A 57,671-nucleotide genomic window follows, 5' to 3' on the forward strand; every position below is an offset into this window, starting at 1 on the left:
CAAGGCTGCTGCGATGGCAACAGGCCTTCCGCTCTGGCGATATCTTGGAGGCGTAAACTCCAAGGTACTCCCGCTTCCGATGATGAATATCATCAACGGCGGATCTCACGCAGATAATAACGTAGATCCCCAGGAATTCATGATTATGCCTGTTGGTGCTGAGACGTTCAGTGAAGCAGTGAGAATGGGGGCGGAAATTTTTCACAATCTGAAAAAAGTTCTATCCTCTAAAGGCTACAATACATCTGTGGGAGATGAGGGCGGCTTTGCACCCAACCTTAAATCAAATGAAGAAGCTCTTGAAGTGATCCTGACCGCCATCGAAAAAGCAGGCTACACACCCGGCGACGAAGTATTAATTGCGCTCGACCCGGCAAGCTCCGAGTTTTACGATACCGAGAAAAAAGTATACGAGTTCAAGTGGAGCGACGGGTCGGTGCGTGATGCCGATGAAATGGTTGAGTACTGGGCATCTTGGGTCGAAAAATACCCGATAATTTCGATTGAAGACGGCATGTACGAAGATGACTGGAACGGCTGGAAAACTCTTACCGATGCCATTGGCGATAAAGTTCAGCTGGTGGGCGATGACCTGTTTGTTACCAATACCGAGCGTCTTGCCCGCGGAATTGAGGAAGGCATTGCCAACTCCATTCTTGTTAAAGTAAACCAGATTGGGACCCTTACCGAAACACTCGATGCCATTGAAATGGCCCATAAAAACGGCTACACTTCCGTGATTTCTCACCGGTCAGGCGAAACCGAAGATACGACCATAGCAGATCTTGCCGTGGCAACAAATGCCGGCCAGATCAAAACAGGCTCGATGAGCCGGACGGATCGGATAGCGAAATACAATCAGCTGCTTCGGATTGAAGAAGAGCTGGGGGATGCAGCCCTGTTTCTTGGCAGAGATACCTTTAACGGGTAGAGGCTGGTTAACTCCATTTGATATAAAAATTATAAAGCCTTTCGGTGAGAGCCGGGAGGCTTTTTTTGGAGATGATATTGCGTTATCGTCATTGCAATAAAACTACAAGCCACCCGGGCTTATGAGCAGTAGTCCTTGGGCTGATTCATCTTAACCGAGAGATATAAAAATCGAGATAGGAGAGGCGTATGTGCAAGTAAAAACAATATTTGCGTCTCAGGCAGACTTTGAAAGAACCCTATTATCTAAACTGGTAAGGATCTAACTAAAAGACTGTTGATTTTCGATATTAAATGAAGCACATTAGGTGGCATAATTTAAGTACCGTTATGGTTTAAATTAAATTAAGTACTATCAGGTACAGTTAAATATTTACAAAGCTAATTTATTTCTATGAAAAAATATTACAAAGCAACACTCTTGCTACCGTTGTTTTTGCTTTTCTTTTCAAGCAATGTCTATTCACAATTTACAGTGAACGGGACCGTGATTGATTCAGAAAGCGATGAGCCGTTATTCGGCGTAACTGTTGTCGATACAGAAACTGGTGACGGAGCTGCAACCGATATCAACGGTCAATTCACACTCGATTTACCAGCAGAGTCTGCAACCTTGAGAGTGACGTATATTGGTTATCTCACAAAAAATGTAGAAGTAGCAAGTAACGGTAATTCTATAGTCGATCTTGTTATTGAACTATCCCCCGATATTTCAAGGCTCGATGAAGTAGTTGTGACAGGCCTGGCCTCAACAGTTAAAAGAAGTAATCTTGCAAATGCAGTAAGTACAATATCTGCTGAGGAACTTACAGGAGCAACTGTAAGCGAATCTATTGATGGTGCCTTATCGGGCAAACTTCCCGGTGTTAATATTGTTGCCAGCGGTGGAGCTCCCGGTGGTGGAAGCAACGTTCAGTTACGTGGTATTTCAACTTTGGGTGCAGGTTCATCTCAGCCACTTTATGTGATTGACGGTATCTACGTTGATAACTCTGTTATCTCAACAGGTCGCTCATCTGTAAGTGGAGCCGGTGGTGCAAGTCAGGATGGTGTTGCCAGCCGTATATCTGATCTAAACCCGGATGACATCGAATCAATCGAGGTTCTAAAAGGTCCTTCTGCTGCTGCAATTTATGGTAGCCGTGCGAATGCAGGTGTAATCATCATAACCACCAAAAAAGGTAAAGCAGGAGAGACCAGAGTAAGCATCAGACAAGATGTTGGATTTACTTCATCTTTGAATCTACTTGGATTTGATCAGTGGAGTGAAAATAAGATCAATTTGATTTATAGTGGAACTTCTCCTGAAGCTGTTGCCAGAAGAAATCAGGAATTGGCCAAATTTCGACAGAACGGAAATCTTCTGGATTATGAAGAAGAGATGTATGGTGAGACCGGTTTACTTACAAATACTCAAATAAGTGCATCCGGCGGTAGCGATAAAACACAATTCTATATAAGTGCAGGACTTCAGGATGAAGAAGGTATTATTCAGAATACAGGATTTAAGAGAAATAATATTCGCTTAAATTTAGATCATTCTATTAACAGCAATATTTCAGTTTCTTCTACTTCTAACTTTGTAAGAACTGATTCTGATCGAGGATTTACCGGTAATCAGAATGGTACTGGCGGTAGTATTGGATACAACATTGCTTATGTACCCAGCTATGCTGATCTGAGACCGGATGCAAATGGCATATATCCAGATAACCCATATTTTGCAGAAAATCCTTACGCATTGCGCGATCATGCGGTTAATAATCAGATCGTAAATCGATTTCTGCAGAGTCTTCGGTTAGAGGCACAGCTTTATTCTGATGCCAACAGCTTCCTGAGTTTCAACACACAGGTTGGTTTTGATTATCTGAATGCTAACTCTGAAGTTTATTTTCCGGAATGGTTCCAGTCACAGCAGGCAAGTGCTACGCCGGGTGATGTAATCCATGGTAAACAGGATAATTTCAATCTGAATTTGCAGGCTTTTCTGGTTCACAATATTGATTTGGAAGGATTAAACTTTAGTACACAGTTGGGTTATACCCGCATCTATGAAGAATCTAATCGTCTGTTGAATAGAGGTAGAGGGTTGGCTCCGGGACAAACAAACTTGAATCAAGCTCAGGTTCAATCTGTTTTTGGGCAAACTTTCCAGGAAGTATCTGAGATCGGATTGGTTGCGCAGGAAGAGATCAACTGGGAAGATAAGTTGATCGGAACGGTAGGTGTTCGTTTTGACAAATCAACACTGAACGCCATGCAAAATGAGTTCTATGCTTTCCCTAAGGCTTCACTTGCTGCTAACCTAACCAGCTTCGATTTCTGGAATATCGATCAAATCGACCAGTTAAAACTGAGAACAGCTTATGGTGAAACCGGTGGTAAAGCATCATTTGGTTCAACCTTTGAAGCTCTGACTGGTGTGAATATTGGTGGAAGTTTAGGATCTGTCATATCAACAAGAGATATTGACCCGAATCTTAGACCTGAAACCGCCAGTGAGATCGAATTTGGTGCAGATATCAGTGCCTTCCAGGGTAAGATCGGTTTAGAAGCTACATACTACATTAAAGAAGTACGTGACCTGATTCTTGACCAAAACCCACCTGCCTCAACAGGAATTACTCAAATTGCAACCAATGCGGCTGATCTTGAGAATAAAGGTATAGAGCTTAGTTTGACAGCCTCTCCAGTACGTAATGCTAATCTGTCATGGGTTACAAAAGTGCTGTACTGGAAGAATGATTCAGAGATCACAAGGTTGGATATTCCATCAGATGAAACCGGCGGATTTGGTCTTTCACTTGGGCAGTATCTGATCCGTGAAGGATTTTCACCTACAACGATTGTAGGTAATCCACAAGATCCTGGTCTCACATTTTACGGTGATGCTCAGCCTGATTACCAAATGTCATGGTATAATGAACTGAACTTCCTTGCCAACTTTGAGTTTAGTTTCCTATTTCAATACAGCAAAGGTGCAGATAACATTGATCTGACAAGATTCTTGCTAGATGGTGGTGGTAACACACCAGACTGGAGCGAAGATTCTGATGGTGATGGTACACCAAACGGCCTCGATCGCGGTCCTTTTAATCCTAGTCGTTTTGTTGACGATGCAACTTATTTGAAGCTAAGAGAAGTTGGTTTGTACTACACCGTGCCAACAAACTTGGTTGAAGGTTTAAACATTCAAAGAATCAGATTAGGTGTTTCAGGCAAGAATCTTCTCTTGTTCTCCGATTACAACAGCTATGATCCTGAAGTGTCTAACTTTGGCGCTCAGCCTGTAGCTCAATCGGTAGAGGTTACTCCTTATCCGAGTTCAAGGAGAGTATTCTTTCACATTAACCTGGACTTTTAAGAATGATTATCATGAAAAACATTAAACATTATATATTTAGTACTGCTATTGTACTGTTATCAGCTTTTATGATAACAGGTTGTAATTTGACGGAGGTTGACGAGGTTTTCGATCCTAACAACCCTTCTGTTGCAGGTGTGTTACAGGATGCATCCCGTGGTGAACTTCAAAATATGGTAACTGGCCTCGAGGCCCGTCATCGAAATTATTTCGATAATGCTACTGAACTTTACGGTTCATTTGGTCGTGAGGTATGGGCATTTTTCGAATCAGATCCACGATTTACCATTGACTGGTTAGGACAAGAAGGTATAACTCCCTATCCAAATTTCTTTGGTTCAGGCGGAGTTTATAACACACCCTATCAGACAATAAAACAAGCCAATTTGCTTATTGGAGCAGCAGAAAACACAACCAGTGTTACTGATGCAGAAAAGAATGCAATTTTAGGTTTTTCCAAAACGATCAAAGCATTTCAGTATTTGATCCCGCTTCATGGTCAATACCAAAATGGTATTCGTATTGATGTTGATGAACCGCTTAATCCGGGACCGTTTCTCAGTTACGATGATGCTCTGACAGAGATACTGAATCTACTGGATGAGGCGAATGCTGATTTGAACAATGCTTCATCAACGTTGCCATTTAGTTTAACGGAAGGCTTTGGTGAGTATGGTTTCGATTCAGTTGCCGGTTTGCAGCAGGTTAACCGTGCTATTAAAGCCCGTGCCTCTATCTATGCAGAAGACTGGACCGGTGCACTGGATGCATTAGATGATTCCTTCATGGATCTTACCGCAGGCGAGGCGAGCATGAACGTTGGTGTGTACCATGTATATGGTAACCCACCGGATTCATTCAACCCATTATTCTACCCATTGGATGCAAATACTAATCAGATCATGGTGGTTCATCCTTCAATGATTGAGGACGCTGAACCAGGAGATCTAAGGGTTGAGAATAAGTTCTTTGAACGCACAAACCCGGTAACCAATGCGAATGTGCCCGAAGCGGCAAGCTACCAGGATGCACGATGGGCAAGTAATACATCATCGATACCATACCTGAGAAATGAGGAGTTGATCCTTATTTACGCCGAAGCTCTTGCTCAGAGAAATCAGAGAACGGATATAGCTGATGCAGAAGCAGCGATCAACCTGATCCGTAGTACATGGGGACTGACACCGGTTACTTTAACAAATACGGCCGAAGTCATTGATCAGATGTTGTTTGAGCGACGTTATTCACTTTGGGCAGAAGGGGGGCACCGCTGGATAGATGCCAGAAGATATGATCGCTTGAATGAGATTGATGCTCGTTACGGAACGGTGTTTACACAGTTAGAAAAACCAACCAGTGAAACAAACTGGGAAAACAACAACTAAGGAAATTCAATTTTCCCAAATATTAAAAAGGCTGTGTTATTCACTTAACACAGCCTTTTTTTTGGTGCGCCCGGCATGGCGCAGTTGCTATAGGGTGAGAGTCCCGAACACGCCCTGATGACGGGAAGTGTTAGCTGAGGATAAGGGTGTCCACCGTGAGGTGGAATCTGAAGGAAGTCTAAGGCAACGTCGCGATCCGACGAACAGGAACCACATACGGAGGCGGTGCAGGCGGGCAAGTCTGCTAAACAAGATCAAGCCCAATGGTTGTCCGGGAGCCTGCAAGCGTAAATGTGGCGGATAGATGCGAGGAAAGCAGTTGCCCTTACCCGGGGATCTCTGGTCGTTGAGGCCAGAAGTCAACCGAGGCCATAGTATCATCTCCCAAAGAGGTGAGAAGGGCCAAATATTGCCTGGTTATTTGTACATTGGTTGGACAAAGCCAAAAGGCAGCCAACCCCAATTCTATATTGGGACTGATTCGGAGAAGATAGGGCAGAACCCGAAGGCATCTGGACAGAGCCGAGGTTTTGTGTGCACCGGTGGATGAAGTGATGCTTAGGTAATAAACCGCCGTATACCAGACCGGTACGTGCGGTGGTGTGGGAGGACAGATAGGGAATTAATCCCTATCTTCCTACCCGATTACAGTATTGTTTCGCCGGGCCGTCGTATCAAACCAAAGAGATCTCTATCAAAATCTTCGCAGATTAGTTGCCCGATCAAATGAATGAACGAAGCCTATATTATTTGTTATCTTGTGTGCATGCGAATCAACCGGCTAAAACTAAGAAATTTCAGAAATCACAAGGACTCAGAAATCCACTTTGCTCCACACCTTAATTTAATCACAGGGCCAAATGGCGCCGGTAAAACGAACATTATCGATGCTATACACTATTTATGCATGAGCCGGAGTTTTGTGGCCACCAGCGACCAGTATGTGGCCAACTGGGAAGAGAAATATTTTATGATTGATGGCGATTTTGAAGGGGAGATCCGCCAGTCGTTCAAAGTGTCGTGCAGCTATTCGCGCGGTGAAGGGAAAAAGATCTTTGTGAACGACAGCCCGCTGCCGCGCCTGTCAGATCTTATTGGGATGGTTCCGGTGGTGGTCATGAGTCCGGAAGACCTGAAGCTGACGGCTGAAGGGCCGGCTGAACGGCGCTCATTTCTCGACAGCATGATCAGCCAGATATCACCTAAATACCTCAGAGATCTGATGGAATTTCGCCACATTCGCAAACAGCGGAATAAGCTGCTCCAGGAGTTTCGCGGGCCGCGAGATCTGCTTAAAACCTATCTTGAACCGTGGAACCTGCAGCTTGTGGAGACAGGATCACGCCTTATCGCCAAACGGGCAGAGGTGCTGAAGCAGTTTAAGCGGTACCTGGAATTTCAGTACCGAACCATATCGGAGCTGAAACTGAAGCCCGATCTCGACTATCAAACCATCCTTAAAAACCCGGAAGATACAGAGCAAATTGCAACGGAGTACGCATCAATTCTCCAGGATAACCTGGAGAAAGAGATCGAGCGGGAACAGACGCTGTATGGCCCTCATAGAGATGAGGTGGTATTTTACCTGGATGACATGGAGCTGCGAAATTTTGGATCACAGGGTCAGCATCGATTGTTTTCGATGGCGCTGAAAATGGCCCAGCTGTTTTACTATTCAGATCAGCTGGACGATTTGCCTGTGATGCTGCTGGATGATTTGTTTGGGAACCTGGATCAGCAGAAAGTCACAATTATAATGGAAACACTGACGAAACATTCCGGGCAAACGTTTATAACATCGGCGGCTGAAAAACCTTTTTTAGAATCACAATTTAAAGAGTCATCTTCCAACAGCTGGTTCAGGGTAGAAAACGGACAAGTTCACAAAAAATATTAGGTTTAGTTATGGCATTTGGAAATAAACCACAATCGATGGATGAGCTCCTGAAGGAGTTCATGAAACGGATTCCCCACCGCACTAAACTGCAGCGGGGAATGGTACTGCACGTATGGCCCGAAATTGTGGGGGATAAGATTGCGGCGGTAAGTAAGAATCTGCACTTTGAGGGAAACCGGCTTGTGCTGGAAGTGGATAATAGTGCGTGGCGCCACGAAATACACATGAAGCGTTTTTCCATCGCAAAAAGACTGAATGAGAAAGTAGGCAATAAGGTGGTCCAGGAAATTGTTGTCAGAGCTTCATGAAAAATTACATATTTTAGTATTATGAGTCTATTTAAAAACGCGATGAGCAGTATTTCCAACTTTTTTTCCAGCCGGTTCAAGCTGGAAGAGAGTGAAGATGAGGATGATAAGTGGTTTACTAAACACAAAATTTTTGCGTTCACCTTTGCGATGCTTTTCTCCCTGGCGCTCTGGTTTATTGTAAACATGGGCCGTGATTACAATATGACGATGATGCTGCCCATCCAAATAACCAATTTGCCGGAAGATATTGCATTGAGTACAGAAGTGCCCGATAACGCCGCCGTGAGCGTGAGCGGAGAGGGATGGAGCTTGTTTAATCTTTACATCAACCCGCCGAAGGTTACGTTAAATGTAGAAGCGCAGCAGGTGAACATGTTCGAGCAGGTTCGTCAGCAAATCAGTTCGATGTCTGACGTAAGCGTGATGCAGGTAGACCCCATGTTTTTAGAGATTGAAACCGAAATGCGGGTATCGAAAAAAGTACCGGTTGTTTCACAAATAGAAGTAAGTACCGGGAATCAATATGGAGTACTCGGGCCAACGCAGCTCAGCCCGGACAGTATTACCGTTACCGGGCCCGCATCGCGAGTTGAAGATGTGACAACATGGAATACAGTTGAGTCAGAAATTGATGACGTAAGCACCGATCTGGAACTTACAGTTGATTTGCAATCACCCGGTCCCGGAATTTCAATCAGCCCGGCGTCGGTCACATTCCGGGCCGAGATTGCAGAGTTCACCGAAGCCGAGGTAAGAATTCCCGTTCGTTCGCGGGGTCTGCCATCCGGAAGGGCGGTCACGTTTTCGCCATCCTCAATCCTCGTTAAGTATGATGTGCCGTTGCAGCACTACAACGATGTGCAGAGTATTCGCCCGTTCGTCGCATTCGTGGATTTTGAACGACTTCAGCAAGATACAACTGGTTTGATAACTCCAGAACTTGAGAAGGTGACAGACGAGTATGATGTGCGCCTTCGGAATTTTCAGCCTACGCGCGTATCATATTATAATATTGTACCCGATTAGTACCGCTTCGTCATCGAATGAGTTTTTTTAGATCGAGTCGTGATGGATCAATTTTTGGATCATAAATGACTTACTGTTGAGATCTTACTGCCGATGACAGATTTTAAAAACCTCGACTAACTCACTGGACACCCCTCCCACGCCAAGGCGTGGACTCCCCTCAATGGGAGAATTAATCCTGTCACCTCCCCAAAAGTGTTGCCCAGCCTTTTGGGTAAAATCAGGAGCCTGCCACAATTCCACCCCAATAAAATTTCCTTATCTACGTAGCCGCTGCCATTGTTTTTTCGAATGGTTTAATCACATCATCGATTTCACGTGTATTCTCGAAAAACGTGAGAAGTTTTAAGAGGACTTCATCAACGAGAATATCCGGGCACGATGCGCCGGAGGTGAGTGCTATTCGCAGCGGCCGGTCCAAATCGGGCAGCCAGTCAGACGTCTCTTTCATCTCTTTGTCCCACTGATCAAAGTGGAGGATTTCATCGGGTGAATCGAACTCATTCGCATCCCGGATATGGTAGGTGGGGCAGTATTCTTCCAGGATTTCGACCAGGTGCATTGTGTTCGATGAATTGTAGCCACCCACTACAATTGCCAGATCGGGATTGGCGTCTGCAAGGGCGTATGTTGCCGACTGGTTTTCATTTGTGGCGTAGCAGAGCGTGTCGGACGTGTCGGCGAAATGTTTTTGGACATTCTCTTCACCAAACCGTTTTTTGGCGGCCTCTTTCAAGATGTTCATCACCTCTTGCGTTTCGGTAGCCAGCATGGTGGTTTGATTAATAACGCCAAAGAACTCCAGATCTTCACGCGGATTAAACCCTTCCGTGCTTTTGTGGCCAAAGTGTTTTTCAAAGTCGGACAGCGGGCGCTCTTCCGTCATAATCTCAGCCAGGATATGCGCTTCTTCAGGATTTAGTACTACAACGGTTGACGAATGATCAGCGCTGTGGGAAAAAGTAGCACGGGTTTCTTCGTGCTCATGCTTGCCGTGAACCACCAGGCTGTACCCTTTTTTACCAAGCTGTGAGCCCCGTTTCCAAACCTTCTCAACAAAGGGGCAGGTTGTGTTGTATTGATATGGATCTATACCCTGTTTTTGCAGTTTTTCCTGGATGGCAAGAGTTGTTCCAAACGCCGGCACAATAACAATATCATCCTCCTTGAGGGATTCAATAGGAATGCGCACTGTGCCGTCTGTATCAAACAAAAATCTGACGCCCTTATCGAGAAGATCCTCGTTTACAGTAGGGTTGTGAATCATCTCACTGAGGAGGTATATGTTTTTGTCAGGGTTTGATTCCACTGTGCGATACGCAATATCAATCGCGTTTTCGACGCCGTAACAGAATCCAAAGTGACGGGGAATAAGGATTTGAACGGGCCCAAAATCCAACTCAGTAGGGTCCAGATCTTTTTTACGTGGATCGGTTACTTTATTCGCCTCCTTTACCTTACGGATAATTGGCGATCTGTACATTTTGGGAATGTCGAAAGACTTACGGGCCATCTTGGGAAGTGTTATTCAGAAATTGTTTTTGTAAAGATACGAACTCCATTGCAAAACACTGTGGTTCAGCAAATGATTCATTAGGAAACCCAACTCTCCAAGGGTTCGCAACCCTTGGAGAGTTATGCTTGGAATTCAGGCTGTCTATTAAAGACGGTACCAACGTCATCCCGCACTTGATGCGGGATCTCCCATATTCGCTACCATAAAAATACTATCCACGGACAGAATTTTCAGTCTGAACGCAAATGGGAAATGCCGGATCGGGGTCCGGCATGACGATAAAGTAAACCTCCAAGGTTTTCCGCAAAGCGATCCCTTCGGGGCAAAACCTTGGAGGTTTTTTTGAGGATTAAGATTTCTTGCGGTCTAAAAATGCCTGCACCCGGTCGCGATGTTCGTCACTTTCCCAAAATGTACTGAACGGTTCAACCTCTTGAGTAGGATTATCAAATTGGGCGCTTTTTTTCAGATACTCAATAAACGGACGATCGTTACGCGTGAGCCGGTCAATTATTGCCTGGAGTGAGGCCGGGTAGGTGTCTTCATCAAGCAGTTCGTCTGCAAAACCTGACTGATAAGCCTCATCTGCAGAAATAACGCGCTGTGTTGCCAGCCAGTAGAGCGCTTTCTTTTTTGGGATAAGTTTTGTTAAACTTGCCACACCTCCCCAGCCGGGCGGCAGGTAGAATTTCCCCTGGGTAAACCCGATGTTGATGTCTCGTTTTGCAACCCTGAAATCGAAAGTGGCCGCGATTTCCCACCCACCCCCGTAGGTATCGCCATTGAGGGCAGCCATTGTCCAGAACGGTAGTTGGCGGATTTTGTCGAGAAGACGAAGCATCCGGCGGGTCATCTTTTTTGCGTCATCGGCTGATTTAAGCTGGTGAAATTCCCGCAGGTCGCCGCCGGATATGAAACTGTTATTGCTGCCGGTAAGAATGAACAATCGTACGTTTGAGTTGCCTGAAAGCTGAGTCACAAGCTCTTCCAGGCGGTCCATCAGCTCAAAATTGACGGCGTTCCTCGCTCCGGGCCGGTTGACGGCTGCAGTTACAACATGGTCGGTATGTTCAACACGTAGCGGCATCGGTAATTTTTTTAAAGAGTTGAGTGTTTAACTGAGTTTTGGATCCACTGAAGATACTCTTCGTTTCCCTCATCTGCTGCCAGTGGAAGAGAAATCACGCATGGCACATCGTAGCTGTGCAGGTCGAGGATCGTTTCTGTGACAGCTGGCACGTATTCAGCCGTTGTTTTTACTAACAGCACACATTCTGTATCGGATTGAACTTCGCCATCCCACCAATATATCGATTCCATGCCGTCTAAAATGTTAACGCAGGCACAAAGTTTCTGCTGAACGAGAACACTGCCGATGTTTCTGGCTTCATCGCGATTCTCTGTTGTAACATATAAAATGCGTAAGTGAGTCATAAACCGGGGACCAAATGATCGGCTAATTGAACCAGTAAATTAACCGTAAATCGGATGATGACGCAAGGCAGATTAAAGATCGGGATACGTGATAAGATGCAGTGAAATAAAAATGACTATACTGGTTGAACTACGACGAAAATAACCGTAATTTATTAGGCTCTGATTCAAAAATATAAACCACGATAGAAATGCGAGAGTGGCGGAATTGGTAGACGCGCTAGATTTAGGATCTAGTACCCTTACCGGTGTGGGGGTTCGAGTCCCCCCTCTCGTACGATATTATTCGACATTTTTTATCCATTCTCATCGTTAACTTACCAACTTAAATAAATACAAGTGGAATTATCCGTTCAGGACATCACCTCCGTAGATAAAGAGATCACTATCAAAGCAGACCGCTCCGATCTCGAACCAAAGTTTAATAAGGCTTACAAGAAATATCGTAAAGAGATACAGATGCCGGGTTTTCGTCCGGGAAATGTTCCTGTTGGGCTGATTAAAAAACGATTCGGCAAAGAGATCGAAATGGAGGAAATCAACAGCTACGTACAGGAAGTTTATGAGAATGAAATAGTTCCTGAATACGAACCGGTTGGCGAAACCCAGATGAAAGAGATGAGCTGGGAAGATAATCAGCTTGAAGTCACATTTAAGGTTGGTAAAAAGCCTGAATTTGAGCTTGAAGATCTTGAAAGCATCACGGTTGACCGAATGGTGCACGATGTGACCGATGAAGAAGTGGAAGAAGAGATTCAGCGAACACTTGAACGTCAGGGCAATTGGGTTGAGCAGGATGACGATGCCGAAATTACAGAGAAGTGCCAGGTAACAGTAGATGCGGTTGCGCTTGATGAAGATGGCGAGCCTATTGAAGGCGAGAAGGATGAAGATCAAAAGCTCGACCTTCGGGATGATCAAACGGCAGAATTCAGGGAGCACCTGGTTGGCCATAAAAAAGGCGATGTTGTGAAAATGTCGCTCGGCGAAGATGTTGATCATGACAACTTTCAGGTTACCATTAAAAAGGTTGAAAAGATGGATGAAGCCGAGCTGACCGATGAGTTTGCCAAAGAGCAAAGCAATGGTGAGGCCAAGAACATCGATGAGTTTAAGAGCTATATTAAAAGCCGTATGCAGCAGTATTACGATCAGTCTGCAAAAGATATGTTCCGCCAGGACGCCGTGGATGCGCTGGCCAAGGCTCATGACTTTGAAATTCCTGAGGTAATGGTTAACCAAATCCAGGACTCTTACGTGGATTACGCCAAGCAGCAGTCAGGTGGACAGTTGCCTCCGAACTTTGATGAAGAGGAGTACAAGGAGAATCTCAGGGATCAGGCAATACGCGAAGGGAAGTGGGCGTTTATTAGCGAGAAACTTCAGGAGAAGTTCGACGATATTGAGATTAAACCGGAAGATATTGATGAGTTTATCGGGATGGAATCTGCCCGGCACGGTGTTCCAGTCGACCAGATGAAGAGCTACTACGCTCAGAATCCAAACCAGCTTGAAAGTTTGCGGACCAGCATTCGTGAAAATAAAGTATTTGATAAGTTGGAGGATGCTGTTACCATCAATGAACTATCCAAAGACGAATTTCGTAAAAAAAGAGAAGCTGAAGAAGAAACAGAATCCAGCGAATCATAACGATCAAATTTAAAAAGGATGCCAACCGTGAAACAACCATTATTTGAATTCCCTACTATGCAAGATTCTTCGCAAATACAGAACAACCTTGTACCTATGGTGGTGGAAACCACCAGCCGTGGTGAGCGTGCATACGATATCTATTCGCGTCTTCTTAAAGACCGCATTGTCATACTCGGGACTCCCGTAAACGACACGGTTGCAAGTACGATTGTGGCTCAGCTACTTTTCCTGGAATCTCAGGATCCCGAAAAAGATATTAACCTTTACATCAACAGCCCGGGTGGCGTGGTGTCTGCAGGTTTGGCTATCTATGACACCATGCAGTACCTGAAGTGTGATGTGGCCACGACCTGTGTGGGTATGGCTGCATCGATGGGAGCTGTTCTGCTAACTGCGGGTACCAAAGGCAAACGTAATATGCTGCCTCACGCCCGTGTGATGATTCACCAGCCACTTGGCGGTGTTCAGGGGCAAGCCAGCGATATTGAAATCGAAGCCCAGGAAATTCTTCGCATCAAAAGAGAATTAACCGGAATCCTTGCTGACCATTCCGGTCAGGATGTCGATAAGGTAACTGCCGATTCTGATCGTAACAAATGGATGTCGGCAGATGAGGCCGTTGATTATGGTCTTATAGACAATGTGATGCGCCGAGAAAAAAAGACGGTAAAAAATAAGTGAACCCCGGGTTTTTTAGTTATGAGTAAAAAGAAAGACAGCGAAAATGTGACATGTTCATTTTGTGGCCGTGCAAGCCGTGAGGTAGACTCAATGGTTGCCGGACCTGAAGTGTTCATCTGTAACCATTGCGTGGAAGACGCGTCAAGTATCATTGAAAGTGACCTGTCATCGCTGTCTCGCCGGCGCGATCGCCAGTACAAGCCGATGATGAAGCCGCTTGAAATAAAGGCAAAACTGGATGAATACGTGATTGGACAGGAGGGAGCTAAGAAGGCCCTCTCAGTTGCGGTTTACAACCATTACAAGCGTATCTCGGGATCACAATCCCTGTCGGGTGACGACACAAGAATTGAAAAAAGCAACATTGCCCTGATGGGGCCGACAGGCGTGGGTAAAACGCTGCTGGCCCGCACGCTTGCTGAAGTGATCGACGTGCCGTTTACAATTGCGGACGCCACGGTACTCACGGAGGCCGGTTACGTTGGTGAAGATGTTGAGAGCATTCTCAGCAATCTTTTGCAGGCAGCCGATTACGATGTGGATCGTGCACGGCGCGGAATTATCTATATAGATGAGATTGATAAAGTGGCGCGCAAAAGCGATAATCCGTCCATCACCCGTGATGTGTCCGGTGAAGGTGTTCAGCAGGCTCTGCTGAAAATTCTCGAAGGTACAACGGCAAACATTCCTCCAAAAGGCGGCCGTAAACATCCAGAGCAGAGTTTCATTCAGCTTGATACGTCCGATATTCTCTTCATCTGTGGCGGTGCGTTCAGCGGTCTCGAAGAGGTGATTTCACAACGTCTCTCGGTGAGCTCGATGGGATTTCGGGCGGATGACCAGGTGAAATTTGACAGGGAAGATCCACAGATTTTTACGAAAGTTGAACCGGAAGATCTTCAAAAGTTCGGGTTGATTCCAGAGCTGATCGGACGAATTCCGATTATCTGCGGATTGGAACAGCTTTCTGATGAGGCAATGGTAGAAATATTACTGAAGCCGCGGAACGCCATCACCAAGCAGTACAAAAAACTCTTCCAGATGGAAGATGTTGAACTTGAGTTTGAAGATGATGCGCTTGATGCAGTTGTTAAAAAAGCTCGTGAACGTAAAACAGGTGCCCGTGGCCTTCGCTCGATCCTTGAAGCGTCTATGCTCGATATCATGTTCACGGTTCCATCGATGAAAAACGTTAAACGGTGTGTTATTACCCGCGAAACGATTGAAAATCAGGCGCCTCCTATTTACGAAAAGCAGAAAGCGTCTGCTTAAGTACCTTTACAAACTTCCCATAATGATCAGCATTAAGGAAGTTCACTGACACTGACGGTATCTGATAGCATCGCAGGTTTACTGAGAAAAATTAATAGACTCTGTCAATTCGCAATCTCCCTTTAGATTCGTGATATTGGCAGAGTCTTTTTTTGATAGATATAACATCTCCTCATATGCGAAACCTTCTTCCCTTAAACTGGATTAAGATTGTTCTTGCCGGACTACTGGCACTTCTTGCCGTGGCCTCTTTTTTTTACAACCGAATTCTTGTAGAAGAGTTACTCGAACATGAACGCGCCAGTGTTGAGCTCTGGGCGAAAGCGCTGGAGTTTACAAACGATCCGGTCCATGACGAAATTACCTCAAATTTGCTGGAGTCGATCCGTGTTCTCCGCTCAATAGAAGAGGTCCCTGACAGTGTCGTGCAAATGATAGAAGAGGTGGAGGCCATAAATCCTACGCTTCAGTTTGTGTCGGACAACCTTCTTATTGATACTCGTTATTCTATTCCTACAATTGTTACTGATGAAGAAGGGGAGATTTTAGCCAACCGTTTCATTGATGGAGAGGTAAGCCCTGACCTTGTGGACCAGTTTGCAGAAGTGAATGACCCGATTACAATTGTCAGGTCGGATGGAAACCAGGAGCTTAGGAATTACATCTATTTTGGTGAGAGCCAAACCGTGCAGTACCTGCGGTATTTTCCATTTATCCAGTTTGGAATTCTGGCGGTGTTAATAGGGATTGGATATCTCACTTATCGCAGTATCAACAAGTCGGAGAAATCGAACCTGTGGGTTGGCATGACCAAAGAGGCGGCTCACCAGCTGGGCACGCCGCTATCAAGCCTTTACGGGTGGATACAGCTGCTTAAAGAGAATAATAAGGATGATGATGAGACGCTTTCCATCGTTTATGAGATTGAAAAAGATGTAAGCCGCATTAAAGGTATTACCGAGCGGTTTAATAAAATTGGGTCTGAACCTGAATTAAAAAGTGTACGCATTGATCCGATTGTCGACCAGGTTGTTGATTATATGGCGCGGCGGCTGCCACAGCTCGGCAAGAAAGTGGATGTGCGAAAATCCATAAAAACAGATGCGAAAATAAGGCTGAACCCGGAGCTGTTTCAGTGGGCAATTGAGAACCTGATAAAAAATTCTATGGATGCAATCAGGACAAAGGAGGGTGATGCATTTATCTCTGTTTCCGTTTTTGAAAACGGAGAGAAGCTGGTCATTGATGTTGAAGATTCCGGATCAGGGATTGACCGTAAATATGTAAATGAAATTTTTAAACCGGGCTACAGCACAAAAAAAAGAGGGTGGGGACTTGGCTTAAGCCTAACACGCCGCATAATTGAAGATTATCACGACGGAAAAATATTTGTGCTCCAATCCGAGAAAAATAAGGGAACGACAATTCGTATTACACTTCCTCTATAACGTGAGCAAATGCATTCATTTGAAGTATCCTGTAAATGTGCCCAAAACTTAGGATTTAATCTTCTTCAAGATAACCACGGTCTTCGGCGTACTCTAACAGTTGTGCTTTCAGTAAGTTGCGCCCGCGGTGAAGTCTTGAACGGATCGTCCCGATGGGTACATCGAGCATGTTGGCAATTTCTTCGTATGTAAAGTCCTCCACGTCACAAAGCAGTACCACTGTACGGAAATCTTCAGGTATCTGATCAAGGGCCTTGGTGATGTCGTCATCTATAAGCTCGCGATACATCGTATCTTCGAGGTCGGATGTATCTGTGCGCTCTGCCCTGATTGTTTCATAAAACGTTGCGACTTCATCGTAATCAACCTGTTGAGGTTTTTTCGATTTACGCCGATAATTATTGATATATGAATTCTTAAGAATTCTGAAGAGCCAGGCTTTAGCATTTGTTCCTTTTTCGTAACTGCTAAAAAAACGATATGCTTTTACAATGGTATCCTGGACAAGATCTTCCGCATCATTTGGATCGGACGTTAAACGTAATCCAAAGTTATACAGAGCGTCAAGATGAGGAATAATCTCTTCGTTAAAGTCGGATTGTTTTCGGATTTCTTTTTTCGTGAGTTCTGGCATCCCTTCTACCCTCAACATTTGCGGGGTTAAAATTATTAAACAATGCCCGGTTTCATTGCCGGGAGCAAACACTTATAAACTAAAAGTAGCTACATTGCTTATATAGATCAAATTGATAGTTTCGATATGATGTGTAAGTATTAGTGAACAGTCTTTTTTTTAATTAATCAAATTTTGAACACAACTATTAAATCATATAAGGCATGGGTCCACGCAGTGCATCCAAACCCTCTTACAACATAAATAACATTTAATGTTAAGCCAAATAGAAAACGGAACAGAAAGCTTCCAAATGACCACGCGTCAGCAAATTCACCTACGTAATGAACACCGCTAAATGCAACTGCCGCAACGATTGCAGAAATTATGTAAGCAGTTCTTTTAGCGGTAAAAATATATTGTGCCCCATAGAAAAGGGCGGATACCAAGAATACCCTGAAAAAAAGTTCTTCATAAAGCCCGGCACCCAGTGAAAGTGAAAAAAGCTGGAATTTGGATAATGAAGCAGTTTTATTTTGTAAATCCATCTGAAGGATAAGCTCCAGAAACTGACTGATGAGGAGCGAAAACAGGATAGCATACAGTACAGATTCTACCAATAGCCAGCCAAAAAACCTTAATCTGAGAGCAGGCAGGTTCTTTCTATGCGTAAATATGATGATCGCACCTACCAGTAGTGCTATTCCAAGCGTTGCTGTTAACGCATCAAATCCAAAAAAAGAGAAAAGCGTTTGGAACCAAATATCAACTGAAATTCTTACGACCTGTTCACTGCCAACCTGGGAGAATCGGATAAAAATCTCGTAAAGTATAAAGAGGGGGAGCGCAAATATATAGCTGTAATAAAGACCGCGAGTCTGTCGGAAGTAGGTTTTAACCGGATATAAAGTAACTTCAGCCAATCGTCAATTTATTTATTGATCTAAATAAACAACAACGCTGGAGCGTTGAATGCTCGAAAAGCCGAGCATCTCAAATGCTTTGTGCGATAGCATAATACCACTGCCCGAGGTGCGGTCATTAATTCGTACGTAGACACCCTGACCTGTTTCAGGATTCTCTACGTAAATAACATTTCCAAGCGGCATGTTTGAGTGGCCGGCTGTAAGATAGTCCGGATTATAAAGCTCACCGCTGGTTGTGGGATTCGCCCGGTCTCTGTCAGAATAGCGACTGACAGGGATTTCGCCTAGATTTTCAAGAGACGCTCCTTTTTTGAATGGGTTGCTAAAATTTCTTGATGGCGGCAGTAAAACTGTTACACGCTGCCCGCCCTGAAGCGACTCGATATCAAGGTCGGGGTTAAGGGCCGTCAGTTCATCTTCACTCATCATGAACTTGTCTTGTAAATCAACAGCTGATTCACCAGACTCAAGCCTGTAACTCACAAATTTACCTTGAGGCGTTGATTCTTCAGCGCCATCAGCAATAGACGGGGCGGTTTGTACATCTCGAACCGTTAAACGCTGGCCGATACTGAGCATATCGGACTGTAAGTTGTTTAATTCTCTTAACTGATCGACCGTCATATCGTGCAAGCGCGCTATGCGTGTAAGGGTATCGCCGCTGCGTACGGTGTAGTATGTTGTGCCGCGGGTGCCCTCACGGTCACGGATAATAGATTCACGAGGCTCGGTGTCCTCGGATTGGGGCGACAGATCTTCAGGCTCTGAATCCTCGTCTTGCGGAACCTGAAAAATAATAAGCTCCTGGCCTTCACTTAGCTGTGTGCCTTCGAGATTATTCCAGGACTGTATTTCGGCAATGGTAACATCATAAAGCCGGGAAATGGCAAAAAGAGTCTGGCCGGATTCAACCGTGTGAACAACAGAATCATCATTCCTCGGCGGTCCCACGAGCAATTCCTGGCCGGGAGTGAGTACGTCGGACTCAAGCCGGTTCCATCGCCTGAGGTCACCCACCGTTACATCATAAAGCCTGGAGATGCTAAACAGTGTTTCTCCCTGCTGAACAGTGTGAGATTGACCGGCGGCCTGTGCTGTGGCGTCCGGGGCAATTGAGAGCGATAGAAGTAAAAAAGTAATTGCGGCAAGAACCGTTTTATAAATCATTCGTTTAATCTTCAATTTCAAACTGTAGCTGAACTAATGCTTCTGAGAGTTCAGATTTTGTACGGGATTCATTCTTCTTTTCTGCCACCTGGATTCCTTTACTGAACATCTCCTTCGCATGGCTGTACATCTCCCGGCGCTGATAAAGCTTTCCAAGATGATAGTAAACGCCGAGATAGTCAGGATCTTGTTTTAAAATAGCTTCGAAAAGAAGCTGTGCCTTTTCTACGCGATCATCTTTTAAGAGTTCCAGCGCGAGGGCGAATTTTGAAAATGTATCAGAGGGATCCTGCTGAATGTTTTTAGCAAGTCGGCTTATATTTTTTTTATGCGTTGTCATACCCGGTCTCTTTTTGGTAGCGCTGAAGAATCACGTCCATGGAGTCACCGCCAAATTTTTCAAGTATGGCGTTGGCAAGTACCGGTGCAATAACGCTTTCGGCAACTACTACAGCCCGAGGCAGTGCACAAACATCAGACCGTTCATACCGTGTATCTTCTTCTTTTTTAGTATCCAGATCTGCAGTCTTCAGCGGCTTGATCATTGTAGGAATGGGCTTCATCACCCCGCGAATAATAACCGGCATACCGGTTGTCATTCCTCCTTCAATTCCGCCGGCGCGATTGGTCCTTCGTTTGAAGGCGTCATTATATATGATTTCGTCGTGAACCTGGTGGCCTTGCCGCTGACCGGCTTCAAAACCGAGGCCTATTTCTACACCTTTCATCGCCTGAGTTGCTACAATAGCCTGAGCCAGTTTACCATCTATTTTTCTGTCCCAGTGGACATAGCTTCCAAGCCCGGCCGGGAGGCCTGTAACGATAATTTCGTATATACCGCCAAGAGAGGTGCCTTCTTTACGACGTAGTTTGATCTCTTCCCGCATTTGAGCACTCAGGTCATCATCAAGACAGCGAACATCTGATTCGTCAGACCGCTTGTAGATTTGATGAGCGCCGTTCTCATAAAGCGGATCAGCGATATCGCGAACCTCTTCCCAGGATTTATATCCAACAGCCCCGATTCGAATCACGTGGCCGCCGATCTGAATGCCGAGGGTCTCCAAAAACTTCCGTGCTACAGAACAGCATGCCACTCTCATGGCTGTTTCGCGTGCGCTGGAGCGTTCAATGACGGGCCGGATGTCATCAAACCCATATTTTTGTGTGCCAACAAGGTCGGCATGGCCTGGACGGGGAAGTGTAATTCGTTCCACGTCACCGCGTTCACCACTCTTAGCCATTACCACAGGCCAGTTGCTTTTATCTTTTTCATAGGCCCTGTTAGGCATGGTCATAGCGATAGGGGCTCCTGTGGTTTTGCCAAACCTTACGCCCGACTGAAAGGTCGCCCTGTCTTTTTCGAATGCCATTCGTCCGCCGCGTCCATAACCCTTTTGCCGGCGTACAAGGTGATGTTCAATTTCATCTTCATGAATATCGAGGCCCGCAGGTGCTCCTTCAACGATGCCTGTAAGGGACGGTCCGTGAGATTCACCCGATGTAAAATAACGTATCATAATTATGCTCTGAAGTTTTTGAATAAAGGCGTTCGGCCGATCTTAAAATAATCTATTCAGCCGGTATAAATCGCTTAAACAATGTATTTTGAACTGACGATCGCTTTAAATGTAATTTCATGTCCGTTTATAGCTTCAACCCAATCCCAAGCTGTACCACGCTCCCCATGTCACTAAAGCTTGTTCGTGAGAAATCAATGTCTATGGTGTTAAGATGGATTGCGAAGCCAAAACTAAATCCTGCCCCGTCGATGCGTTTGCCCGTTCGTGTTTGATTGTTAAGCCATGGATCAAAACCAATCCGAGCTGATACACGCTCACCAAAAAGAAATTCTGCACCACCGGTTATATGTCTTGGCAGCGCATCAAAAAAAGAAGGTATGGTCTCATCATCTGCATATTCGAGTGGCCAGTTATTAAGATTTTTCAACGTAAAGTGAAGACGCACGGGAATGTATTGAAGGCGATGGGCAATGCCAAGCGCCAAGTTTAGCGGCAAAGATTCAGATAACCCGTTGTACGTCGTAATTTGTGCACCTGCATTATTTAGGTACGCGCCAATGGATGTTTCTCGTCCCTCGAGGTTATACAAAAGGCCTCCTGAAAAAGAGACTGCAGATGAGCGGTATCCTATCAAAGAAGAATGAATTCCCGTTATCGACAGACCATAACTGAGCTGATTAGTAAGCGATGTGCCAAATCCCACTGTGAGTGCCAGATCGTTAGCAGACGCGGATCCCAGATCATTTCCCATTTCATCAAAGCGGGTGAGGGCACCATAGCTCAAATACCTGAGTGACGCAGATACATTTCCAAATCCCGGTAGTTCACGTGCATAATTTGCAGTGCCGTACCGGATGTCGCCCAAATGGTTCAGGTAGGACAGATAAACGCGATCCGTTTCTGACCTGTTGAGAAAGGCAGGGTTGATGACGAATTGAGCGGAGGTTGGGTTTATCATTGCCGCATGCGATCCGCCAAGGCCGGCACTTCTGGCATCAGGGTTGATAGTAAGAAAACGATAAACCGATTCACTTTGATTCTGTGCGGCGACGGCAGAACTGATGCACGAAAAAAGAATTAAATATAATAGATGCTTGTAAACTGACACTGAAAATGACCACAATTGGAGTAAATGTTTCGTAATATAACCAAAATCGAATCCCCTGAAAGAATAAACAGGTAGAAAGCCTGAAGATTTTATTTATCAACCGATGAATGCATTTCAAGAAATTGGCAAATACAGCACTCTGCTGTACCAGGCGCTAAGATCATCCTCAGAGCTAAAGACATACAGAAAAAGCTTTTTTCAGGAAATGGTAAAGATTGGGTACGACTCTGTGCCGATCATTATGCTGACGGGTTTTTTTACCGGGTCGGTGATGACTATTCAGTCTTCTTACCAGCTTGATTCGGCCTTTATCCCACTCTCAACAATTGGTGCCATTGTATCGGAATCTATTCTGATTGAGCTGGCAGCAGTTATCTCCAGCCTTGTGCTTGCAGGAAAAGTGGGGGCCAGGATAGCAACAGAACTGGGAACGATGCGTGTAACCGAGCAGGTTGACGCCCTCGAGTCGATGGGGTTTAATTCAGTCTCTTTTCTGGTTGTTCCCAGGGTCCTTGCGGGCATTCTTATGTTTCCGGTTCTCTATGTAGTAGCAAGTGTTTTTGGTGTGGGTGGCGGGCTGCTGGCCGGTATTCTTACAGGAACAGTTCCGGTCGCCGACTTTTTGGTAGGGGCGCGCATGTATTTCACCCCGTGGACTCTTATCTTTGGGTTCATAAAAATGTTTGTTTTTGGATTTATCATCACCTCAATCTCTTCATATAAAGGGTATTTTGCTACCGGAGGCGCTGAAGGCGTAGGAACTAGTACAACAGAAGCCACAGTTTTAAGTTGTATGATTGTTCTGCTGGCAGACTTTGTTCTCGCGGCTTTATTACTATAATCTGTTTCAGATCATGATAGAGATTAAAAATCTTACAAAAAGTTTTGGCGACCTGCTTGTCTGGAAAGATGTATCTATGACAATTGAAGAGGGCGAAACCATAGCCATTATCGGCCGGTCGGGTTGCGGTAAATCTGTATTGCTAAAGCATATCAATGCCCTGCTATATCCCGATGAAGGCTCAGTGCATATCGATGGTGCCAATATTTTTGAACAGGATTACGTTACCCAACGCAAACTCCGTCAGAAATTTGGAATTCTCTTCCAGGGATCGGCTTTATTTGATTCAATCAACACCTTCGAAAATATAGCTTTTCCGCTTCGTTATTTCACAACCATGTCGGAAGCTGAAATCAGGGATACGGTGATGAATGCACTTGAGCAGGTAAACCTTGAGGATGTTCATGACAAAGAAACTGCAGAGCTGTCAGGCGGTATGAGAAAACGGGTTGGGCTTGCCAGAGCTATTATTCTGGAACCGGAGTACATGATGTATGATGAACCAACATCCGGCCTTGACCCTCAAACTTCGGATGAGATTAACAAGCTTATCATTAACATGGCCGAGTCGCTGGGTATAACATCTATAGTTGTGACTCACGATATGCATAGTGTTTTAGATGTTGCCGATAAAGTTGCATTTTTAGATGAACAAAAATTGAGCTGGCATGGTACAGTTGAAGACATGAGGGCCAGTGACCATGAAGCGCTCAATAAGTTTGTGAAAGCAAGCGAATATCAAATTTAAACAGAACAGAGGAAGACCATTGAACATCAGTAGTGAAACTAAAGTAGGAATCACTGTTTTACTGGCAGCTATCGTCGCTGTGGTAGGATTCCGTTTTATGTCGGACGTGCCCATTTTAAGCCAATCTCTAAAGGTTCAAACCACATTTGTCCGGGCAGATGGATTGGGTACGGGCAGCCAGGTCTTTGTGAAAGGTGTGAAAGTCGGATCGGTCAGCCAGGTGCAATTAACGCCCTCAGACAGTGTGAGGGTAATCATGCGGCTTGATATGAATCGGCCGCTGCCAAAAGGGACTGTTGCATATCTGACCTCCCTTGGATTAATTGAAGGAAAATCAATTGTGCTTGAACTGGGTTCATCAGACGAATATGTAGAATTTGGGGGTACCATTGAGGGAAGGTACGTACAAAGTATTATGGAAACTCTTGGATCAAAAGGTCAGGAGCTGGGGGATGACCTCACCAGTACATTTACAGAGCTGAATACTTTTCTTGAACAGCTTAACGAAACGCTTGACGAGGATACGCAAAGCTCGCTTAATGAGACATTGAAAAATACATCGTCGGCAACACGGCGGATTGCCTCAATGCTTGAGAAAAAGCAGCAAGATATAGACCAGGCCATTACGTCGGGCAGTTCAATGCTGGCTCAGCTCGACACGCTGGCAACAGATAGCCGCCCCAGGGTAGACACTCTTATAGCATCTCTTGAAAAGAATATCCGGGAATTGGAAAATGTACGTGTTGAGCTCGAAGGGGCATCGGCAGAACTTAATGAAATTCTTAAGAAAATAAATAGCGGTGAAGGTACAATTGGAAAAATGGTGAACGATCCCTCACTCTACGACAATCTCGACGAGCTTACTAATGAGCTTAATGTACTTATGAAAGGGATTAATGAGGATCCTGGTCGCTATCTGAAGCACATGAAGATCATAGAATTATTTTAAAGATCCGGCTCAATTTCAGAAGCTGCCGTTCGTTGCTATTATTGTGATGTTATCGTAACTTTTCAGGCTCTGTACTTATTTCATAGGATGTGATGAGACTAGCATACACACAAGCCTAAATACAGATTTTTGATGCAGTGAACCGAAAGTACGAGCAAATTTTTAATTGTTAATTAAGTTGTTTTAGAGGATTGTTATGGGAGTAATGGAAAAAATGAGGAACAGTACCTCCTCAATTTTATGGATACTGATTTTCTCATTTGGGATTTTATGGGTTCTGGCCGATGTCGACTTTTTCGGCGGGATGACTCAGGGGCCACAGAATATGGGTGTCGTAAATGGCGAGCCTATCAGTATTCAGGAGTATAATCAGCGTGTAAGTTTTTACGTAGATCAGTATAACCAAAACCAGGGCGGCGACATGACCCCGGAGACCCGGGCCATGCTGGAAGAGCAGGCATGGGAAGATCTCGTGGCATCGAGGCTCGTTGAGCAAAAAATGAATGAACTCGGCATTACCGTCACAGACAGGGAATTGTTGGATATGGTTACGGGCGAAAACCCAGCCCCGTTTATTCGTCAGCAGTTTTCCGATCAACAGGGTAATATCGATCGTGTTGCACTTCAGGCCGCCATTGACGCGCCTGAAAATAGTGAAATCTGGATATCCATTGAGCAGCAGCTGCGCGATAACCGGCGCCAGCAAAAGTTAAATAACTTTATCAGTGCCGGCCTCAAGATCAGCAGTCTTGATGTAAAAAATCACCACCTTCGAACTAACTCATTTGCTGATATCAGCTACGTTCGGTTTCCATATGCTGATGTATCCGAAGAAGATATTACCGTTACCGAGGAGGAATTAAGGGCATATCTTGACAATAATCCCGAGCAGTTCCAACGCGCCGAGACCTACAGGTTTCAGTATGTTCAATGGAATATTGAGCCAACCGCATCAGATACGGCCAATACCATTCAGGATGTTGAAAACATGCGTCAGCGATTGGAACAGGCAGAAAATGACTCACTCTTTTTCAGTAGAAACTTATCTGCAACACCATATAACGGCGCATACGTAGAGCGCGATCAAATTCGCGAAGAATACAGCACCGTTCTTGATCTTGAAGAGGGTGAAGTTTCAGAAGTTGTCATGATTGACGGCGACCCACACATTTTTAAGAAAATAGACGAAAGAGGCAGCGAAATTAAGTTTGCGGTTTTTTCGTATGAGGTCGAAGCCGACCCTGTAGCCACGGTTGATCGCCTTGCTGAAAGCGCTGAAGAATTTGAGTTTTATGCTGCTGAAGAAGGATTTGAGGTAGAAGCAGAGCGCAGAGAATTGGATGTGAGAACAGCCACCGCTACTGAAGGAAATCCATTTATTCCCGGGCTGGGACAAAGCCAGCAGGTTTTGAGTACACTCAAAAGAATGAGGGCAAATGACGTATCGGCACCGATAGAGCTTAACAATCAATTTGTGGTTCTTCAGCTGCTGGAAAAAATTCCCGAAGGTACACGCCCGCTTTCCGAGGTGCGAAATCAGATAGAAAATATTGTGACGAACAATAAGCGCAGGGCAGAGATGCTCCGCCGGGTCCGGGAAATGACTGGCGTGTCAGCAGATCTTGAAACTCTTGCTGAAACGGCAGAGAAAGAAGTTCAGTCATCTGAAAATATTCGGATGAGCTCTGCAACTATTCCCGGCGCAGGACGTGAGCCGAAAGTAGTGGGTGCTGTTTTTGCCGTGAATGAAGGAGACGTTACAGCACCGATTGAAGGCGAAACAGCCGTTTTTGTAGTGCGTGTAGATTCGAAAGAGATGGCCGATGCAGAACAGCTGACAGAAGCTCAGCGCTCTCAGATCAGAACCCAGCTTGAGCAGCAAAAAGTCAGCACCTTTAACCAGGTGTTTATTGAGGAACTAAAAGAAAATGCAAGTATTACGGATAACCGAAACCGGCTTATTCGCTGATAAATTTTATTCATTTATAAAACATTGAAAAGGGCGAGAAGATACTTCTTGCCCTTTTTTATTTATAAATTCCAGAGAACTCTCAACCAAGATGTCGACATGGCTAAGAGCAAAGATAAAATATGGATGCAGCGAGCTTTAAGTCTTGCTGAAAAAGGGCGGGGGTACGTTTCGCCGAACCCTATGGTAGGATGCGTCATTGTTTCTGAGGATGGTAATATCATCGGGGAAGGATATCATCAGAAATACGGGAAAGAGCACGCCGAAGTGCTGGCCGTAAAGTCTGTAAAAGACAGATCAATGCTGGAACAAGCCACGATATATATTACTCTTGAACCGTGCGCTCATCATGGCAAAACACCGCCCTGTGCCGTCATGCTTGCTAAGCTCCCGCTCAAGCGTGCCGTTATCGCCATGCAGGATCCATTTGCTGAGGTGAATGGGAAAGGTATTGAGATGTTAGAAAATAGCGGTATAGCGGTTGATATCGGAATGTTGAAAGAAGAGGCAGAAGCACTAAACGAAGCCTGGCTACACTACGTGAGGTTTTCGCGTCCTTTGGTTACGCTAAAGATCGCACAGACTGCCGATGGCTATATTGCGGCACCGAACGGTGATTCGAAATGGATCTCATCATCTGATTCTCGCACTGAAGTACATCGGTGGAGGAGCCGTACCGATGCAGTGCTCGTAGGCCGCAATACAGCTATGCACGACAATCCCTCTCTGACCGTAAGAATGGTAGAGGGGCGGCAGCCAATACGTGTGGTGGTTGACGGGCCGCTCGAACTTCCCCGAAATCTGAATCTGTTCTCAGATCAGTACGAAGAGAAAACAATAATTGTCACGCATAATAAATCTAAAGCCGATGAAGTGGCCGACCCTATGCTGAAGATGCTTCAAAGCAACTACTTTCGGGGACAGATTTTAGTGGTTGATAAGCACAATGGCCATTCAAACCAAAAGCAGATGTTGGAAAAACTGGCGGATCATGGCGTGACCTCGTTACTTATAGAGGGAGGGCGGGACTTATCAACGTCGTTGTTGAAATCGGGGCTGGTGGATCGTCTTCAGCTTTTTATTTCCCCAAAACTTTTGGGTGGCGGAACTAAAAGTGTACAGGGCCTGGGAATGAACAGGATGGAAGATGTGGTTCCGTTTAAACATTTTACATGGTCACGATTCGGGCCCGATATGCTATTAACTGCAGACTTATAAAACAAAGGTCATGTTTACAGGAATTGTATCAGAAGTTGGAAAAGTAAAAGCAATTGAAAATCTCAAAGGCGGTGTAGAGCTTTCAATACAGTGCTCATTCGCAGCAGATACACATGTTGATGAGAGCATTGCGGTGAACGGGGTATGCCTTACAGTTGTCTCTTTTGATGAAGAGACTTTCAGGGTTCAGTGTGTTGAAGAGACGCTTCGAAAAACGTCATTCAAGTCACTTAAGGCCGGCAGCCCTGTGAACCTTGAGCGGTCACTCACGCTGGACAAAGCGATTGAAGGGCATATTGTACAGGGGCATGTTGATACGATGGGAACAATTACCACCATTCAAACCAATGATGCAGATATTTTGGTTACGGTTGAATTTCCTGAAGAATACGAAGATTACATTGTAGGACGCGGAAGCATTTCAATTGATGGTATTAGCCTCACCGTTGCCCGGAATGAGGAGAACCGGTTTACTGTAGCGATTATTCCGTACACGTGGGATCATACAAACCTGCGCTCAAAGAAGGAGGGAGATCCTGTAAACCTGGAGTTCGACATTTTTGGAAAATATATCGTCCAATACCTCAAAAAGAGAGAAGAGGGTTGAGTTGTGAGTTCAGCAACTTGCATCCTGAACCCCGTCCTCTGTCCCACGCACCTGTGACGCTTCAAGGAGCTTTACCGCCGATTGACGGAATCGCACGCTTGAGGGTCACGAACCCCGCACCCTGCCCCCCTGCACCCTGAAAGACCTAAAACCTGGGTGGCCGCCGTCCGCCGCTTGAACTTCTCTCAAGGTTATTGAGTAGCGGAAGTTTCTGGAACAAGCTCTGAATCTGTCCGCTGTTAATAGAAAGCCTGAAGGCGTAATACTGGAAATCGCCAAACGGATTAAACTGAAAAGACAGGTTCCAGCAGATCATCTCGCGATTAAGCCGAAACTGCGCGGGGGTGAGCTCCTTTTCAATAAAATCATAGCCAAGGCGAGTGCTAACACTCCATTTTGGCGTCAGGTTAAACTGAATATTGTTCGCGTTTAAGGTGGCCGTTTTATTCGCATCTTGCCCGAACCGGTAGTTCCAGCGGTAGCTGAAATCGAAGCCTACACTCCAGCTGGAATTAATGGGCTGAACCGGGCGATTATTAAAATACTGGTCAATCGGACTAAAAAACTGTTGATTGTATGGGTCATATGGACGGTAGGGCGGCGTTTGCACTCGTGGTCCGCCACTGCTGCCACCACTAAAGCTTGTGGAGGCGCTCAGACTGTAAGAGAGTGGCTGTAAGATCCTGTTGCCCGTTTCAATAAGGTACGTATTGATTTCACGCCCTTGCTCATTTCGGGCGTAAACTGAATAATTTGCGCTTGCTGAGAGACGAATCCCATCAAGCACACGAGATGAAACCGACATGCTGATCTGACCGAAATTGAGGCTGTCAGCTGCAAAGTTATAATTCGAATTCACCGAAAAGTTATCGATCAGGCGAATATTTGTGGTTTGTACCTCGCCTGTTGAATCCCGCTTTATCCTTTTTGTTTCCAGTATGTTAGACAGACCAAAAGAGATGGTTTGTTGTTCTCCGCGGGGCGGTCCGCCGAATACCTCCCGATCAAATTTTGAAAACAGGCGTGTGTTACCAAGCGTGTCGGTTTGAACCTCTTCGTAAAACCCCCATTGCTCATCTGAAAAATCGGGCCTGTAGCTTAAACTTACGTTTGGGCGTACGGTGTGCCTGAGTCCTTCAAAATTACCAACTTTTACCTGGGATATTCCATAGAAGGTGGTAGAAAAAGAGAGGCTGGTGCTAAAATCCCGTGCAGCGGCGAACCCTCTCTCCTTTGATTCAACAACCCTGTTCTCTTCCGCATTAAAGTCTCTGTTTGTTGTAGATGGATACCAATATTCGTTAAAGCTGATATTTGCACTCACATTTAAAAACTGGCTTGGTACCAGCTGTCCCGCTCTCACCTGAGCTCTTTGGACAAACCCATACTGTATGTGTTCATCATTTCCAGTTGCTTCACGATATTTGGACGGATCAAACAGCGCTTCAAACCAGTTTATCTGAGCTGAATCTCTTGCTGTAGGTGTAAAGTTGTAATTACTGCTGAAGTTGTTGTTATAGCTCACAGAAATATTTTCATACCACAGTTTTTCAGCTGCCCCTGGTTGATTTGATTCAAAAGGGGAAAACTGGCGCATTGAAAATGACATTTCCGGTCCGGTCAGTCTTGTGACGTTCGTGTTAAACTGCTGGTTCAGGTTTGAGGATACGGAAAAGTTATAATTGCCTTCCGGGTGTTTGTAACGGTAAGAAATACGGGATGTACTGCTTGTTTGAGCTCTCTCATCAATATCTAATGAATTCCTTTGGAAATAGTTTGAAGTATTTAAATTGATATTAGCATTTAGATTGGCGTAGGGAGAGAGCGTTTGGTCGTGCGTAATACTTAGGCGCTTACTCACGGTTTCAGCAAAATTAAGATCGGTAGGCTCAAGACCCTGCTCACGAGAATAGCCAACATTGATGCTGCCAGAAAAACTATCTGTCTTTCTGTATTGCATTCTGGTATTGCTGAAAAACGTACCCGATGTGAACAAATCGATAGATGTTTGTCCTACAATATTTTCATTAAAATACTGAAACCATCCCAGGTTCTGAAGCCCGAGTCCGCGCGAGCCGGTATTTTGAAAAAGATAAGTAGGTTGAAGCAGCCCGGACTGCCTCTGCTCGATGCCGGCAGGTACATAGCCAAAAGGAAAAACTACGGGGTAGGGAATATCAAGAATATAGAGGCGGGCATTGGTAAAGAAAATTTCTTCCTGATCCACAATCTTCATTCGTTCGGCTTTGATGTAATAGGTCATGTGGTCGGGAGGGCAGCTGGAATAGATTCCATCTTCAACAAAAACTTCAGTCTTTGAAACGTTTTTGATCTTCGTGCCAATCAGGTGCCCCTGGCTCACCTGAACTTCAGCCACTTCAAATTTACCTTTTTCTGTTTCGTAGTTGAAAAGAATGCGGGTGCTTTTCAAATCTTGGTTTTCCTGTCTGAGCACAGGATACGACAGGGTGTCTTCCGGGGTTTTGCTGCGTGCTTCTACCTGACTCAGCTCCAGGTCCATTTCTATGGTGCCTGCTTCAAGGGTTGCACTTTCGTGCTCAACAACGGCATTGCCGTACAAAAAAGCTTTACGCTGATCTCTGAAACTGAAGATGAGAGAGTCACTTGCCTGGAAAGTAATGATATCACCGGTTGCTTGAGCCTGGCCGCCAGGCGGACGCTGCTGTTGCGCCTGACCCTGGAGATTGGTATTGAAGTCAATATTTCCCGGTGGTTGATTCAGGCCGGCTTCAGTTGTGTCTGAGGAGGCTGTATCAATAGTATCGGGAAGAGCAGACCGAAGGCTGTCAGGTGGAACTACCTGGGAAAAAGCAGTCTCGATGCCGGTACCCCAAACGACACACACGGCCAGAAAAAAAAGAATGAAAGATATGGGGTGCTGCATAAACGCAAGTTGTTCAACTCAGTTCTTCAAAAGCGAGACTTGCCGCTCCCAAAAGAGCGGCCTCATTGCCGAGGGATTCGTAAATGATATCAAACCCTTCGAGGAAAGGCGGCATTAATAGTTTCTTAGCCGTCTCCCTTGCAGGATCTAATATCCACTTCCCTGCCTTAGCAACGCCTCCGCTTACCACAATCTTGCGTATGTCGAGCACATGAATATAATTAACAATAGCGAAGCCCAGTTTTTCGCCTGACTTTTTGAGAATATCGATGGCAAGTTCATTGCCGTTATTTGCCGCACGAGTTAAATCAACAGGCTCTAAAAGGTCAAAATCTTTGTGAAATTCTTTATATAGAGGATTGTCAGGCTGCTGGTTGATAAGATCAGCTGCAAATCTGCTTAAAAACCGCTGACCCAGGTAGGCTTCAATTCCACCACGGGTGTTACTGTTCGAGAGTGGCCCGTTATAGTCAATAATCACATGGCCAAGTTCTCCGGCAGACCCGGTGGTACCGCGATAGATCTTATTGTTATAAATAATACCGCCGCCAACGCCGGTTCCAAGCGTAATCGTAATAAAGCTGTCTATTGATTTGGCAACACCAAATCGTGCGGATCCCAGAGCAGCTAGATTGGCATCATTATCAATAACGCAGCGCAGATTAAGCCTCTTTTCAATCTCTTTGGCTACATCTTCTTTTTTCCAGCCCGGCAAATTGGGCGGGCTCATTACAGTTCGGCGGTCGAGGCTGACCATTCCCGGCAGTCCCATACCAACACCCATAGGTTTGGCCTTATTTCTGGACGTTAGTTCACCGACCTGTTCTTTTATGGACTCAAATATTTGATCTTTCCCAAGCTCAGCCCGTGTTGGGATGGATGTTGAGTCGATGAAGCCCTTTTTTTGGTCTACAAGCGCGATTTTTATGTTCGTCCCACCTAAATCAATACCAATAGAAACCATTCAAAAAGATTTAATTGCTGGATTATTGCGAAAATACATAAAATAGGGATAACGATTGGAAAGAAATCCCCTATTCGGCAGGTTTTATCCTATAAACTGTTTCGCCGGGCTTGCGCATACCATATTCTTCTCTTGCAATTTTTTCGAGAAGATCGGGATTGTTTTTTAAGTCCTCGATCTTTTGCTCTAGTTCTTCCGTTTTAAGCTCAAGCTCCTTGGTACGCTCAATTAACTCGTCTTTGCGAGACTCCAGCTGGTAGCGAGTAGACAAGCTGTAGGTATCAAAAAAAAGGAACCACAATACAAAAAAGCTAACCAGCAGACTGATTAGGGCAGACTTTTTCCAGTAAAGCGGGTTTAAGTGTTTGGCATTCATAGTGGGTACTTCAAATTCAGCCGGAAAATTAGCTTAATTACATAGCTTAAACAACTATAGAATTGCCAAATATACAAATTAGATTGCGCCATGAGGAGAGTATCGACCAAAATTAGGCAGGGGTAAAAAAAATAACCCCTACCGGGTATCAGCCGATAAGGGTTAATCAAGAGAGATTCTTAAATATAGTGTGAATCGGGAGGGGCTCGAACCCTCGACCCACGGCTTAAAAGGCCGTTGCTCTACCAGCTGAGCTACCGATTCGTCAAATCCTTCACAGATGCCAAAGATAAGGATATGACGATCTCAAAATCAAATGGAAGAAAAACTTTTTTCTAAAAAAATCAGATGATTATTCTGCAAAAGCCTCAGTGGTTTTCTACATTACAAACAGAAGTTACGTCAGACAGCATTCCATAACAAGTAAAATAATATTACAAGCCATGGCTACTGTATTCACCAAGATTATCGAAGGAGAAATACCTTGCTATAAAATCGCCGAAAACAACACCCATTTTGCGTTTTTAGATATTAATCCTATAGCAAAGGGGCATACACTTGTCGTTCCCAAAAAAGAGATCGACTATATTTTTGACCTGCCGGATGACTTGCTGTCCGAAACGATGGTTGTCGCGAAAAAAATCGCAGCCGCGATAGACAGTTCGCTCTCACCCATTCGCACAGGCATCATTGTGGAAGGACTCGAGGTTCCTCATGCACACATTCATCTTGTGCCTATTTATAAACCATCACAGAAATTTTCGCTAGGTCACTCTGTGGATATCAGTGAAAATGAGATGCAGGAAATCGCCGACAAAATATCAGCCGGGGTCAATATATGAATATCCTGGTACTGAATGGCCCGAACCTGAACCTACTGGGAGATCGCGATGAGGATACATACGGGGTGCGCACACTTTCGGATATTGAAGAAGGGTTGCGCGCACTGTATCCGGAGGCCAGCTTTACTTTTCTGCAGAGTAACCATGAGGGTGAGCTTATCGACGCTATTCACAATGCGCGTATGAGTAACACCGATGCACTTATTGCAAACTGGGGTGGCTTTACGCATTCGTCGGTAGCAATACGGGATGCTCTGGAACTACTGAAGATCCCCAAAGTTGAAGTTCACCTGTCGAATATTCATGCCCGCGAAGAGTTTCGGGAGCGCTCAATTACAGGTAAAATGATGGATGGGATCATTACGGGGTTTGGTGCCTACAGTTATTATCTCGGTGTCGAAGCGGTGAAACATCTCACGCAGAGGGGCTGAGTGAGTAAACTGCGTGAGCTTTTTAGTGATTCGGTGATTTACGGGTTCAGCAACGTGGTGGCCCGCTTTATCAACTATCTGCTGGTGCCGTTTCACACAGATGTTTTTTCCACTGCCCGGTACAGCATAGTAAGTTTGGTTTATGCAGCGATCACCTTTCTGAACGTGATTCTGCAAATGGGCATGGAGTCGGCCTATCTCAGGTACGCTGAAGACCGCAAAGAAGCCTCAAATATTTTTAAAACCATTCAGCTTTCGCTGCTTGGAGTATCGACCGTGGCAGTGGTGCTTCTTTGGCTGTTTATGCCTGTTGCCCTATCCGCCATGAATCTCGATAGTGGAACCTCGGGCATCTATATAATGATGCTGGGAATTCTGTGGTTCGATACGCTTGCCATTGTTCCATTCGCCGAGCTGCGTCTTGTACGCAAATCTATTCAGTTTGCCATTCTTAAGACACTGCATGTCATCATTAATGTAGGTCTGAACTTTTACCTGATACTCAGCCTGGATTATGGGATTGAGGCTGTGTTTATCGCTAATCTCGTAGCGTCTGTCATTATTACCGGGTTGATCTGGGCTGTCACTGCTGATTTGTGGAAAGGGGAATGGTCGCAGAAATGGGTGGGCACTATTTTCAGGTTTGGGCTTCCGTTTATTCCTGCAGGTTTGGGGCATGCCACCAATGAAATGCTCGACCGATTTCTGCTCAATTCAATGGACCCGTCCGTTGCCGAAAAACTATACGGTTCCGGAATCACGCCGGAAGATGTAGTTGGAATTTACAGTGCGTGCTACAAGCTTGCCGTGTTTATGCTGCTGATGGTTCAAATGTACCGCATGGCATGGCAGCCATTTTTTATGAGGTATTCGCGTGATGAAGAATCTGCCACACTCTTCAGCCGTGCATTTATCTACTTCAATGCATTCGCCGCTGTGGCTTACCTGGTTGTGGCGCTGTTCAGGGAACAAATCGTAGCCATAAACGTGCCCGTATTAAACGCCACACTGATTAACAGCGAGTACTGGCCCGGACTCGAAATTGTGCCGTTGCTTTTGCTCGCCTACTGGTTTCAGGGTTGGTACATAAATTTTTCATCCGGCATATTTATCAAAGAGAAAACGTCGGTTCTTTACAAAATTACGCTTTTAGGAGCCGGCATTACATTGGCAGTTAACCTGGCACTCATACCCTATTATGGCATGATGGGGTCGGCCGCTGCTACACTTGCAAGTTATGGTGTGATGGCATTCGTGCTGGGTATTTACAGCAAACGCGTGATGGAGGTTAATTACCGGATACCGCTTAATTTAGGCCTGATGATTTTTTGTGTGATTCTTGTCTATACGGCACCTTTGGTATCAGCGTGGATGAATATGAGCTATGTTGTGGCAAGTTCGCTGCTATTGATTCCCGGACTGGCAGCTATAGGGGGCTATATTTATTTTACAGAGAGGTAATCAATAAATCTGACGGCTCGATCTCAATATAGTCCGGTTTAAACCTGTAAGACGTGATTGTGGAACAATTTCTCATCAAAAATAGTGTTTATATAACTTTGCACCAGACCTGAAATCTATTTTAATCAAATAATGTCCATCATGCCGAGACTTGTGCAGTACTTGTTGGCAATCGCGCTCATGGTTTTTGCCGCGGATTCTATATGCGGCCAAGGAATTCCCGGGGCTAACAATTTTTTAAATCTTGCCGATAAGCAATTTGAGCGGTCCGTTGTTACGCTTGGAGATGTACAATCTGCAGAACATAAAAGTGAAGGCCGGGCGCTGTTTTACAGCCTGGTTTCCACGGCTGTACCAATTGGAATAGGAGCTCTGTCAGACGATAATGTGAGGTCATTTTCACTGGCGTTTGGCGTCGCAGTAGGGCCATCTATAGGTATTGCGTACGGAGACGATCTTGATCGGGCCGCCCTTGGGACGGGAATTCGTGCTGCAGGTGTGGGAATTGCAGCTATTGGAGGAATTTTTCATCTTCTGGACTCATTTTCTGATGATAGCGGGTTAACGACTGGTGATATTTTAATTACCGGAGGATTGAGCCTGACAGGATTCAGCATGATTTATGATATTTTTTCGAATCGAGAAAAGCTGTCCGACGATACAACGAAAGGCTTGATCGGGAGCAGATTGAAATCGATCCCTGGATGAATATATTACTGGATAGCGCCGGCATGAGCGTCAGTTTTCGATTTTGAGGACTGTAAACCTCCAAAATTCGTGAAACAAATTTAACAACTAAGCTCTTTTGAACGAGCAATTTTTTTTATAACCTGATGAAGACAGTCAAATAACCGAAAGACCCCATGTATAAAACGATATCATCTCTTGTATTAACATCACTGATTCTGTTTATCACCGTGCTACCCGCGGCTGCTGAAACCGATCCGGAAAAAAACGAAAAATATGAGGAACGCCTCAATGCTTTAAAGGAATATTTTCAATCCAACGGAATGAGCATCGATCAGATGCTGGAAGACTCACGATTTGAAATTTACGAGAGCATTGGCGACAGGTTTAAAAATTCAGCTGAACGCAAGACTCTCAATCTGGAAGATTATAAAGTCATTCTTGGGTTTGAAGCCAAAAAATCTCAAATGGTAACGTTTATAAAAGAGCATAACCAGCAGCTCGAAATAGCAGAAATCGAGTATGGAATTCCAAAATATGTGATAGCGGCCATCATCGGAATCGAGTCGGATTACGGGAGAAATATAGGAAGCTACAATCCATTTAATTCATACGTGTCGATGTACGCCGTGGACTACCGCGCTGATTTTGCGAGGGCACAACTAAAAGAGCTCATCGAATTTATAACCCGGAAAGAGATCGACGTATTTGAGTTGAAATCGAGCTATGCAGGAGCAATGTCGTTCGCTCAATTTATCCCTTACTCTATTAATAAATGGTGGGTTGGCGACGATATTTTTGACATGAATAACAATATCATGTCAGTGGGGAACTACCTTGCCTATTTTAAAGAGAGAACAGGAAGTATCGACAGGGCTGTTTTCCGGTACAATCCGAGTGAACTTTATACCAGTGCGGTAATGGCTCTTGCCAACGAAGCACAACAGATGTAAAGTTCCTGAATCTGAATAAGACCGCCTGCTCTATTTCAAGTTTAGCCCAGGCGGTTTGATGTTATTCCTGCTCGTCCAGAATGCGCACTTGTTTGATCTTGTCTTTAGGTTTGATCTGATCGATGAGATCAACATTTTCAACAACCTTTCCGAACACAGTGTGATTACCGTCGAGATGAGCCGTGTTATCCCGATTATGGCAAATGAAGAATTGTGAGCCGCCTGTATTACGACCTGCATGTGCCATAGACAGTGCGCCGCGTTCGTGGTACTGCTTATCGCCGTCCAGCTCACAATCGATTGTGTAACCGGGACCGCCGCTGCCGGTACCATCGGGACAACCGCCCTGAACCATGAAGTTTGGAATGACACGGTGAAATGTTAGACCGTCGTAAAAGCCTTTCTTAGCCAGTGAGACAAAGTTTTCAACCGTGCCGGGCGCATCGTCATCATAAAACTCGATGGTCATGGTGCCCTGCTTTAATTCCATTTCTGCTTTCGTCATAAAAATAATTGAGTGATTATTGTGGATGATTTTATGTGGTGAAAGATACAAGATTATAATATCGAACGGGGCTGAATTTAAATAGTTATCACAGAATGACGGACATCATTAAAATAAAGAACTTCTGTAGATTTTGATCGCAGGAATCGCTATCTAAACGAAAACACTAACCTATTCTCACGCTATGGATGCGGATTTTCTTACCTGGGTCTTTCTCGGTGGCGGGCTGCTGTTAATGATTCTTGAATTAGCAATTCCGGGAGGCGTTGCGTTCTTTTTGGGAATCAGCGGTATAATTGTGGGGGTTTTGCGGTTTCTTGACCTGATAACGAGCACCGGTGGATCAGTTGCCGCATGGCTGATACTCTCAGTTGGTTTAACCATCGCCATTCGTCCATTCATCAAAAAGTATCTCAGGCCCGAGAGCTCGTTTAAATACGCTGATGAAGATTATGAGGCAATGGACCAGGTTGCCGAGGTTATCGAGGAAGTGAATGAATATGACAATAGCGGTAAAATTCGATTTGATGGTACATCCTGGCGGGCGAAATCTCTCGATGGCACCATCAAACCCGGAGCGAAAGTGCGAATACGGTACAGGGAAAACATTACGTGGATTGTGGAAGCTGAAGGCGTAAAGGAACCATCAAAAGAGCAACTTAAAAACCTAAGTAGAAACTAATTATGGGCTGGACAATACTTCTAATACTATTTGTAATCCTTTTTTTTGTAGTCACACGCTTGTTTATCATTGTTGAGATGAGGGAGGAAGTGATCCAGGAACGGTTGGGTAAATACAAAAAGACACTGACGCCCGGATTTCATTTTATGATTCCATTTGTGGACAGGGCCGCTTATCGCCAGGAGATGCGCGAGCAGGTGATTGATGTGCCGAGCCAAACGTGTATTACCAAAGATAATATTGAGGTGTCAGTAGATGGCCTGGTATATGTAAAAATTATGGATGCGTACCGGGCCAGTTACGGGATATCAAATTACATCGCTGCGGCGGTAAACCTGGCGCAAACAACCATGCGGAGTGAAATCGGGAAAATTACGCTCGATGATACGTTTTCTGAGCGCGAAAAAATGAACGAGAATATTGTGAAAGAGATTGATGAGGCCGCTGATCCCTGGGGAATTAAGGTGATGCGCTATGAAATCAAAAATATCCGGCCGTCGAACGATATTGTAGATACAATGGAGAAACAGATGGAGGCAGAGCGGAAAAAAAGGGCGGAAATCACAAACTCAGAAGGGTTCCGGGAAGCACGCATCAACGAATCGGAAGGTGAGCAGAAAAGCCAGATTTTGATTTCTGAAGCACAGCGTCAGCGCAGAATTAACGAGGCAAAAGGCCGCGCGAAAGAGATTGAATTGGTGGCTACCGCAACGGCAAACGGCATCCGACGAGTGGCAACGGCTGTGGCAAAACCAGGCGGTGAACTTGCCGTTAAAACCAAGCTTATTGAGCAGTATATCGATCAGTTCGGGAAGATTGTGAAGAAGACAAACGTCTCGGTTCTTCCAACCGAAACAGCTAATCTTAAAACATTTTTTGAAGGAGTTGGAACTCTTCAAAGACATACGAAACATAACGGGGCGCCGTCTGCTCAACAAAATACTCAGGGAGGAAACTAATGAGCGCTATCGAAATCTTTAGCCAGGTTATAATAGGGGCTTTTGCAGTCTATCTGACCTTTAAATTTTTGCAGGCGCTGCGCCTGGTTCCAAATCAATATGCTCATATTGTGGAGCGTTTGGGTAACTATCAAAAAACTCTCGGCCCCGGCTTTCACGCGCTGATTCCGTTTGTGGATAAAGTTGTGTATAAGCAGGATCTGCGGGAAGAAACCATCGAAGTTGAGCCCCAGGAGTGCTTCACAAAAGACAACGTGAAGGTAGAAGTTGATGGTGTATTGTATATCAGTGTGGTGGATCCCGTAAACGCCAGCTACGGCATTACGGATTACCGCTATGCGGCGGTACAGCTTGCTCAAACAACGACGCGGTCGGTGATCGGGCAGATGGAATTGGATGAAACGTTTGAAGAGCGTGCAAAGATGAGCAAAGAAGTAGTAAGGGTTTTAGGAGATGTTGAACGCCTGTGGGGAATTCGGGTTCACCGCTACGAAATTAAAAATATTGACACACCACGAACAGTACAGAAAGCGATGGAGCGGCAGATGACGGCCGAGCGTGAGCGACGGGCAGTGATTGCTACATCGGAAGGTGTCCGGGATTCCAATGTGAATGATGCACAGGGGCGCCGTGCAGAGATTGTAAACATTTCGGAAGCAGAAATGCAGCGCCGAATCAACGAAGCTGAAGGCTGGGCACAGGAAATTGAAGCAATTGCCGAGGCAACAGCAGTATCGATAGAACAGATTGCAGAGGCTCTTTCGCAACCGAAAGGAAAAGAAGCGATGGATCTGCAGCTTAAACAGAAATACCTGACGGTACTCGAAGGCCTCGGAAAAGACGGAAATCAGATTATTTTACCGAAAGATATCACCGATTACGATGCGCTCATGGAAGGCCTGGCACTCGATAAGCCGGAGCGGATTTTGACGGATGAGACGACAGAAGATACGCGTTAAAAGAAAAAAGCCGACGTCAGTCATTTCACTGAAGCCGGCTTGAAAGTTTGGTTAATAATATCGATTACTTACCAGTTAATCCCTACCCGTAAAAAGGTCTGCTGACCTCGTTCAATAAGGTTCTCTTGCTCACCTGTTATAACATCAATTATTTGCAAAAATTCATCTGCTTTCTCTTCCGTCCAAGACTGCCAGCGAATAGTCATACCCACGGTTACACCGGTATTATCGCCAAGGAGCCGCTCAAATTTTGCTTCGATATTCAGATCGGTGTTTTGCATTAGCCGAACGCCGCTCAGCACACTCATCTCGTCGGCCCCGGACTGTTCGGCAATAGTTGATGAGATATCTCCCATGCCGCCGACACTTCGGACAAGCGATGCGAACCCCGTAAGATTGTCCCGCAGCAACGGAAGGCCCGTGGGTATCCGTACGCTTGCACCGGCACCGGCGCCTATGCCTGCCTGGGCCAGGTGAAGTGTCTCGTCTTCCTCAGTTAGCGCAAGGTTTCTGTACCCGGCATTCAGACGAATGGGTATGTAAATATTTAACGGCAATCGAAGGAAATTACGAAAGAGGTGTACATTTCCGCCAAAACTCAGGTCGCCTGCCAGGCTTCTGATTTCACCCTCACCTTCGTATGCTTCACCCGACCCGTAAGCAAACATTAAATTGGCACCTTTGCCGCTGATCATAGCTCCGGCTGTTTCACCATTAAAGTAAAACCGGTTGCTGCCCTGATCGGTTTCAAGCAAAAACTCATCGTCGATATACCCGACCGTCAATGATGTTGTATTTCGGTCAGAATTTGATTCAGAATTGCTTTGTATGAGTATCATGTCCGGCAAATCACGTTCAGCTGCATCAAGATACTCCGGGATATCAATCGGTCGCTCAAGCAGGTATGAAAGTTTGGAATATTCTGACCCCGAATTCGACAAACCCTGAGCGCTGGCCATTTGCGTACATGTTATCAAAATAAGGGGCAATGTAAATAATAGAATCGCATCCTTAATTAGTTTTGTAATCATTGTGGTTACCTTTGTTATTTAGGTATTCACTCCTATGTGTCGACATAGTTACGAAAAAACATTCATAAACTCTACATTATGATGAAAAAGGAGTGTTTTTGAAAAAAGTCTAATATTTGAAGGATGCACTATTTTGTTGATTAGTAGATATAACACATCCCTTGTTTTTCTTTGTTTGAGATTTCTGTTGTATGTTATCGCAAATCGGTAATAGATCTTAAATTGGAAATACATTGAAAGAATACGATTTCGATTTTGAAATGGACGTTCGCGACTATGAGCTGGATACACAAGACGTTGTCAATAATTCTGTCTACCAAAACTACCTGGAACATGCCAGGCATCAGTTTCTGAAAAAGATAGGCATCAACTTTAACGGACTTCATGCCAATGGTGTGGATGCTGTTGTTCATAAGATTGAATTAGAGTATAAGAGGCCGCTGATGGGCGATGATTCGTTTGTAGTTCGGAGCCGAATTCATCAGAAAGGTCACGTTCGATTTGTTTTTGAACAGGATATCTATAGGCTGCCCGATCGAGAGTTAATGCTAACAGGTGTGGTAACAACGGTGTTTATGAATGATGGTCGGCCCATAAGGCCACCGGAGGATGTGGTGCAAGCTCTTGATGAATTTCGTCAAAGGGTATAATTCTGAAAGATATTTAACAAAGCCTAACAAACTTAAATTTTTGTCTGACACGTCATGAAACAGATTATCTCAATCCTTGCGCTTCTATTCCTGCTATCGTGTTCAAATAATGAGACTACAACCAGCACATCTTCTGAAAGTGCCAAGGCTGAGTTAGAACAGCTACTTGATGATTTTCTCAGGGGCGCATCCGTTAATAACGCAGAGATGCATGATCGGTTTTGGGCAGAAGATCTCATTTATACATCGTCAGCCGGAGAGCGGATTACAAAGAAGGATATCATGACCGGATTTGAACCGGATAGTTCTGCTTCTGCTAGCGAAGGGCCAGAATACGGATACGAAGATCTTCAAATCATGGTATTTGATGATGCAGCCGTGGTGGCGTTTCGGCTGGTTGGCAGAGTAGGCTCAGGCGATGAAGCAGACGTGATGAACTACTACAATACCGGGACGTTCATTAACCGAAATTCACAATGGCAAGCGGTTGCATGGCAGGCAACCAGTATTCCGGAATAATGCATCTTTTGTGATATCTAACTTTCAAAGATCTAACTGAATATCGATGTCTGACGCTTCGTAAGTCGCTAGCCATAGAGGAACAGAAATGGCGGCTAAATAGCACACTGCGCCAATTAATGTGAGTCCGAGACCAATCTCGGCATCGTAATACAGCAGGTTCCAGGATGAAAGCAGATTGCCCCAGTCGTGAGCGAAATCCCCCGGCCCTCCAATGAGCGGTAGCTGACGAGCGCCTGCATCTGATACATAAAATCCCACGCTGATGAAGGCAGCTCCGACAAGATAAAATCCGAATTGCACACCTAAAGAAATTCGGTTATACCAAAAGTATCCAAGGATGAATGCCGGCAGCGTGATTTCATAAAGTGACCCGCCAAGAATTGTAAGCGTTCGATTTCCCAGGATGCTGGAATACGTATGGCCGGCTTCATGAATGATCAGCAGAAAGTTTTGCAGAAGCAGGTTCTCCAAATTTATGGGAAAGGGAAAATCGTAATGATAGCTGAAAAAAATGTTGTAGCGCAGAGTCCAGTAGGCCTGGTGCAGGTGGTAGCCTATAAAAGGCAGCATGCAGATAGACAGCCACCATTTCTTTATATGGGGCAGATAGTTAGTGGTGTTGAGGTTCCGGGCCAATGGTTGTAATTATACTTTTCATGAAGTGATTTCATTTCACTAAGTTGTAGTTATCATCGGGAAATGAAGACTACTCCTTAAGCCTGATCTGGAGAGAGAAAATGAAGATCTCAATGTTTGTAGTTTTTATAAAAAAAATACCATTAGGCATAAGATGGCTTTTACTTACTCTTATGTCGACCTGAGCAACTAATCTTGCCCAAAAAACGGGGCAACACCGTTTAAGAAGTGACAGAATTAGGTTTCATATGGAAAAGTACCGTGTATTTCGTGTACGGAGTAGTGTGCGGCGTATCGGGTAATTATTAATCTCAAAAGTAGGTACTCAGACCCTGAATGATACACGGAATAGATCTTTCATAACCCCGTCGTCTGAATTCAATTCTTCTGTAGAATCACCCGCCTCGGGGACTTGAGACGCCTGCCTTCTCTTACCCCGCACTACGCGCCGAAGAACCACGGCGCTTGTACGGGGCTATAATATGGGCCGCCCCTGCAGGGTTTTTTTGTTTCGCGCAAGCGCGTAACCGACTTACATTTTCAATTAATAAGATAAGTGATCATAGAAATAATCTTTGTTTAAACACTAAAACGACACTTTTTACAAACTGTTATTGGTAGCCTATAATTTTGCTCCAAAAGGCTGGGCAACACCATATGAGAGGTGACAGGATGCGTTTTCCGATCCGGAAGTACTATGCGTTTTGCGAGTGGTGGGTAGTGTGCGGTGTTCCGGGTAAATTTAAATTTCAAAAGCACCTCATCAGATCGTTATTCATCCATGGAATAGATCTTTCATAACCCCTTCGACTGCATTCAATTCTTCTGTAGAATCACCCGCCTCGGGGACTTGAGACGCCTGCCTTCTCTTACCCCGCACTACGCGCCGAAGAACCACGGCGCTTGTACGGGGCTATAATATGGGCCGCCCCTGCAGGGGCTTTTTGTTTCGCGCAAGCGCGTAACCGACGTACATTTTCAAATAATAAGATAAGTGATCATAGAAATAATCTTTGTTTAAACACTAAAACGACACATTTTACAATCTGTCATCGGTAGCAAATAATCTTGCTAAAAAAGGTCGCAACATCATTTTGGAGGTGAAAGGGAGGGGTGTTCAGTGAGCCAGTCAGTTTTTCACAATCTGTGTCAATGTTGGCACAAAAGGATCTGCTATGATTGTGACAACATAGAAATTCAGCCTACTCCACAGGTTCCAGATTTTCAAGTTGCTCTTCGGTAAACATTTTTGATTTGATCAGAAACCGGACACCCATTGGGATTTCGATTGAAAAGCTGGAGCCGCGGCCTTCTTTTACATCGAGCGTGAGCTGCATGTTTTGCCAGTATTTGAACTGGTCTTTGGCCATATAGAAAGGTGCGCCGTACACTTCGCTCACTTTTACATCGCTTTTGCCCACTCGAAATTGCCCGGCCTTGTAGCACATTGGTGAGGACCCGTCACAGCAGCCACCGCTCTGATGAAACATGAGTTCCCCGTGCTTGTCGCGCAGCTGGTCCATGATTTCCTTGGCATCGTCGGTAATTAGAACTCTTTTTACTGGCATGGGACTTATAGATTAGAGATGAAAGATAGTAGACTACAGGAGCTCATATTCAATGTCCTGAGATTAATGACCTGAATTTCGGTTGTTAGAAAATAGGTATTCCGAAAATCCCTCCTTCATCAAGGAGTGGAATAAGGGGGTGGTTCAAATAGATCGGCTTCACAATTCACAGTATTGTGCAATCAAAAGAATCCAGTCGAACCACCCCAAGCATCTCCTTCATAAGGAGGGGATTCTTTCAGATTCGACTATTTATTGTTGAATCAAGCATTCCCGGGGGTGGGTCTGATTAGAAAAAGCCCATGGCTTTTTTATCGTACGATATCAGCATGTTTTTGGTTTGCTGATAGTGGCTGAGCATCATCTTGTGATTCTCACGGCCAAAACCAGATTTCTTATATCCGCCAAAGGCTGCATGGGCCGGGTATGTGTGATAGCAGTTCACCCATACGCGCCCGGCTTTGATGGCGCGAGGCACTTGATAGAGCTGGTGGGCATCACGCGTCCAAACGCCGGCTCCGAGCCCATACAGGGTGTCATTGGCGATGGAGATTGCGTCGTCTACATCTTTGAAGGTGGTCAGGGATGTGACGGGGCCGAAGATTTCTTCCTGGAAAACCCGCATGGAATTGTCACCACCGAAGATCGTTGGCTGCACATAATAGCCACTTGAGATGCCGTTACTGCCCACATCGGCTTTTTCACCACCGACAAGTACTTTTGCGCCTTCTTCGCGGCCAACTTCAAAGTAGTTCAGGATCTTCTCGTATTGATCATTCGATGCCTGTGCACCCACCATCGTTTCGTCATCAAGCGGATGTCCCATTTTTATCGCTTTTACCCTTTCGATTACTCGTTCGGTAAACGCATCGGCGATTGATTCCTGCACCAGGATTCTGGAGGGACAGGTACATACTTCGCCTTGGTTGAGAGCAAACAGTGCGGCACCCTCAAGCGCTTTGTCAAAATACTCGTCATCTGCGTCCATTACACTTTCAAAAAACACATTCGGGCTTTTTCCGCCAAGCTCCAGCGTAACCGGAATGATGTTTTCTGATGCGTACTGCATAATCAGCCGTCCGGTGGTGGTTTCACCGGTAAAAGCAATTTTAGAAATCCGTTCGCTGGTGGCAAGAGGCTGACCGGCTTCCGGTCCAAAACCGTTAACCACATTCAAAACTCCATCGGGAATCACATCCCCAATCAGCTCGAGCATGACCATAATACTTGCGGGTGTCTGTTCGGCCGGTTTTACCACGGTACAGTTACCGGCTGCCAGTGCAGGCGCAATTTTCCAGGCCGCCATCAAGAGCGGAAAGTTCCAGGGAATAATCTGGCCGACAACGCCAAGTGGCTCCGGCAGGTTGATGGAGACAGTATGTGCATCATGTTCTGAAATTCCGCCTTCCTGCGTACGAATAGCCGCAGCAAAATATCGGTAGTGGTCAACGACCAGCGGCAGGTCGGCATTCATAGTTTCGCGAATGGGCTTACCATTGTCGATCGTTTCTACGCGCGCCAGAAACTCCAGGTTCTCTTCAATAATGTCAGCCATTTTATTTAGTACTGATGCGCGTTCGGCTGCCGATGATTTATTCCACTCAGGAGCAGCTTTATGGGCGGCATCAAGCGCCATCTCGATGTCTTTTTCATTTGATCGCGCACATTTCGTGAAAGGTTTCCCGCCAACGGGGGAAATGTCGTCGAAATAGTCACCGTCAACCGGGGCCAGAAATTTCCCCCCGATATAATTGTCGTACTTTTCTTTAAAACTCGGGCGTTCATGTAACATGTTGATCTCCATTCGTTAATTAATTTTTTGCCCTTATAGTATGTTTAAAAAAGCGCTTTTATTCTTGGTGTAAACTCTCAAAAAATAGCGGGATCGTCTCAATTTGGTTTAAACAGGTTGTTTATCTATCATATTTAAAGACGATTACAAAAGCGCTTTTCCTGAGATTAAATTCTGCTGTCATGATCAATCAAAAGATTATCGAAAATGAAAAGAATCCGCCCCGGCAGCTTGTAGAAAACAGGACAAGTTATGCGGGCAGGGACGCCGTCTTTTCTGTGTATGATACCTACCAGGAAGCGCGTTTGGTTGAGCTTAAATCGGATAGCCCGATGTACTGCGGGATGATTTCAGGAAAAAAAGTGATACACTCCGGCAGTGAAAAACCGTTTGATTTTGTGCCCAGTGAATCTCTTGTGCTTCCGCCTGATACAACCATTTATATTGATTTTCCTGATGCGAAACTCAACGAACCTACAAAGTGCATTACGGTAGAACTTCCGTTATCTCGGATTGATGAAATTGTAGCCCGAATGAACGATCAGCTGCCACGTACCAAAACATCGGGCGAATGGGAATATGACGCATCAGCATCGGTCCACTTTTCAAATACCGAATCGGTGGACCTTTTGATTCGAAAACTGTTTCATATTTTCACTGAAGAACACAATCAAAAAGATCTGCTGATAGAAATGAACACCTCGGAGCTGATTGTTCATATGCTTCAGACTGAATCGCGCAATCTGCTCCTCAAGAATTACAGAAAGCATGTGACAAAGAGTGGCTTAGCGGCCGCCATTGAGTTTATAAGTCAAAATCTTGACCGGTCGATCTCAATAAAAAAACTCGCCGATATAGCTTGTATGAGCAAAGCGTCGTTCTACCGCTACTTTAACAATGAATTTGGGGTGAGCCCGATTGAGTACATCAATCAGGAGAGAGTTAAAAAGGCGTGTCGACTGCTGTCGGATGAACGTCTTAACGTAACAGATGTGAGTTTTAAACTTGGATATTCAAGCCTGAGTCATTTCATTAAACTCTTCAAAGAACACACCGGAACCACGCCAAAACAATACCAGCTTAAAAAGCTGAGTGATTGAGATTTAGCCCGAACCAAGATCCGAAGATCCGCAATGTCTCAATGAGAAATTGCGGATCTGCCCCATCGACAGATTTATGAAAGCCCCGACCGGCTCACTGAACATACCCTCATTACACTCATCCAGCGTTGCCGTTCCGCTTAAACTTTCACCCACTTGAGAGTCTGTGAAAAAATAGATTCCCAAATAAATTGAACCTAATCAATTTGAGGTTTCTGTCTTTTTCATCGCGACCAGTCTTTTTGACCCACCCCAACCCCTCCCTTTCTCGCCCTGGCGGGACTCGGCATGGAGGGGAACTTCGAAATAAACCTACTGGCCTTAAAAGTTTAACTGTGTCGAAATTTGTTATCGAATTTTCTCACACCCTCTTGATAGGGGATTTTAGTGCTGTCACCTAAAAGATGGTGTTTCTCCGCTTTTGGACAAGATTAAGGTCTTAGCATAGGGCAAAAGAATCTTTTAAGTATTACCATCGAGAGTTCTCAAAAATCAAATGATTGAACGCAACACTACGGGCTGAAACTGATTGAGGCGGGATGACCCGGGAATACGGCCAGCCAATTAAATGACTGGCAGGTTTGAGATTTGAGTCTGTGCAAAAAGGGTTGTTCAATAAAGAACTTTACAATAAAATAGTCATACCGGACCCCGATCCGGTATCTCCTGCCCATATCAACGATTGGAGATCCCGTATCAAGTACGGGATGACACCCTTTTTGGACAGCCTGGAATTTGATCAAGCCGTTAAAAATCTATAACCGGGCGACTCAGGAAGAGTTTTGAAAGCTATTCTAATGTTTTTAAAACATTGATCATCAATGAGTTGCGGTTATTATAAATAATTTAAGAGCCTTTCTATAAAAAAACGCTAATTATGAACAAAGTTGAGATGTTCATTACTTAGGCGGCGTGAGGAGATGATTACTTCATTATTGAATTGTACAGTATGAATAATCAACTTCTATACACTTTTAATTAATGAACAATATACGCGGAGTACAAAAGCGTAAAGCAACGCTGCGGAACTTCATCAAAAATGATGGAGGGTGACCACCACATCGATGCCTTGCCAAACGGACTAAAATTTTATAGTCCGGGCAAATCTGACGCGCTTTTCAGGCTCCCCTAACATCAGCCGCGACTGACTCTTATTAGACGGTCGCTGCTGCGCAATAAACTGAAATTATAGGAGTGATTAAGTCCCGGCAAAATTGAGTGCCGGGATCTTTTTCAACTCATACTGAGAGGAATCTCAATTATAAAAGCGCCATGAAACTAACACTATCAACATTTGTACTGAGTCTGTTCATCGCCTTTGGAGCGGTTGCCCAGGGCAATGAAACTTTGATCGAGCAGCAGGGCAGCAGTCACGATGCAATCATTGGGCAGGTGGGATATGAAAACAGCGCTATTACAAGTCAGGATGGAGAAAATAACAGCTTTGTTCTAGATCAGGCTGGATCACACCAAGCAAACATAGCGCAAGCCGGCGCTGACAACACCACTACAGTTCAGCAGTGGGCGGGAGAACAAAACAGTGAGCCGGGAGCATCCTCTATATTTGTAGAACAGGCAGGGACAGGAAATGACGTTTCTGTCAGCCAGTTTGGCGAGCATATCACAACTATTGATCAGTCAGGCACTGAGAACTCCATCGATCTGACTCAAACACAAAGTAATTCAACAGTTTCCTCTCTCGGAGAGGAATATGGCAACGGCGCTTTTGCGCTGTTGATGCAGCATGGTTTCAGCAATGATATCGTGCTGGCGCAAAATGGTTCCCACTATGCGTCTATTTCGCAGAACGGAATCCAAAACACAGCAACGGTCCTACAGGACGGACTTGACCTGGCAAACATTGCACGGGTTGAGCAAAACGGTTCGAATAATGACGCCTTGATAGAGCAGTTCGGAGGCCAGAATTCAGCCATTATCAAGCAGACCGGCAACGGGCATTCCGCCCAGATTCAACAGGTTGGCTATGGAAATCAAGCCACAGTCATCCAGAACTAACACTGAACGATTCTGAGAGAGTAATTAAGGCTCAGATGTCTAATAAATCAATGCAAATAAAACAATACAGACCTATGAAAACTCTACTTACACTTATAACAGCACTGCTTTTTACAGCAGGATCGGCTTTCGCACAAACAAATGACGCATCTATCGACCAGGTGGGTGATGATCACGAAGCAACCATTACACAGGCAGGTTCCATGAACATGGCCTATGTAGAGCAAACAGCAGATGCCGGCCGTGAAGGCGACGATATTGGAACTGCTACTGTTGCGCAAGAGGGTTCAGATAACTATGTAAATCTTTTTCAGAGAAACTTCTTTGGAGACAGTGAAGCCACAATTACTCAGCTCGGTGACGGGAACAGCGTTAGGGGATCAAGCCTGGGGTCTGCATTCAAGCAAAACCACGGGTTGAACGTCATTGACGTGATGATGGAAGGCGATGATAACACTTTATACAGCCTTGTCGGTAGTGCAGCGCAAAAGAACGTAAACACGCTCCTGCTCGATATCCTCGGCAGTGATAACAGTGTGGGACTTTTCCAGCACTTCGGCTATGGAGACGTAGATATCGAAGGTGACCTGAACGTGGTTACGCTGAGTCAACGTGGTGGCAGCAATGCAAACGCTCAGAGCGCATATGTAGACATTCTCGGAAGTGACAACATGGTGGGCATTACTCAAACCGGAGATGCTCACACAGCAAATGTTGATGTGACCGGTTCTTACAACACATCTACAATTACACAAAGTAACTAACTATCAATACCTAACCTGTGCAGTATCGACGCTGCACAGGAACAGGGTTATCAAGACAAAAATAAAATAACAGAGAATTACTATGAAAAAATTAACAACACTTTCAATCGCACTGCTTTTTACAGCAGGATCGGCTTTCGCACAAAGCAATGACGCTACTGTTGACCAGAGCGGCGGCAGCAACGATGCAACAGTAGCCCAAATGGGAGCTAATAACGAGGCTTCGCTGACACAAATCAATTACAACAGCACCGGCCACCTGGCGGATATCCTTCAGAATGGAGAAAGCAATATAGCGACTGTTCGGTCGCAGGGCGGCGTGGGTATGAACGAAGTGGACCTTGATCAGATCGGAACATCCAATGAGGCGACGATTGTTCAGTTTTGGGGACAAAATACAGCGGATGTTCTTCAGGATGGAACGGACAACGTTACCAATATTCAGCACAGAGGCTCTTATCAGTCCTCTGCTGTTGTTACACAGTCAGGTGCAGAAAACAGCGCCACGATTCTGGACGTAGGTCAAACCGGATCAAACCCAAACACCGGCAATAGTGCGGATGTTGATCAAAGCGGTGACAGTAATGATGCAACAGTAACCCAAATAGGCAGTGATAACGAGACGTCGCTGACACAGCGCAACTACGGCAGCTCTGGTCACGTGGCGGATATTCTTCAGGATGGAAGTGGTAATATTGCAGATATTCTCTCCCAGGGTGGAGTGGGCACAAACGTTATCGATCTGGATCAGATCGGGACATCCAATGAGGCAACCATTGCTCAGCTTTGGGGCCAGAATACAGCTGATGTTCTTCAGAACGGAACAGCTAACATCTTAAATATTCAGCACCGTGGATCTACTCAGTCTTCTGCCGACGTGACGCAACTTGGCACAGGTAACAGTGCTCTGATATTTGATATTGGACAAACCTCCACTAACCCAAACACCGGCAATAGTGCAGAAGTTTATCAGGATGGTGCAAACAACACAGCATCCATCGGCCAGTTTTCAGACTCAAATACTGCTACTGTTAACATGACAGGAAACGGCAATTCAGCGACGATCTCGCAATAAACAAACAATCCAAAGTCCTGTGCAGCTATAAGTTGCGCAGGCATTGGATTTTTCAAGAGTTAAAATAAACATGAAATTAAAAAGAGATATATCATGAAAAAATTATCAACATTAACACTCGGACTCTTCTTCGCAGCAGGATCGGCTTTCGCGCAAAGCAACGAGGCTACGGTGAGTCAGGCCGGGGATCAAAACGAAGCAACCATTCAGCAGGTGTATCAGGCAGGTGGTTCCGGTGACAACAACGAGGCTTTCACTACGCAGACCGGTAATCTCAACGTTGTGGCAGGATTGAAGCAGCGGGGAGCCGGAAACTGGCACGGTATCGTGCAAACTGGCGACAATAACCTTGTGGACCGCTACCCGAACCAGGGTTCTTCCCAGGGCGGCAGCTATGACGGCTATATCTCCATTACGCAGCTTGGTGATGATAACAAGGTGTGGGATGCAGACCAGGCGGGCTCCGAAAACAGCTTAACGGTAACACAAAGAGGTGGAGACATTGTTAATGTTGAAGCCCAGATAAGTCCGGAAGGCGGAGTCGGGAATGCGATCGTCATCGATCAGTATGGCGGTGGAAATGCAGTTGGAGAATTTAGTCCCAACGGTTCAGGCGCGTACCAGGAAGGCGAAGGAAACTCCATGGACATTACACAAGATGGCGGGGCGAAAGCCGGCATAGCCTCTGTATATGTGAGCGGTGCTACCGAAAAGTTCTTCAGAAGCGCCATTGAGGGCGGCCAGGGACTTATTCAGCTTGGAGATGACAACATGTTGACAATTGAGCAGGATGGCGCAAGCACCGTCGGTTTCGTGATTCAGAAAGGAGATCTGAACAAAGCGAGCGTATACCAGACTGGTGATTTGAATACTGCCACTGTTAGCCAGGTTGGAAACAGCAACGAGGCTATAATTACCCAGAGCGGAATCTGATAAATCACTTCATCTTATCCCCGGTGGGTTCCCTTGGAGTTACCCGCCGGGCACAGATGACAGGAGATTTTAGAGATAACAACGGAGTGAATCAATAGAAGTGGAAGTTAACCTCTGTAAAGTAAATAAGCTTACCATAAAAAACTGCTTTAGAGCATAGATGAGAATTACATCCATCAATATCCAGAACCAATTGTTCTGAGTGTACATTTGCAACCCCGTACGGTTTGATCGCCGTGCGGGGGATTCGCTAAATCGTCTTATAACAAAAAATAATTACAAAGATAAAGCAATGAAAAAATTACTAACACTTTCAACAGCACTGCTTTTTACGGCAGGGGCTGCTTTTGCACAAAGTAATGAGGCAACTCTCAGCCAGGATGGCGATGATAACGAAGCCAACATTGAACAGGTTGGCGGTAATAACAGCGCTGAACTGAACCAGGGCTTCGAAAACAATGGCGTCATCCAGGGCCAAAATAACGCCTTTGGTGAAATTCTCCAGGATGGGGAAGGAAACGATGCCACTCTGAACCAGCGCGCCTGGGGTAATGATGGCAACGAACATTCAATTGACCAGCTTGGTGATGCCAATGTTGCAAATGTTGATATCTATAACGGGAACAATTTCGGCATCCTGGTACAGGAAGGTTCTGAAAATAATGCACGAATGGTTCAGTCAGGCTCAGAACACGAGTCATATATCATCCAGACAGGCGATGAGAACTATGCACGGAGCAGCTCCACCGCGGGAAGCGGCAACGTTACGGCGATAGCGCAGGGTATTCCGAGCGTCTTTGCAGGCATGGGTGGCCCTCAGCAACTGAACCTGGGCTTATCTTTTTCCCCTACTGCTGGAAATGCAGCTACGCTTGGCGTTAAAGGAAGCGACAACATGGCCGGAATTCTTCAGATTGGATTAAATAACAACGCAGGATCTAACCCGCAATCGAGCGGTGCCCTCGGTATCAGTATTGAAGGAGACGGTAACGTTGCTGGAATTGCGCAGTTAGGCAGTGATAACACTGCGAACATCTCTGTACTTGGAAATACCAACATCGCGCTTATTGGTCAGATGGGAAGTTCCAACACAGGGTCCGTTATGCAGGACGGATCAGGAAATTCTGCTTTAATTGTTCAAGACGGCGGTTCAGGATCGGTATTGCCGACACCGGTACTTGACTAATTACTGAGCGAAAAATGCTTCATACGGTATCCGGAAAACGCCGGATAATATACTATAGAATTAATCCGGTAAAAAACCGGGTTCAAACAGGAGGAATAATGAAGAAACTACTAACGGCTTTTACCCTGGTGCTTTTGATGGCCGGTGCAGCAACAGCCCAGCAGAATGATGCAGAAATTCAACAGATTGGCGGAGACACAAATGTGGCGATGATCGGTCAGTCCGGAATGCTCAACACAGCATTTATCAGCCAGGAAGCAGACAATGATGAGGCCAGCATTCAGCAAAGCGGTGATAACAATATCGCCACTGTTCTGCAGGGATTTCATGTTGATGCAAACGGCTATGATACCGATGCTGAAATTATTCAGATTGGTAACAGAAACGAAGCCACCATCACACAAACAGGGCGGCATGAAGTGTCCGGATTTATCCATCAAACAGGCGATGATAATATCGCTTTTATTGAACAGGATAAAACGGACGACTTTAACAACGCCCGCGTACAAATCATCCAAACCGGCGGTGAAGAAAACTTTGTCCTTCAGCAGCAGGAGGACCGGCGCGGCGTATTTGGTGAAGTTCTTCAGGATGGATCGGAGAACTATGTGCATCAAACACAAACGATTGGTGGCGGCGGAAGCGGTCAATTTTCACATGTGTTAAGTAAGCAGCTTGGTGATTTTAACACAGCGGATGTTGACCAAAACGGTGAGCGCGGCAGTGGTGAAACCCACCAGCATGGTGATGATAACGATGCGTTCATTACCCAGGACGGGGATGAAAATTCCGGACATATCCTTCAGGAAGGCATGTTGAATATGGCAACTATCAACCAGATGGGGAATTTGCATAATGCCAATATCCACCAAAATGGAGAAAGTAACACTGCTTCTATTACGCAGAACTAATCAAGTATTATCTCTTGAGCCGAAACAGATTTCCGAAAGATCTCTAATCAGGGACTTTCGGTTTATGTTTCAACTTTCTGGTGCAATGTTAATGCACAATTTTAGAAAGCCAGGATTTGGGTGATTGTGAGAATGGAGGGAAAGACCTAAAAATAAATTTATATAGAACGAATAAGAGAGTTTTTTTTGATAGGTCGAGAAGCGCTTACAAAAATGTGGCGCAGGCTAAATAAATCAAGTTGAACCTATTAACGAATAAATCGTTTTCAGGTTTTTAACACAGGGGAAAGAGTGATGACAAAACACGAATATCATATTGCGCTGGTGCTGCTTGCGCTGATTACCGCGGGTGTTCTTGGATATCAGATGCTAAATACAGAGACACATCGCGGAAACGGCGATTGTACGCTGGCGCTCTACTTTTCAGGTCCGAACGGGTGTAACAATAAACCACAGGTTCAGTCAATTTCCGGCTCCGCATTTGCTAAGAGAATTGAAGATTATTTTTCTCCCGAAAAGAGATCGCATTATGATATAAGTATGGAAACCTCACCCTTTGCTCAGAAAAAGACGTCAGAAGGCCCGATTGAGAATCCTAAATCGAAAAGGAGTTCAGAGTTTGATGCGCTGCCGGTCATAAAGTGTACTGATCAGCACCGGGCACTGGATGATACGACGTTTTTAATATTTGAAAATCATGAGCGATACTTGCGATCGGTATTAAAAAGGATACACTGAGTAATCAAATAGACCGATAAATCTATCAGGGTGGTTAAAAACACTGATAAAAGGCTCAGGCTATTTGATCAAGCGAATTTCTGGCACATCTCATCTCATCTCATCTTTTCTTGCTTGCCATTGATCTGTCTATATAGTTAAGAAAAGGTTTACAGAACCAAACTTTAAGTTTGAAGTACCAATTTTGGTAAGGCAGAGCTCACTGCGTACAGGATTGTATCAAGTAAAACATGCTGATGTTCTGTTTAGATAAAGTAAATACACCGAGCTAAGAGTAAATCTAGTACGTGCATGCTTTGGTTTATATAATAATTGATCAAAAGCTGATTAATAAAAATGCGATTGGGTCGATAACATTAGAAAGCTCGACATACTCAGGACTGTAAAAGATCCTGTTAGTGTTGCCCGAAGCATGCTGAGTCATGTTTATTTAAAAAATTATCATCAAATGTACTTATGAAGTCACGAATTTTAAGCGCAATGTCCATGCTGGTTGCTGCGGGAATTCTGTTCAGTTCCTGTGCGAAGGATACAATTGAAGCAGAAACATACGGAGGGATTGAAGGCATCGTCATCAACGGTGAGACAGAGGAAGGGGTCGGTACGGTTAATATAACCACCACGCCAGCTACAAATGCAATTTTTACAGAAACTGACGGCACATTCACTATTCCTAATATCCCGACCGGGAACTATACGGTTCAGGCTCGGAAAACAGACTTTAGCAGCAGTTCAGTGAGCGTAGCCGTAAGAGAGGGGGTGGTTGCCACAGCCTTTATTTCAATGAACCCTGAAGAAGAGGAGCCCGATTCCTCTGTGACGAGGGATGAATTTTCTGCCGGAATAACTTCGTGGTTTAACGACGTGGATGGAGACACAACGCATGTTGAGATTAATTACAGAGTTGAAAATAACAGCGATTCCGGGACTATCAGTAACTATGAAGTCTATTTCCAGGTGGAAACTGTCAGCGGCATTAGTTTCTATTTTGATATAGCCGGTGAAAATCTTCAGGCTGGCCAAAACCGAAGTGGTAATTTCAGAGGTTATATCCGCGATAATGAAGCAACAGAAGTAAACATCAATGACGTTTGGATCTCTGATTAGCAATACGGCGGACCAGCAGAATGAATTTCATAAGATTGATCATATTCACAGCCACATTAGCACTCGTCGGGATTTCTGCGATGGCTCAGGCAGCAGCGGACACAGCAAGTATTTACATCAAACAGTCAACAGGCGATAATGCGGTGCTCCCTGAAAACAGGACTGAATTCAATGAACGGCCGGCACTCACCCAAAATAATATTCGATCGATTTCACTTTATTATTCCGATCAGGATGAGTGGATTACCATCAGCAGCCATGAGGATCTGCAGTGGGGAACCAATGACCTGATTGGGGATTCTGAGTTTGGCCTTGAGGGGGATTCCCTGGCCAATAATGGTGACACTCCTCCAATAAGGCTGGCAGAACTGCTCAGTAGCATGGTCAGAAACCGGGGTAACGTTGCGGGCGATGAGGGCAGAGAAGTGTCAAATACGCCAATGTCAGCCGATGATGAGGCCATGAACGCCTTCAGGAAAGCGTTTGAAGCGGTTATGCAGGAAGAGAATGAAGTGAATCCTGAGACGGAATCGGAAGACAGTGTAGAATTACCCGAAATGTATGGAAATGTGGCAGGAATTGTTCTTGATGAGACCCGCTCAAAAACAGGGCGAGACTTTTATAACGCGTTTTACGAAGCATGGTCTAAGTGGAAAGGTGTAGAAAATTCTGTGGTTCGGGTAGCTGAAAAACCAGGACCGGGATTAGGAAGCATCGTTTATGTTGAAGTGAATTACGAAGAGATATTTGAACTCAGGCTTCGGCCGGGAGATCAGCGAACAAAGCAGGCAGGAGATGTAGCCGCTGCGCGAACGCTCAGCTACTTGAAAGAAAATTCCAACAAAACATTAACCTATTAACAATTTGATATGAAACGCACCGCATTACTTCTTGCTGCAAGTTTGATTACGGGTCTGTTTTTGAACGTATCATCCGTAACTGCCCAGGAAATGGTTTGGCGACCTCTTAACCCCGCCTTTGGAGGAAACCCAGGCAACTATGGATGGTTGCTCAACAGTGCAAATACGCAGAACCTGCATGAAGAGACCCGTGAATCGGGATTTCAGCGAGACCCGCTAGCTGATTTTCAAAATTCGCTGCAGCGGCAGGTGCTTTCGCAGCTCACACGCGATATTGTACGGCGTGAATTTGGGGAAGGGGAAGCTCTTGAAGAACAGCGGTTTGAATTTGGCGAGTTTAATATTGAAGTCAACCCCGGCACTGACGGTGTTCAGATTCGAATATTTAACATACTGACAGGCGACGAAACCAGCGTAACGATTCCAAATTTTTAAATTATGAAGGCCATATCAACTGTAATTTTATCTGGCA

55 protein-coding genes and 2 tRNA genes (2 of these 57 only partly in view) are annotated in these 57,671 nt (G+C 45.1%); 39 read left to right on the forward strand and 18 right to left on the reverse strand.

The window, feature by feature from the left end; translation table 11 throughout:
• The 6 genes from eno to AABW11_RS07005 form a co-directional block, all read left to right on the forward strand.
• Window positions 1-931 carry the 3' portion of a phosphopyruvate hydratase gene (gene eno, locus AABW11_RS06980; protein WP_340104080.1) on the forward strand. Its footprint begins 356 nt before the window's first position, so the window shows 931 of its 1,287 coding nt (coding positions 357-1,287); the start codon falls outside the window, past its left edge; it ends in the stop codon at window positions 929-931.
• Window positions 932-1,324: 393 nt separating this feature from the next.
• Window positions 1,325-4,294 carry a SusC/RagA family TonB-linked outer membrane protein gene (locus tag AABW11_RS06985; RefSeq protein ID WP_340104081.1) on the forward strand — a complete coding sequence of 990 codons (2,970 nt, stop codon included), beginning with the start codon at window positions 1,325-1,327 and terminating at the stop codon, window positions 4,292-4,294.
• Between the two features lie 11 nt (window positions 4,295-4,305).
• Window positions 4,306-5,679 carry a RagB/SusD family nutrient uptake outer membrane protein gene (locus tag AABW11_RS06990; protein WP_340104082.1) on the forward strand — a complete coding sequence of 458 codons (1,374 nt, stop codon included), beginning with the start codon at window positions 4,306-4,308 and terminating at the stop codon, window positions 5,677-5,679.
• 730 nt (window positions 5,680-6,409) lie between these two features.
• Window positions 6,410-7,576, forward strand: coding sequence for a DNA replication/repair protein RecF (gene recF / locus AABW11_RS06995; protein WP_340104083.1), 1,167 nt, complete (start codon window positions 6,410-6,412; stop codon window positions 7,574-7,576).
• An 8-nt stretch (window positions 7,577-7,584) separates the two neighbouring features.
• Window positions 7,585-7,884 carry a DUF721 domain-containing protein gene (locus AABW11_RS07000; protein WP_340104084.1) on the forward strand — a complete coding sequence of 100 codons (300 nt, stop codon included), beginning with the start codon at window positions 7,585-7,587 and terminating at the stop codon, window positions 7,882-7,884.
• 21 nt (window positions 7,885-7,905) lie between these two features.
• Window positions 7,906-8,913, forward strand: coding sequence for a CdaR family protein (locus AABW11_RS07005; RefSeq protein WP_340104085.1), 1,008 nt, complete (start codon window positions 7,906-7,908; stop codon window positions 8,911-8,913).
• 262 nt (window positions 8,914-9,175) lie between these two features.
• Here AABW11_RS07005 and AABW11_RS07010 read toward each other — a convergent pair whose 3' ends face one another.
• The 3 genes from AABW11_RS07010 to cutA form a co-directional block, all read right to left on the reverse strand.
• On the reverse strand, window positions 9,176-10,426 hold the full coding sequence (locus AABW11_RS07010; protein WP_340104086.1) for a 4-hydroxy-3-methylbut-2-enyl diphosphate reductase: 1,251 nt from the start codon (window positions 10,424-10,426) through the stop codon (window positions 9,176-9,178).
• Between the two features lie 352 nt (window positions 10,427-10,778).
• Window positions 10,779-11,516, reverse strand: coding sequence for an enoyl-CoA hydratase/isomerase family protein (locus AABW11_RS07015; RefSeq protein ID WP_340104087.1), 738 nt, complete (start codon window positions 11,514-11,516; stop codon window positions 10,779-10,781).
• A gap of 11 nt (window positions 11,517-11,527) precedes the next feature.
• The gene (gene cutA, locus AABW11_RS07020) at window positions 11,528-11,863 is read right to left on the reverse strand and encodes a divalent-cation tolerance protein CutA (RefSeq protein WP_340104088.1); all 336 of its coding nucleotides are present in this window, start codon (window positions 11,861-11,863) and stop codon (window positions 11,528-11,530) included.
• A gap of 193 nt (window positions 11,864-12,056) precedes the next feature.
• On the opposite strand from cutA, the gene AABW11_RS07025 reads away from it, so the two are divergent.
• From AABW11_RS07025 to AABW11_RS07045, 5 genes are all read left to right on the forward strand, one after another.
• Window positions 12,057-12,140: transfer RNA gene (locus AABW11_RS07025), tRNA-Leu, on the forward strand.
• A 62-nt stretch (window positions 12,141-12,202) separates the two neighbouring features.
• Window positions 12,203-13,513, forward strand: coding sequence for a trigger factor (gene tig, locus AABW11_RS07030; RefSeq protein ID WP_340104089.1), 1,311 nt, complete (start codon window positions 12,203-12,205; stop codon window positions 13,511-13,513).
• 57 nt (window positions 13,514-13,570) lie between these two features.
• Complete coding sequence (clpP, locus tag AABW11_RS07035) at window positions 13,571-14,197, forward strand: ATP-dependent Clp endopeptidase proteolytic subunit ClpP (protein ID WP_340104166.1); 627 nt, start codon at window positions 13,571-13,573, stop codon at window positions 14,195-14,197.
• A gap of 18 nt (window positions 14,198-14,215) precedes the next feature.
• Window positions 14,216-15,469 (forward strand): ATP-dependent Clp protease ATP-binding subunit ClpX, encoded by a 1,254-nt coding sequence (gene clpX, locus AABW11_RS07040; RefSeq protein WP_340104090.1) that lies wholly within the window; start codon window positions 14,216-14,218, stop codon window positions 15,467-15,469.
• Between the two features lie 176 nt (window positions 15,470-15,645).
• Entirely contained in the window at window positions 15,646-16,917 is a 1,272-nt protein-coding gene (locus AABW11_RS07045; RefSeq protein ID WP_340104091.1) for a sensor histidine kinase, read from the forward strand.
• 55 nt (window positions 16,918-16,972) lie between these two features.
• Here AABW11_RS07045 and AABW11_RS07050 read toward each other — a convergent pair whose 3' ends face one another.
• From AABW11_RS07050 to porQ, 6 genes are all read right to left on the reverse strand, one after another.
• On the reverse strand, window positions 16,973-17,551 hold the full coding sequence (locus tag AABW11_RS07050) for a sigma-70 family RNA polymerase sigma factor (RefSeq protein ID WP_340104092.1): 579 nt from the start codon (window positions 17,549-17,551) through the stop codon (window positions 16,973-16,975).
• Between the two features lie 167 nt (window positions 17,552-17,718).
• Complete coding sequence (locus AABW11_RS07055) at window positions 17,719-18,453, reverse strand: CPBP family glutamic-type intramembrane protease (protein WP_340104093.1); 735 nt, start codon at window positions 18,451-18,453, stop codon at window positions 17,719-17,721.
• A 12-nt stretch (window positions 18,454-18,465) separates the two neighbouring features.
• On the reverse strand, window positions 18,466-19,623 hold the full coding sequence (locus AABW11_RS07060) for a LysM peptidoglycan-binding domain-containing protein (RefSeq protein WP_340104094.1): 1,158 nt from the start codon (window positions 19,621-19,623) through the stop codon (window positions 18,466-18,468).
• A gap of 4 nt (window positions 19,624-19,627) precedes the next feature.
• Window positions 19,628-19,963, reverse strand: a complete 336-nt coding sequence (locus AABW11_RS07065; RefSeq protein ID WP_340104095.1) for a hypothetical protein — start codon at window positions 19,961-19,963, stop codon at window positions 19,628-19,630.
• On the reverse strand, window positions 19,950-21,140 hold the full coding sequence (gene aroC / locus AABW11_RS07070; RefSeq protein WP_445263745.1) for a chorismate synthase: 1,191 nt from the start codon (window positions 21,138-21,140) through the stop codon (window positions 19,950-19,952). The genes AABW11_RS07065 and aroC overlap by 14 nt, the downstream gene beginning before the upstream one ends.
• Window positions 21,141-21,270: 130 nt before the next feature.
• Entirely contained in the window at window positions 21,271-22,269 is a 999-nt protein-coding gene (gene porQ / locus AABW11_RS07075) for a type IX secretion system protein PorQ (RefSeq protein ID WP_340104097.1), read from the reverse strand.
• An 88-nt stretch (window positions 22,270-22,357) separates the two neighbouring features.
• Between porQ and AABW11_RS07080 the strand changes: the two genes are divergently transcribed.
• The 6 genes from AABW11_RS07080 to AABW11_RS07105 all read left to right on the forward strand — a co-directional run bounded on the left by AABW11_RS07080 (window position 22,358) and on the right by AABW11_RS07105 (window position 28,586).
• Complete coding sequence (locus tag AABW11_RS07080) at window positions 22,358-23,095, forward strand: MlaE family ABC transporter permease (protein ID WP_340104098.1); 738 nt, start codon at window positions 22,358-22,360, stop codon at window positions 23,093-23,095.
• Between the two features lie 13 nt (window positions 23,096-23,108).
• Entirely contained in the window at window positions 23,109-23,843 is a 735-nt protein-coding gene (locus AABW11_RS07085; protein WP_340104099.1) for an ABC transporter ATP-binding protein, read from the forward strand.
• Between the two features lie 19 nt (window positions 23,844-23,862).
• A complete protein-coding gene (locus AABW11_RS07090) occupies window positions 23,863-24,792 on the forward strand; it encodes an MlaD family protein (RefSeq protein WP_340104100.1) in 930 nt (309 codons plus the stop codon).
• A 214-nt stretch (window positions 24,793-25,006) separates the two neighbouring features.
• A complete protein-coding gene (locus AABW11_RS07095) occupies window positions 25,007-26,761 on the forward strand; it encodes a peptidylprolyl isomerase (protein ID WP_340104101.1) in 1,755 nt (584 codons plus the stop codon).
• Window positions 26,762-26,860: 99 nt separating this feature from the next.
• Complete coding sequence (gene ribD, locus AABW11_RS07100; RefSeq protein ID WP_340104102.1) at window positions 26,861-27,979, forward strand: bifunctional diaminohydroxyphosphoribosylaminopyrimidine deaminase/5-amino-6-(5-phosphoribosylamino)uracil reductase RibD; 1,119 nt, start codon at window positions 26,861-26,863, stop codon at window positions 27,977-27,979.
• Between the two features lie 10 nt (window positions 27,980-27,989).
• Window positions 27,990-28,586 carry a riboflavin synthase gene (locus tag AABW11_RS07105; protein WP_340104103.1) on the forward strand — a complete coding sequence of 199 codons (597 nt, stop codon included), beginning with the start codon at window positions 27,990-27,992 and terminating at the stop codon, window positions 28,584-28,586.
• Between the two features lie 145 nt (window positions 28,587-28,731).
• Here AABW11_RS07105 and AABW11_RS07110 read toward each other — a convergent pair whose 3' ends face one another.
• From AABW11_RS07110 to AABW11_RS07125, 4 genes are all read right to left on the reverse strand, one after another.
• A complete protein-coding gene (locus AABW11_RS07110; RefSeq protein ID WP_340104104.1) occupies window positions 28,732-31,491 on the reverse strand; it encodes a putative LPS assembly protein LptD in 2,760 nt (919 codons plus the stop codon).
• Window positions 31,492-31,504: 13 nt separating this feature from the next.
• The gene (locus AABW11_RS07115) at window positions 31,505-32,455 is read right to left on the reverse strand and encodes an ROK family protein (RefSeq protein WP_340104105.1); all 951 of its coding nucleotides are present in this window, start codon (window positions 32,453-32,455) and stop codon (window positions 31,505-31,507) included.
• Window positions 32,456-32,525: 70 nt separating this feature from the next.
• Entirely contained in the window at window positions 32,526-32,831 is a 306-nt protein-coding gene (locus AABW11_RS07120) for an FtsB family cell division protein (RefSeq protein ID WP_340104106.1), read from the reverse strand.
• Between the two features lie 191 nt (window positions 32,832-33,022).
• A tRNA-Lys gene (locus tag AABW11_RS07125) sits at window positions 33,023-33,095 on the reverse strand.
• A 179-nt stretch (window positions 33,096-33,274) separates the two neighbouring features.
• On the opposite strand from AABW11_RS07125, the gene AABW11_RS07130 reads away from it, so the two are divergent.
• The 5 genes from AABW11_RS07130 (at window position 33,275) to AABW11_RS07150 (ending at window position 37,205) form a co-directional block, all read left to right on the forward strand.
• Window positions 33,275-33,673 (forward strand): HIT family protein, encoded by a 399-nt coding sequence (locus AABW11_RS07130; RefSeq protein WP_340104107.1) that lies wholly within the window; start codon window positions 33,275-33,277, stop codon window positions 33,671-33,673.
• The gene (locus tag AABW11_RS07135; protein ID WP_340104108.1) at window positions 33,670-34,104 is read left to right on the forward strand and encodes a type II 3-dehydroquinate dehydratase; all 435 of its coding nucleotides are present in this window, start codon (window positions 33,670-33,672) and stop codon (window positions 34,102-34,104) included. The genes AABW11_RS07130 and AABW11_RS07135 overlap by 4 nt, the downstream gene beginning before the upstream one ends.
• Window positions 34,105-35,565 carry a lipopolysaccharide biosynthesis protein gene (locus AABW11_RS07140; RefSeq protein ID WP_340104109.1) on the forward strand — a complete coding sequence of 487 codons (1,461 nt, stop codon included), beginning with the start codon at window positions 34,105-34,107 and terminating at the stop codon, window positions 35,563-35,565.
• A gap of 141 nt (window positions 35,566-35,706) precedes the next feature.
• The gene (locus AABW11_RS07145) at window positions 35,707-36,273 is read left to right on the forward strand and encodes a hypothetical protein (RefSeq protein WP_340104110.1); all 567 of its coding nucleotides are present in this window, start codon (window positions 35,707-35,709) and stop codon (window positions 36,271-36,273) included.
• A gap of 155 nt (window positions 36,274-36,428) precedes the next feature.
• A complete protein-coding gene (locus tag AABW11_RS07150) occupies window positions 36,429-37,205 on the forward strand; it encodes a lytic murein transglycosylase (RefSeq protein WP_340104111.1) in 777 nt (258 codons plus the stop codon).
• 61 nt (window positions 37,206-37,266) lie between these two features.
• On the opposite strand, the gene AABW11_RS07155 is transcribed toward AABW11_RS07150, so the two are convergent.
• Window positions 37,267-37,710, reverse strand: a complete 444-nt coding sequence (locus tag AABW11_RS07155) for a peptidylprolyl isomerase (protein WP_340104113.1) — start codon at window positions 37,708-37,710, stop codon at window positions 37,267-37,269.
• A 184-nt stretch (window positions 37,711-37,894) separates the two neighbouring features.
• Here AABW11_RS07155 and AABW11_RS07160 point away from each other — a divergent pair, with 184 nt between their 5' ends.
• From AABW11_RS07160 to AABW11_RS07170, 3 genes are read left to right on the forward strand one after another with little or no spacing between them, the layout of a single operon-like run.
• Window positions 37,895-38,392 (forward strand): NfeD family protein, encoded by a 498-nt coding sequence (locus AABW11_RS07160; protein ID WP_340104114.1) that lies wholly within the window; start codon window positions 37,895-37,897, stop codon window positions 38,390-38,392.
• Between the two features lie 2 nt (window positions 38,393-38,394).
• Window positions 38,395-39,351, forward strand: a complete 957-nt coding sequence (locus AABW11_RS07165) for an SPFH domain-containing protein (RefSeq protein ID WP_340104116.1) — start codon at window positions 38,395-38,397, stop codon at window positions 39,349-39,351.
• Window positions 39,351-40,310, forward strand: coding sequence for an SPFH domain-containing protein (locus AABW11_RS07170; RefSeq protein WP_340104117.1), 960 nt, complete (start codon window positions 39,351-39,353; stop codon window positions 40,308-40,310). Before AABW11_RS07165 ends, AABW11_RS07170 begins: the two co-directional genes overlap by 1 nt.
• A gap of 68 nt (window positions 40,311-40,378) precedes the next feature.
• Here AABW11_RS07170 and AABW11_RS07175 read toward each other — a convergent pair whose 3' ends face one another.
• A complete protein-coding gene (locus AABW11_RS07175; RefSeq protein WP_340104118.1) occupies window positions 40,379-41,341 on the reverse strand; it encodes a hypothetical protein in 963 nt (320 codons plus the stop codon).
• Window positions 41,342-41,574: 233 nt separating this feature from the next.
• Between AABW11_RS07175 and AABW11_RS07180 the strand changes: the two genes are divergently transcribed.
• Both AABW11_RS07180 and AABW11_RS07185 read left to right on the forward strand, forming a co-directional pair.
• Window positions 41,575-41,991, forward strand: a complete 417-nt coding sequence (locus AABW11_RS07180) for an acyl-CoA thioesterase (protein WP_340104119.1) — start codon at window positions 41,575-41,577, stop codon at window positions 41,989-41,991.
• Between the two features lie 54 nt (window positions 41,992-42,045).
• Window positions 42,046-42,510, forward strand: a complete 465-nt coding sequence (locus AABW11_RS07185) for a nuclear transport factor 2 family protein (RefSeq protein ID WP_340104120.1) — start codon at window positions 42,046-42,048, stop codon at window positions 42,508-42,510.
• 24 nt (window positions 42,511-42,534) lie between these two features.
• On the opposite strand, the gene AABW11_RS07190 is transcribed toward AABW11_RS07185, so the two are convergent.
• From AABW11_RS07190 to AABW11_RS07200, 3 genes are all read right to left on the reverse strand, one after another.
• Window positions 42,535-43,083 (reverse strand): hypothetical protein, encoded by a 549-nt coding sequence (locus AABW11_RS07190; protein WP_340104121.1) that lies wholly within the window; start codon window positions 43,081-43,083, stop codon window positions 42,535-42,537.
• A 1,268-nt stretch (window positions 43,084-44,351) separates the two neighbouring features.
• Window positions 44,352-44,717: a DUF779 domain-containing protein gene (locus AABW11_RS07195; RefSeq protein WP_340104122.1), complete on the reverse strand. Its 366-nt coding sequence runs from the start codon at window positions 44,715-44,717 to the stop codon at window positions 44,352-44,354.
• A gap of 289 nt (window positions 44,718-45,006) precedes the next feature.
• Window positions 45,007-46,509 carry an aldehyde dehydrogenase family protein gene (locus AABW11_RS07200; protein ID WP_340104123.1) on the reverse strand — a complete coding sequence of 501 codons (1,503 nt, stop codon included), beginning with the start codon at window positions 46,507-46,509 and terminating at the stop codon, window positions 45,007-45,009.
• 182 nt (window positions 46,510-46,691) lie between these two features.
• Here AABW11_RS07200 and AABW11_RS07205 point away from each other — a divergent pair, with 182 nt between their 5' ends.
• The 12 genes from AABW11_RS07205 to AABW11_RS07260 all read left to right on the forward strand — a co-directional run.
• On the forward strand, window positions 46,692-47,609 hold the full coding sequence (locus AABW11_RS07205; protein WP_340104124.1) for a helix-turn-helix domain-containing protein: 918 nt from the start codon (window positions 46,692-46,694) through the stop codon (window positions 47,607-47,609).
• A gap of 1,272 nt (window positions 47,610-48,881) precedes the next feature.
• Entirely contained in the window at window positions 48,882-49,625 is a 744-nt protein-coding gene (locus AABW11_RS07210) for a hypothetical protein (protein WP_340104125.1), read from the forward strand.
• A 74-nt stretch (window positions 49,626-49,699) separates the two neighbouring features.
• Window positions 49,700-50,389 carry a curlin repeat-containing protein gene (locus AABW11_RS07215; protein WP_340104126.1) on the forward strand — a complete coding sequence of 230 codons (690 nt, stop codon included), beginning with the start codon at window positions 49,700-49,702 and terminating at the stop codon, window positions 50,387-50,389.
• 82 nt (window positions 50,390-50,471) lie between these two features.
• Window positions 50,472-51,464 carry a hypothetical protein gene (locus AABW11_RS07220; protein WP_340104127.1) on the forward strand — a complete coding sequence of 331 codons (993 nt, stop codon included), beginning with the start codon at window positions 50,472-50,474 and terminating at the stop codon, window positions 51,462-51,464.
• Between the two features lie 93 nt (window positions 51,465-51,557).
• Window positions 51,558-52,397 carry a hypothetical protein gene (locus AABW11_RS07225; protein ID WP_340104128.1) on the forward strand — a complete coding sequence of 280 codons (840 nt, stop codon included), beginning with the start codon at window positions 51,558-51,560 and terminating at the stop codon, window positions 52,395-52,397.
• A gap of 292 nt (window positions 52,398-52,689) precedes the next feature.
• A complete protein-coding gene (locus AABW11_RS07230; protein WP_340104129.1) occupies window positions 52,690-53,583 on the forward strand; it encodes a hypothetical protein in 894 nt (297 codons plus the stop codon).
• 98 nt (window positions 53,584-53,681) lie between these two features.
• Window positions 53,682-54,494, forward strand: coding sequence for a hypothetical protein (locus AABW11_RS07235; RefSeq protein WP_340104130.1), 813 nt, complete (start codon window positions 53,682-53,684; stop codon window positions 54,492-54,494).
• A 294-nt stretch (window positions 54,495-54,788) separates the two neighbouring features.
• Window positions 54,789-55,232: a hypothetical protein gene (locus AABW11_RS07240; protein WP_340104131.1), complete on the forward strand. Its 444-nt coding sequence runs from the start codon at window positions 54,789-54,791 to the stop codon at window positions 55,230-55,232.
• A 456-nt stretch (window positions 55,233-55,688) separates the two neighbouring features.
• Window positions 55,689-56,339, forward strand: a complete 651-nt coding sequence (locus AABW11_RS07245; protein ID WP_340104132.1) for a beta-sandwich domain-containing protein — start codon at window positions 55,689-55,691, stop codon at window positions 56,337-56,339.
• A gap of 20 nt (window positions 56,340-56,359) precedes the next feature.
• The gene (locus AABW11_RS07250; protein WP_340104133.1) at window positions 56,360-57,199 is read left to right on the forward strand and encodes a CsgE family curli-type amyloid fiber assembly protein; all 840 of its coding nucleotides are present in this window, start codon (window positions 56,360-56,362) and stop codon (window positions 57,197-57,199) included.
• Between the two features lie 9 nt (window positions 57,200-57,208).
• Entirely contained in the window at window positions 57,209-57,634 is a 426-nt protein-coding gene (locus AABW11_RS07255) for a curli production assembly/transport component CsgF (RefSeq protein ID WP_340104134.1), read from the forward strand.
• A 3-nt stretch (window positions 57,635-57,637) separates the two neighbouring features.
• On the forward strand, window positions 57,638-57,671 hold the 5' end (the start) of the coding sequence (locus AABW11_RS07260) for a CsgG/HfaB family protein (RefSeq protein ID WP_340104135.1). The gene runs 1,346 nt beyond the window's last position; only the first 34 of its 1,380 coding nucleotides appear in the window; its start codon is at window positions 57,638-57,640; its stop codon lies off the right edge, out of view.

The sequence above is a fragment of the Rhodohalobacter sp. 8-1 genome (assembly GCF_038150125.1).
Taxonomy (GTDB): Bacteria; Bacteroidota; Rhodothermia; order Balneolales; family Balneolaceae; genus SW132.

What these genes read in the sequence shown, in the direction of transcription:
- AABW11_RS06985 (WP_340104081.1), top strand. Translation starts at nt 1,325, where the DNA reads ATGAAAAAATATTACAAAGCAACACTCTTGCTACCGTTGTTTTTGCTT.
- AABW11_RS06990 (WP_340104082.1), top strand. Translation starts at nt 4,306, where the DNA reads ATGAAAAACATTAAACATTATATATTTAGTACTGCTATTGTACTGTTA.
- recF (WP_340104083.1), top strand. Translation starts at nt 6,410, where the DNA reads ATGAACGAAGCCTATATTATTTGTTATCTTGTGTGCATGCGAATCAAC.
- AABW11_RS07000 (WP_340104084.1), top strand. Translation starts at nt 7,585, where the DNA reads ATGGCATTTGGAAATAAACCACAATCGATGGATGAGCTCCTGAAGGAG.
- AABW11_RS07005 (WP_340104085.1), top strand. Translation starts at nt 7,906, where the DNA reads ATGAGTCTATTTAAAAACGCGATGAGCAGTATTTCCAACTTTTTTTCC.
- AABW11_RS07010 (WP_340104086.1), bottom strand. Translation starts at nt 10,426, where the DNA reads ATGGCCCGTAAGTCTTTCGACATTCCCAAAATGTACAGATCGCCAATT.
- AABW11_RS07015 (WP_340104087.1), bottom strand. Translation starts at nt 11,516, where the DNA reads ATGCCGCTACGTGTTGAACATACCGACCATGTTGTAACTGCAGCCGTC.
- cutA (WP_340104088.1), bottom strand. Translation starts at nt 11,863, where the DNA reads ATGACTCACTTACGCATTTTATATGTTACAACAGAGAATCGCGATGAA.
- clpP (WP_340104166.1), top strand. Translation starts at nt 13,571, where the DNA reads ATGCAAGATTCTTCGCAAATACAGAACAACCTTGTACCTATGGTGGTG.
- clpX (WP_340104090.1), top strand. Translation starts at nt 14,216, where the DNA reads ATGAGTAAAAAGAAAGACAGCGAAAATGTGACATGTTCATTTTGTGGC.
- AABW11_RS07045 (WP_340104091.1), top strand. Translation starts at nt 15,646, where the DNA reads ATGCGAAACCTTCTTCCCTTAAACTGGATTAAGATTGTTCTTGCCGGA.
- AABW11_RS07050 (WP_340104092.1), bottom strand. Translation starts at nt 17,551, where the DNA reads ATGCCAGAACTCACGAAAAAAGAAATCCGAAAACAATCCGACTTTAAC.
- AABW11_RS07060 (WP_340104094.1), bottom strand. Translation starts at nt 19,623, where the DNA reads ATGATTTATAAAACGGTTCTTGCCGCAATTACTTTTTTACTTCTATCG.
- AABW11_RS07065 (WP_340104095.1), bottom strand. Translation starts at nt 19,963, where the DNA reads ATGACAACGCATAAAAAAAATATAAGCCGACTTGCTAAAAACATTCAG.
- AABW11_RS07080 (WP_340104098.1), top strand. Translation starts at nt 22,358, where the DNA reads ATGAATGCATTTCAAGAAATTGGCAAATACAGCACTCTGCTGTACCAG.
- AABW11_RS07085 (WP_340104099.1), top strand. Translation starts at nt 23,109, where the DNA reads ATGATAGAGATTAAAAATCTTACAAAAAGTTTTGGCGACCTGCTTGTC.
- AABW11_RS07095 (WP_340104101.1), top strand. Translation starts at nt 25,007, where the DNA reads ATGAGGAACAGTACCTCCTCAATTTTATGGATACTGATTTTCTCATTT.
- ribD (WP_340104102.1), top strand. Translation starts at nt 26,861, where the DNA reads ATGGCTAAGAGCAAAGATAAAATATGGATGCAGCGAGCTTTAAGTCTT.
- AABW11_RS07105 (WP_340104103.1), top strand. Translation starts at nt 27,990, where the DNA reads ATGTTTACAGGAATTGTATCAGAAGTTGGAAAAGTAAAAGCAATTGAA.
- AABW11_RS07110 (WP_340104104.1), bottom strand. Translation starts at nt 31,491, where the DNA reads ATGCAGCACCCCATATCTTTCATTCTTTTTTTTCTGGCCGTGTGTGTC.
- AABW11_RS07115 (WP_340104105.1), bottom strand. Translation starts at nt 32,455, where the DNA reads ATGGTTTCTATTGGTATTGATTTAGGTGGGACGAACATAAAAATCGCG.
- AABW11_RS07120 (WP_340104106.1), bottom strand. Translation starts at nt 32,831, where the DNA reads ATGAATGCCAAACACTTAAACCCGCTTTACTGGAAAAAGTCTGCCCTA.
- AABW11_RS07130 (WP_340104107.1), top strand. Translation starts at nt 33,275, where the DNA reads ATGGCTACTGTATTCACCAAGATTATCGAAGGAGAAATACCTTGCTAT.
- AABW11_RS07135 (WP_340104108.1), top strand. Translation starts at nt 33,670, where the DNA reads ATGAATATCCTGGTACTGAATGGCCCGAACCTGAACCTACTGGGAGAT.
- AABW11_RS07145 (WP_340104110.1), top strand. Translation starts at nt 35,707, where the DNA reads ATGCCGAGACTTGTGCAGTACTTGTTGGCAATCGCGCTCATGGTTTTT.
- AABW11_RS07150 (WP_340104111.1), top strand. Translation starts at nt 36,429, where the DNA reads ATGTATAAAACGATATCATCTCTTGTATTAACATCACTGATTCTGTTT.
- AABW11_RS07155 (WP_340104113.1), bottom strand. Translation starts at nt 37,710, where the DNA reads ATGACGAAAGCAGAAATGGAATTAAAGCAGGGCACCATGACCATCGAG.
- AABW11_RS07160 (WP_340104114.1), top strand. Translation starts at nt 37,895, where the DNA reads ATGGATGCGGATTTTCTTACCTGGGTCTTTCTCGGTGGCGGGCTGCTG.
- AABW11_RS07165 (WP_340104116.1), top strand. Translation starts at nt 38,395, where the DNA reads ATGGGCTGGACAATACTTCTAATACTATTTGTAATCCTTTTTTTTGTA.
- AABW11_RS07170 (WP_340104117.1), top strand. Translation starts at nt 39,351, where the DNA reads ATGAGCGCTATCGAAATCTTTAGCCAGGTTATAATAGGGGCTTTTGCA.
- AABW11_RS07175 (WP_340104118.1), bottom strand. Translation starts at nt 41,341, where the DNA reads ATGATTACAAAACTAATTAAGGATGCGATTCTATTATTTACATTGCCC.
- AABW11_RS07185 (WP_340104120.1), top strand. Translation starts at nt 42,046, where the DNA reads ATGAAACAGATTATCTCAATCCTTGCGCTTCTATTCCTGCTATCGTGT.
- AABW11_RS07190 (WP_340104121.1), bottom strand. Translation starts at nt 43,083, where the DNA reads ATGCTGCCTTTTATAGGCTACCACCTGCACCAGGCCTACTGGACTCTG.
- AABW11_RS07195 (WP_340104122.1), bottom strand. Translation starts at nt 44,717, where the DNA reads ATGCCAGTAAAAAGAGTTCTAATTACCGACGATGCCAAGGAAATCATG.
- AABW11_RS07200 (WP_340104123.1), bottom strand. Translation starts at nt 46,509, where the DNA reads ATGTTACATGAACGCCCGAGTTTTAAAGAAAAGTACGACAATTATATC.
- AABW11_RS07205 (WP_340104124.1), top strand. Translation starts at nt 46,692, where the DNA reads ATGATCAATCAAAAGATTATCGAAAATGAAAAGAATCCGCCCCGGCAG.
- AABW11_RS07210 (WP_340104125.1), top strand. Translation starts at nt 48,882, where the DNA reads ATGAAACTAACACTATCAACATTTGTACTGAGTCTGTTCATCGCCTTT.
- AABW11_RS07215 (WP_340104126.1), top strand. Translation starts at nt 49,700, where the DNA reads ATGAAAACTCTACTTACACTTATAACAGCACTGCTTTTTACAGCAGGA.
- AABW11_RS07220 (WP_340104127.1), top strand. Translation starts at nt 50,472, where the DNA reads ATGAAAAAATTAACAACACTTTCAATCGCACTGCTTTTTACAGCAGGA.
- AABW11_RS07225 (WP_340104128.1), top strand. Translation starts at nt 51,558, where the DNA reads ATGAAAAAATTATCAACATTAACACTCGGACTCTTCTTCGCAGCAGGA.
- AABW11_RS07230 (WP_340104129.1), top strand. Translation starts at nt 52,690, where the DNA reads ATGAAAAAATTACTAACACTTTCAACAGCACTGCTTTTTACGGCAGGG.
- AABW11_RS07235 (WP_340104130.1), top strand. Translation starts at nt 53,682, where the DNA reads ATGAAGAAACTACTAACGGCTTTTACCCTGGTGCTTTTGATGGCCGGT.
- AABW11_RS07240 (WP_340104131.1), top strand. Translation starts at nt 54,789, where the DNA reads ATGACAAAACACGAATATCATATTGCGCTGGTGCTGCTTGCGCTGATT.
- AABW11_RS07245 (WP_340104132.1), top strand. Translation starts at nt 55,689, where the DNA reads ATGAAGTCACGAATTTTAAGCGCAATGTCCATGCTGGTTGCTGCGGGA.
- AABW11_RS07250 (WP_340104133.1), top strand. Translation starts at nt 56,360, where the DNA reads ATGAATTTCATAAGATTGATCATATTCACAGCCACATTAGCACTCGTC.
- AABW11_RS07255 (WP_340104134.1), top strand. Translation starts at nt 57,209, where the DNA reads ATGAAACGCACCGCATTACTTCTTGCTGCAAGTTTGATTACGGGTCTG.